The organism is Martelella alba, assembly GCF_005217455.1.
In the GTDB taxonomy this organism is placed as follows: domain Bacteria; phylum Pseudomonadota; class Gammaproteobacteria; order Enterobacterales; family Enterobacteriaceae; genus Acerihabitans.
This window is the reverse complement of record NZ_SZPQ01000015.1, coordinates 115,343-163,218: the sequence shown is the minus strand read 5'-3', so window position 1 is coordinate 163,218 and position 47,876 is coordinate 115,343. Positions and strand designations below refer to the sequence as shown.

Annotated in this window: 39 protein-coding genes (1 of these 39 cut by a window edge); 14 read left to right on the top strand and 25 right to left on the bottom strand. The window is 57.3% G+C overall.

The annotated features are described in order from the left end of the window. The 3 genes from FCN80_RS26795 to FCN80_RS11660 form a co-directional block, all read left to right on the top strand. The coding region (locus tag FCN80_RS26795) for a hypothetical protein (protein ID WP_230492625.1) at positions 1 to 284 on the top strand (284 nt) is incomplete at its 5' end. 47 nt (positions 285 to 331) lie between these two features. Beyond that, positions 332 to 952 carry a hypothetical protein gene (locus FCN80_RS11665; RefSeq protein WP_136990332.1) on the top strand — a complete coding sequence of 207 codons (621 nt, stop codon included), beginning with the start codon at positions 332 to 334 and terminating at the stop codon, positions 950 to 952. A 470-nt stretch (positions 953 to 1,422) separates the two neighbouring features. Next, on the top strand, positions 1,423 to 3,258 hold the full coding sequence (locus FCN80_RS11660) for a glycoside hydrolase family 15 protein (protein WP_136990331.1): 1,836 nt from the start codon (positions 1,423 to 1,425) through the stop codon (positions 3,256 to 3,258). A gap of 75 nt (positions 3,259 to 3,333) precedes the next feature. On the opposite strand, the gene FCN80_RS11655 is transcribed toward FCN80_RS11660, so the two are convergent. Genes FCN80_RS11655 through FCN80_RS11645 form a run of 3 tightly spaced genes read right to left on the bottom strand, consistent with a single transcriptional unit; the run spans position 3,334 to position 8,920 of the window. After that, positions 3,334 to 4,185 (bottom strand): aldose 1-epimerase, encoded by an 852-nt coding sequence (locus FCN80_RS11655; protein WP_136990330.1) that lies wholly within the window; start codon positions 4,183 to 4,185, stop codon positions 3,334 to 3,336. Then, positions 4,163 to 5,593: a sugar porter family MFS transporter gene (locus FCN80_RS11650; protein WP_136990329.1), complete on the bottom strand. Its 1,431-nt coding sequence runs from the start codon at positions 5,591 to 5,593 to the stop codon at positions 4,163 to 4,165. The genes FCN80_RS11655 and FCN80_RS11650 overlap by 23 nt, the downstream gene beginning before the upstream one ends. A 9-nt stretch (positions 5,594 to 5,602) precedes the next feature. Further along, entirely contained in the window at positions 5,603 to 8,920 is a 3,318-nt protein-coding gene (locus tag FCN80_RS11645; RefSeq protein ID WP_136990328.1) for a DUF5107 domain-containing protein, read from the bottom strand. A 127-nt stretch (positions 8,921 to 9,047) separates the two neighbouring features. Between FCN80_RS11645 and FCN80_RS11640 the strand changes: the two genes are divergently transcribed. Next, entirely contained in the window at positions 9,048 to 10,283 is a 1,236-nt protein-coding gene (locus tag FCN80_RS11640) for an ROK family transcriptional regulator (RefSeq protein WP_230492624.1), read from the top strand. Here the strand turns inward: FCN80_RS11640 and lsrG are convergent. The 6 genes from lsrG to lsrA are packed head-to-tail and all read right to left on the bottom strand — an operon-like array spanning position 10,280 to position 16,155. After that, complete coding sequence (lsrG, locus tag FCN80_RS11635) at positions 10,280 to 10,579, bottom strand: (4S)-4-hydroxy-5-phosphonooxypentane-2,3-dione isomerase (RefSeq protein ID WP_136990326.1); 300 nt, start codon at positions 10,577 to 10,579, stop codon at positions 10,280 to 10,282. The genes FCN80_RS11640 and lsrG overlap by 4 nt on opposite strands. Continuing rightward, positions 10,570 to 11,472, bottom strand: a complete 903-nt coding sequence (gene lsrF, locus FCN80_RS11630; protein ID WP_136990325.1) for a 3-hydroxy-5-phosphonooxypentane-2,4-dione thiolase — start codon at positions 11,470 to 11,472, stop codon at positions 10,570 to 10,572. Before lsrF ends, lsrG begins: the two co-directional genes overlap by 10 nt. A gap of 20 nt (positions 11,473 to 11,492) precedes the next feature. Continuing rightward, positions 11,493 to 12,518, bottom strand: a complete 1,026-nt coding sequence (gene lsrB / locus FCN80_RS11625; RefSeq protein ID WP_136990324.1) for an autoinducer 2 ABC transporter substrate-binding protein LsrB — start codon at positions 12,516 to 12,518, stop codon at positions 11,493 to 11,495. 28 nt (positions 12,519 to 12,546) lie between these two features. After that, positions 12,547 to 13,548, bottom strand: coding sequence for an autoinducer 2 ABC transporter permease LsrD (lsrD, locus tag FCN80_RS11620; protein ID WP_136990323.1), 1,002 nt, complete (start codon positions 13,546 to 13,548; stop codon positions 12,547 to 12,549). Then, positions 13,545 to 14,624, bottom strand: coding sequence for an autoinducer 2 ABC transporter permease LsrC (gene lsrC, locus FCN80_RS11615; protein WP_136990322.1), 1,080 nt, complete (start codon positions 14,622 to 14,624; stop codon positions 13,545 to 13,547). The genes lsrD and lsrC overlap by 4 nt, the downstream gene beginning before the upstream one ends. Next, positions 14,617 to 16,155, bottom strand: a complete 1,539-nt coding sequence (lsrA, locus tag FCN80_RS11610; protein WP_136990321.1) for an autoinducer 2 ABC transporter ATP-binding protein LsrA — start codon at positions 16,153 to 16,155, stop codon at positions 14,617 to 14,619. The genes lsrC and lsrA overlap by 8 nt, the downstream gene beginning before the upstream one ends. Before the next feature lie 218 nt (positions 16,156 to 16,373). Here lsrA and lsrR point away from each other — a divergent pair, with 218 nt between their 5' ends. Together lsrR and FCN80_RS11600 are read left to right on the top strand one after the other, a co-directional pair. After that, on the top strand, positions 16,374 to 17,339 hold the full coding sequence (lsrR, locus tag FCN80_RS11605; RefSeq protein ID WP_230492623.1) for a transcriptional regulator LsrR: 966 nt from the start codon (positions 16,374 to 16,376) through the stop codon (positions 17,337 to 17,339). 112 nt (positions 17,340 to 17,451) lie between these two features. Then, a complete protein-coding gene (locus FCN80_RS11600) occupies positions 17,452 to 18,978 on the top strand; it encodes an autoinducer-2 kinase (protein WP_136990320.1) in 1,527 nt (508 codons plus the stop codon). 200 nt (positions 18,979 to 19,178) lie between these two features. On the opposite strand, the gene FCN80_RS11595 is transcribed toward FCN80_RS11600, so the two are convergent. Then, positions 19,179 to 21,956, bottom strand: coding sequence for an inverse autotransporter beta domain-containing protein (locus FCN80_RS11595; protein ID WP_170975374.1), 2,778 nt, complete (start codon positions 21,954 to 21,956; stop codon positions 19,179 to 19,181). Between the two features lie 513 nt (positions 21,957 to 22,469). On the opposite strand from FCN80_RS11595, the gene FCN80_RS11590 reads away from it, so the two are divergent. The 4 genes from FCN80_RS11590 to FCN80_RS11575 all read left to right on the top strand — a co-directional run bounded on the left by FCN80_RS11590 (position 22,470) and on the right by FCN80_RS11575 (position 28,194). Then, positions 22,470 to 23,903 (top strand): Ig-like domain-containing protein, encoded by a 1,434-nt coding sequence (locus FCN80_RS11590; RefSeq protein ID WP_136990318.1) that lies wholly within the window; start codon positions 22,470 to 22,472, stop codon positions 23,901 to 23,903. A 97-nt stretch (positions 23,904 to 24,000) separates the two neighbouring features. Beyond that, positions 24,001 to 25,407, top strand: coding sequence for an Ig-like domain-containing protein (locus FCN80_RS11585; protein ID WP_136990317.1), 1,407 nt, complete (start codon positions 24,001 to 24,003; stop codon positions 25,405 to 25,407). A 267-nt stretch (positions 25,408 to 25,674) separates the two neighbouring features. Next, positions 25,675 to 27,153 (top strand): Ig-like domain-containing protein, encoded by a 1,479-nt coding sequence (locus tag FCN80_RS11580; protein WP_170975373.1) that lies wholly within the window; start codon positions 25,675 to 25,677, stop codon positions 27,151 to 27,153. A 465-nt stretch (positions 27,154 to 27,618) separates the two neighbouring features. Further along, positions 27,619 to 28,194, top strand: a complete 576-nt coding sequence (locus FCN80_RS11575; protein WP_230492622.1) for a cytochrome b — start codon at positions 27,619 to 27,621, stop codon at positions 28,192 to 28,194. A gap of 82 nt (positions 28,195 to 28,276) precedes the next feature. Here FCN80_RS11575 and FCN80_RS11570 read toward each other — a convergent pair whose 3' ends face one another. After that, positions 28,277 to 28,951 (bottom strand): TetR/AcrR family transcriptional regulator, encoded by a 675-nt coding sequence (locus FCN80_RS11570; RefSeq protein WP_136990314.1) that lies wholly within the window; start codon positions 28,949 to 28,951, stop codon positions 28,277 to 28,279. Positions 28,952 to 29,626: 675 nt separating this feature from the next. Here FCN80_RS11570 and FCN80_RS11565 point away from each other — a divergent pair. Continuing rightward, the gene (locus FCN80_RS11565) at positions 29,627 to 30,214 is read left to right on the top strand and encodes an Ail/Lom family outer membrane beta-barrel protein (protein WP_136990313.1); all 588 of its coding nucleotides are present in this window, start codon (positions 29,627 to 29,629) and stop codon (positions 30,212 to 30,214) included. Positions 30,215 to 30,308: 94 nt separating this feature from the next. Here the strand turns inward: FCN80_RS11565 and FCN80_RS26790 are convergent, their stop codons facing one another. The 9 genes from FCN80_RS26790 to FCN80_RS11515 all read right to left on the bottom strand — a co-directional run bounded on the left by FCN80_RS26790 (position 30,309) and on the right by FCN80_RS11515 (position 37,954). After that, positions 30,309 to 30,542, bottom strand: coding sequence for a GntT/GntP/DsdX family permease (locus tag FCN80_RS26790; RefSeq protein ID WP_306767872.1), 234 nt, complete (start codon positions 30,540 to 30,542; stop codon positions 30,309 to 30,311). 52 nt (positions 30,543 to 30,594) lie between these two features. Next, positions 30,595 to 30,897: a chaperone modulator CbpM gene (locus tag FCN80_RS11550; RefSeq protein WP_136990312.1), complete on the bottom strand. Its 303-nt coding sequence runs from the start codon at positions 30,895 to 30,897 to the stop codon at positions 30,595 to 30,597. A 6-nt stretch (positions 30,898 to 30,903) separates the two neighbouring features. Continuing rightward, positions 30,904 to 31,836: a curved DNA-binding protein gene (cbpA, locus tag FCN80_RS11545; RefSeq protein WP_136990311.1), complete on the bottom strand. Its 933-nt coding sequence runs from the start codon at positions 31,834 to 31,836 to the stop codon at positions 30,904 to 30,906. A gap of 129 nt (positions 31,837 to 31,965) precedes the next feature. Beyond that, positions 31,966 to 32,742, bottom strand: a complete 777-nt coding sequence (locus tag FCN80_RS11540; RefSeq protein WP_136990310.1) for an inositol monophosphatase family protein — start codon at positions 32,740 to 32,742, stop codon at positions 31,966 to 31,968. A gap of 68 nt (positions 32,743 to 32,810) precedes the next feature. After that, entirely contained in the window at positions 32,811 to 33,731 is a 921-nt protein-coding gene (locus tag FCN80_RS11535) for a carbohydrate ABC transporter permease (RefSeq protein ID WP_230492620.1), read from the bottom strand. Positions 33,732 to 33,737: 6 nt separating this feature from the next. Next, complete coding sequence (locus FCN80_RS11530) at positions 33,738 to 35,012, bottom strand: ABC transporter substrate-binding protein (RefSeq protein WP_136990309.1); 1,275 nt, start codon at positions 35,010 to 35,012, stop codon at positions 33,738 to 33,740. Positions 35,013 to 35,067: 55 nt separating this feature from the next. Continuing rightward, positions 35,068 to 35,868: a carbohydrate ABC transporter permease gene (locus FCN80_RS11525; RefSeq protein WP_136990308.1), complete on the bottom strand. Its 801-nt coding sequence runs from the start codon at positions 35,866 to 35,868 to the stop codon at positions 35,068 to 35,070. 13 nt (positions 35,869 to 35,881) lie between these two features. Further along, positions 35,882 to 37,006: an ABC transporter ATP-binding protein gene (locus FCN80_RS11520; RefSeq protein WP_136990307.1), complete on the bottom strand. Its 1,125-nt coding sequence runs from the start codon at positions 37,004 to 37,006 to the stop codon at positions 35,882 to 35,884. 147 nt (positions 37,007 to 37,153) lie between these two features. Further along, entirely contained in the window at positions 37,154 to 37,954 is an 801-nt protein-coding gene (locus FCN80_RS11515; RefSeq protein ID WP_136990306.1) for an SDR family NAD(P)-dependent oxidoreductase, read from the bottom strand. Between the two features lie 156 nt (positions 37,955 to 38,110). Between FCN80_RS11515 and FCN80_RS11510 the strand changes: the two genes are divergently transcribed. The 3 genes from FCN80_RS11510 to FCN80_RS11500 are packed head-to-tail and all read left to right on the top strand — an operon-like array spanning position 38,111 to position 41,333. Further along, on the top strand, positions 38,111 to 38,968 hold the full coding sequence (locus FCN80_RS11510; protein ID WP_136990305.1) for a DeoR/GlpR family DNA-binding transcription regulator: 858 nt from the start codon (positions 38,111 to 38,113) through the stop codon (positions 38,966 to 38,968). A gap of 41 nt (positions 38,969 to 39,009) precedes the next feature. Beyond that, complete coding sequence (locus FCN80_RS11505; RefSeq protein WP_136990304.1) at positions 39,010 to 39,810, top strand: BtpA family protein; 801 nt, start codon at positions 39,010 to 39,012, stop codon at positions 39,808 to 39,810. 26 nt (positions 39,811 to 39,836) lie between these two features. After that, on the top strand, positions 39,837 to 41,333 hold the full coding sequence (locus FCN80_RS11500; protein ID WP_136990303.1) for an FGGY-family carbohydrate kinase: 1,497 nt from the start codon (positions 39,837 to 39,839) through the stop codon (positions 41,331 to 41,333). Between the two features lie 12 nt (positions 41,334 to 41,345). On the opposite strand, the gene FCN80_RS11495 is transcribed toward FCN80_RS11500, so the two are convergent. The 5 genes from FCN80_RS11495 to dalD all read right to left on the bottom strand — a co-directional run. Next, entirely contained in the window at positions 41,346 to 42,326 is a 981-nt protein-coding gene (locus tag FCN80_RS11495) for an ABC transporter permease (RefSeq protein ID WP_136990302.1), read from the bottom strand. 9 nt (positions 42,327 to 42,335) lie between these two features. Continuing rightward, entirely contained in the window at positions 42,336 to 43,838 is a 1,503-nt protein-coding gene (locus FCN80_RS11490) for a sugar ABC transporter ATP-binding protein (RefSeq protein WP_136990301.1), read from the bottom strand. 43 nt (positions 43,839 to 43,881) lie between these two features. Next, a complete protein-coding gene (locus tag FCN80_RS11485) occupies positions 43,882 to 44,841 on the bottom strand; it encodes a substrate-binding domain-containing protein (protein WP_136990300.1) in 960 nt (319 codons plus the stop codon). 337 nt (positions 44,842 to 45,178) lie between these two features. Continuing rightward, the gene (xylB, locus tag FCN80_RS11480; RefSeq protein ID WP_136990299.1) at positions 45,179 to 46,648 is read right to left on the bottom strand and encodes a xylulokinase; all 1,470 of its coding nucleotides are present in this window, start codon (positions 46,646 to 46,648) and stop codon (positions 45,179 to 45,181) included. A 15-nt stretch (positions 46,649 to 46,663) separates the two neighbouring features. Beyond that, positions 46,664 to 47,876, bottom strand: the 3' portion of a protein-coding gene (dalD, locus tag FCN80_RS11475; RefSeq protein WP_136990298.1) for a D-arabinitol 4-dehydrogenase. The gene runs 188 nt beyond the window's last position; 1,213 of the gene's 1,401 nt are visible here — the last part of the coding sequence; its start codon lies beyond the right edge, outside the window; it ends in the stop codon at positions 46,664 to 46,666.

Sequence of the window (47,876 nt, the reverse complement as noted above, 5' to 3'; positions counted from 1 at the left end):
GAAAAGCGCGTATTTTTAGTCATCCTGTTACCTCTCTCTCAAAGAGTTTAGTCTCCAGGATTCCCGGGGCGGTTCAGTTTATGCATTTTCCCCTTTTTCGACAGATGATGCAACACCCATTATCGCGCAACGCATTCCATACCGCCGCAGAATCAGGAGAAACGGCGAAGGCGAAAACGTTGTGCATTGCCTGGAAGTCGAATTTCTGCGTAAAGAATCCATGTTGGTTAATGAAAAATGGACTCTTGAGTATCACCCGTCCCGGGGTCATTTTATCATATTGACGATCAAGGACGGTTTTTTCCACAATACTTTGGCGGAGTCCGCGGAAATGGCGACTATTTTGAAAAACTTACTGACTTCCCATGGCGCGTTCCCCTCTTTATTGACACTAGAGCATATCACGTTAATTTCCGGCATGAGTGAGCTCGAGAAATACATCAAGCGGGGGAGGATATTGGCGCAAAAACTCAATATCATCATTCAAATCACGCCCGCATTGACCAGTGAACACATTCGCGATCGTCATCCGGAATGGTTTGCCAATTACTATCCCGACCCTACGTCCCATGAATTTGTAAACGAGGCAGTCCAGCCTTTTTTTCGTGACGCCCATGAAATCCAGCTCATCAATAATGAACGTATTTACAGTCTTATTTCCTTGCTCATCAAATTACGTAAAATGATAAACAGAAGCCGTACTAAAAGATTTGGCACGGCCATACCCGCCATTTATATCAATCTTGGCAGAGTGCTTCTCAATGACCTGGGCGTGAACGTTTTTGTTGAGCAATACAAGCTGTTACCCGACGCTGGAGACAAAATCCGCGCGATTATAACGGAGTATTCCCTCTGGACGGGAGTTTCCAACGATGTTTTTTTGCAATGTTATTTCGACATTATCCTTGACGTGGAATCACTCAGGCATCTGGCGACGTGGTTTTTACCGTAATGGCGGGCTAACCCATCCAGGCGACGTCCCCCGCTCACCGTTGCCTGTAACAAGAACAGCCCTGTATGGGTTGTCCTGCCCCACGAAATTATGCCTAACCTTTAACCCCATTCGAACTGCATAGCGGCGGGGAGTGAGTGATTTTAGCAGATGGTTGGCTATGCGTTTATACTCGTCATATTTCACGTTGCTTCGTTGTTGGTTGCGTTCGGTCACCCCGGTCACATCGTCATGTGACATCGTTGGCTATGCTCCTGGGGGGGCATGAGGGGCTCCTGTCTCTTACCGGAGGCCCGTCGTCAAGGGTTCAAGTGCGTTCGCGGCGAATTTGTCGCTCCCTTGCCGCCGCGAAGCCACTCGACGTATTTGGCGTCTAAGCGCTAACCCGACCGACATAGGGCGACCTGATTGCGACACTCGTATTTATCCCTGTTTAGCCGGCGCTGACGCCTTGCCTGGGAATTGACACCATGACCGACCGTTCCAACGACCACATTGCGCGTACCATTGGCGATCACGGCATTATCGGGGATTTGCGCACTTGCGCGCTTATCGCCGTCGACGGCGCTATTGATTACTTTTGCTGGCCCGATCTGGACAGCCCCTCGGTATTTTCCGCACTGCTCGACGGCGATGCATCCGGGGTTTTCAGCTTGGCCACGGACTGGACCGGGATTCGTTTCCAGCAGCTTTATCTGCCCGATACCAATATTCTGCAGACCCGCTGGCTGGCCCCGCACGGGTTGGCCGAAATAACGGATTATATGCCTATATGCGATATTCCGGAGCAAAAACCACGTTTAATCAGACGATTGCAGGTCATTCAGGGAGAAGCGGTTTTCCGCCTGCGTTGTGCGCCGGTTCATGACTATGCCCGCGCGGAAACCCGCGCGCGGCGCGCGGGGAACGGCGCGGTGGATTTTAGCGCCGCCGGCCAACCGACCCTGCGGCTGGCGGCCTCCGGCGTGGCGCTACGAACTGAGAACAATGCCGCCACGGCACGATTTACCTTGCGGGCCGGCGAGTCCGTGGAATTTGTGTTCGGCAGCGCGGAAGATGAAGAGGTGACGGCGGGCAATCATCGGGCCTGTTTCGAACAGACGCTGCGATACTGGCGGCGCTGGTGCGCCAGCAGCAGTTATCGGGGCCGCTGGCGGGAACGGGTCAGCCGGTCGGCCCTGGCGCTGAAATTGCTCACATCCCATCGTCACGGTTCAATTGCCGCGGCCGCGACTTTCGGGTTGCCGGAACGCCTGGGCGGCGTGCGAAATTGGGATTATCGCGCCGCCTGGATCCGCGATGCCTCATTCAGTGTTTATGCCTTGATGCGACTGGGATATACCGGCGAAGCCGAGGCATTTATTAAATGGGTCGCCCGTTGCCTGCAACACAGCCGTAACCGGCCGGACAAATTGCAGGTCATGTATCGCCTAAACAGCGATATCGAACTTCCGGAAGAGGAATTGCCCCATCTTGCCGGCTATGCCGGTTCCCGGCCGGTGCGTATCGGTAATCTGGCCTACCGCCAGTCGCAATTGGACATTTATGGCGAGTTGATGGATGCGGTGTATCTGGCCAATAAATACGGCGAGGCCATTTCCCACCGGGGTTGGCGTTACATCAGCGAAATGATCGATCATGTTTGCGCCAGTTGGAATCAAGCGGATGCCGGTATTTGGGAAATGCGCGGCGAACCGCGTCATTTCCTGCATTCCCGTCTCATGTGCTGGGTCGCCCTCGATCGCGCGCTCCGTTTGGGAATGAAACGTTCCCTGCCGATGCCCTACGAGAGATGGGATCAGGCCCGCAGCGCCATTCGCGATGATATCTGGACGCATTTCTGGAACGCGGAGCTAGGGCATTTCACCGCCACCCGCCACGGCAAGGATCTTGACGCGTCCATGCTGTTGATGCCGTTGCTGCGTTTCGTCGGCGCGACCGACCCGGACTGGCTGGCGACCCTGGACGCCATCAAGACCAATCTGGTGCAAGACGGGCTGGTGCGACGCTATGACAACGCCATGACCCCCTCCGACCCCTTGCCGGGACGGGAAGGGGCTTTCGCCGCGTGCTCATTCTGGTATGTCGAATGCCTGGCCCGCGCCGACCGGCTGGAGGAAGCGCACTTTGAGTTTGAGAAGTTGCTCGGTTACGCCAATCATCTTGGTTTATATGCCGAGGAATTCGACAATCAAGGGTATCCCCTGGGCAATACCCCTCAGGCGCTGACCCATTTGGCAATGATCAGCGCCGCCTTTTTTCTGGACCGCAAACTGGGCGGAGAGCAAATGCTTTGGCGCCCCTGAATGGCGGCGGGCATGACCCGTCCCGTCGCCTTATCCCGCGCAGACCGCGGCGCCTTTTATCAGCCGCGCGGCCGATCAAAGGGCCGACCAGCGGACGGTAATGGAGAATGACAGGCTCTCTTGCGGCGCCAGGATGTGTAACCCCGGCAGGCCCGGCATATTATGCGCATTTACCGGGTGCGTCTGGGGTTCCAGGCAAATGAAATCACTGTTTTGCGGTTGATAAACCATTAGGATATCGGTGGCGCTCTCAAGTATTACCCTGGCGTCGTCCCGCCCACGGCGCAATTCCGCCCGTCCCTGCCAGCCGGAAAAGGCATTATTGATCCAGCCATCGCCGGGCGGGCGCGGCGTGGAAAAATCCCAGGCGCCAGGCACGCCGCTTCGCCATGGTCCGGGCAAATGCCGGCGTTGTTCCGGCCAATAGCCCCGGGCCTGAAAACACAACCGCGCCGATGGCGGTTTGACGAAAAAAGGATGAAAACCGGCGCCATAAGGGAAAGGTTCTTCGGCCAGGTTGGTGATGCGCAAGTCGGCCGATAGCGTCGTGCCCTGCAAGCGGTAGCACAGCTCCGCCCGGTAGCGATAGAGGGTCGCCAGGGAGGAGGTCAGCGTGAAGATCACTGAATCGCGCCGACGATGGAGGACGTCCCAGGTTGATATCCAACCATCGCCATGCAGGAAAAATTCCGCGTCATAGGGCGATTTCGGCAAGTTCCGCTTTGTTTCCCGCCAGTCAAAGGCGTTGCCGGCAATCCGGTTGGCCATGGGCAACATCGGAAACATGGCGCAGTCGCCGGGCGCGGCAGCCGGGTCGCCCGCCGGCCGCAGTACGGGCACGCCGCCGGCCGTCAAGCTTAACACGGCCGCGCCCTGGGGCCGGCATTGCAGGACCAGCGCATCATTATCCAGCGTGATGATGGTCATATTCCCACTCCGCCTGGGATCCGAAACGCTGTTCAAGCGCTTCCAGCGTCACGCCTTTGGTTTCCGGCACCCGGCGCCAGATGAAGGCGAAACCGGCCAGACAGATCGCCCCGTATAGCAAAAAGCTGCCCGATGCGCCCAGGGCGGTATTCAGCAGCGGGAACGTGTAAGTCAGCAGGAAACAGGCCACCCACAAGGCGAACGTGCCGACCGCCATGGCCATGCCGCGCACCCGGTTGGGGAAAATTTCCGACAACAGGACCCAGGTCACCGGCGCCAGGGTCAGGGCGTATACGGCGATGGCCGCCAACACCAGCAATAATACCGGCATGCCCATCACGCCCAGGGCGTAGGCCGCGGCAATCAAGGCGTAGATGATGGTCAGGCCCAGCGAGCCGATCAGCATCAATTTGCGCCGGCCGACCCGGTCGACCAGCGGCAGGGCGATGATGGTAAATACCAGGTTGATAAGCCCGGTGGCGACAATGGATCTCAGGGTATCGTTGATATCGAAGCCGGCGGAGGCGAAGATTTCCTGCGCATAATTGAAAATGACATTGATGCCGCACCATTGCTGGAACACCGCCAGCACGATCCCGATGATCATGACCGGCCGGATCCGCGGGGAAAACAATTGCTTCGGGCTGCCCCGCCGGGCATCGTCGGCGGTCATGGATTGCCGGATTTCCGCCAACATGGCGTGGGCGTAATCGGCATCGCCAATTTTTGCCAGCACCTTTTCCGCTTTTTCAAAACGTCCGGACTTCACCAGCCAGCGAGGGGATTCCGGCACCCTGAATAACAGGATTAAGAAGGCCACCGCCGGCACCGCGCCGGAACCGAACATCCAGCGCCACCCCATCTGGCCGTTCCAGGATTGCGCGATGGCCTGCATATCGGCGCCGGCGGCGACCGGTTCGGCGATCATTAGATTCACCCACTGCGCGGCCAGAACACCGATGACGATCGTCAATTGGTTGACCGCCACAAATTTCCCGCGGGTTTCCGCCGGGCTGACTTCGGCGATATACATCGGCGATAGCGCCGAGGCCAGGCCGATGGCGATTCCGCCGATGATGCGAAAAATCACGAACACGGTAAAACTGTCGGCGGTGGCCGCGCCCCAGGCCGACACGGTGAACATGACCGCCGCCAGCAGTAACGGCAATTTCCGGCCAAAACGTTCCGACAGCGTGCCGGAAACGATCGCGCCGAGCACGCAGCCGGCCAGCGCTGAACTCATCGCCCAACCGGACAGGGCCGGATTGGCGATATGGAAATAGGCTTCATAGAACGGCTTGGCGCCGCCTATGACCACCCAATCGTAACCGAACAACAGGCCGCCGCAGGCGGCCACCAGACAGATGGACCAAATGTAGGCAAGATTCAGACGGTAAGTGTTTTTCATAAGACCACCCTAAAAGTGTGTTTGCGAGCCGTCCTGCATCTCCACCGCCAACCTCTCGGCCAGGGTGGAGAAAAGCTGCGCTTTATCATGACTGGGGTAACGCGTGAGCAACGCAGCGCATTGCCGCCGCCAGCCCGTGGCATCCCCCTGTCCCAGAGAGGCCAGGGCGCCGACGAACAGGCAATGTTGCCGGTGGCTTTCTTGAGGATCGCTGTCCAGTACCACCAAATCGGGCAAGGACACCGCGAAAAAATCCGGCTCCGCCGGCTGTTCGATGGCTTTCGCCGCCCAGTCCCCCATGGCGTCGAAAATCTCCGCCGCCTGTTGGCGTTTTCCTAAACGCGCCAGGGCCGCGCCGCGGTAGAACAGATAGTCCACCGGTTGGTCGTTGTAATACCGGCTTTCCACCAGGTCGCCGCAACCTTGCGCGGCGCGCAGGAAATAGGTTTCGGCCTGACCGCCGTCGCCGGTTTGCGCCGCGCAGACGCCCAGCCAGAAATAGATATCGTTGTCGGTTTGTCCCACCAGCCGTCCTTCGCCGAGATTGGCCGGATAATGCAAGGCTTCCCGCAGGCAGCGCGCCGCTTCGCCCGGTTGGCCGCCGGTTAACAGGTGATGGGCCTGACGCAGGCTGGCGATAATGTATTGACCGGTGACCCTGCCTTCGCCGCCCTCCCAGGGATGGAAGTCGTGATTGAGCAGTAGTGCTTTTGCCTTGTGCCACTGGCCGAGCTGGTTATACAGACTCAATAGTTCGGCGATGATGTCATCGCGCTTTAACGCCACCGGCAAACGCGCGGTCAGTAATTCCAGACGCGAGGCCGGTTCGACGCCGCATAACCGGCGCAAGCAATCGAGTTCAAATAGCAGACGCGCGTCCTCGGGCGCCAATGCCAAGGCTTTGCGCAAGCAATGTTCCGCCTCGGCCGGGTTGTGTTCTTTATTGAAATAAAACACGCCCAGATCACGCCAGGCCCCGGCGTTGCCCGGTTCCAGCTCAAGGGATTGCCGCCAGTATTCCACCGCCCGCGTATAATTCCGCTTGCTGTAATGAAAGCAGCCCAGGAGATAGTGGGCGAAGCCACATTCCGGTATCTGCTCCAGGCAGGCCACTTCGGCCAATTGATTGGGAAACCGCACATTCCCGGCAAAGTGGTCTCTCGCCTGTTTGAGCAGCGCCAGGTAGGCTTCATGGGAAATTTGCGGCTTTAACAACCGGGCGCGCAGATACAAAGGCAGGGTCTCCTGGCTGTCCAGCCATTGGAGAACGGCCAACGCTTCCGCATCCATACCGAACGACAGCAAATCGGCCGCGATATTAAGCGCGTTGATGCCCCGATCGCCGGTGACCTGGTGGAGCGCCGCCAGGGATTCGGGGCGGTTATCGAACAGATGGCGCAAAGCGTATAGCAGGTAGTGCAGCGGATAGGTTTCCAGCAGCCCGTCGATGGCGTCCAGACTTTCTTTTAACCGCCCGGTTCGCTGCAATGACACAACCTTTAGGGCAAGCATGGCGTAATGGTTTTTGTTGCACGCCAGTCCCTGTTCGACAAAGGACAGCGCTTGCGTCCACTGCCGTCGGCGGGCGGCAATCCTGGCCAGACCGAAAAATCCGCCGGCCTTGCCGTCGCCGCTCCATGTGGCGCGGTAGAAATCCTCATAGGCGGGTTGCAATTGCCCCAGACGTTCCTCGGCGCGGGCGCGCAGTAGGCTGGCATCGCCATACTGCGGATTTTTATTCAGGCGGTGGGCCCGCCGTAAAGCGGCGTCGGCGTAACTGATGGCGTGCGGATAATCGGCCCGGTTGTATTCGATGACGGCCAGCGCCAGGTTACAGCGGTAATCGCCGGGATCCAGCGCCACTCCCCGCTGGTAATACGCTTGCGCGCCATGGCCGGCATGGTTGTATTGCTCCAAATGCTGGCCGATGAACCAGGCCTCGTCGGCGCTGTCGATTTCCCCGGCCGGTCGCGGCGCGACGGCCGGCGTCGGCAGCGGCTCGCCCGTAGGCCGATGTTCCAGATAGGCCAGGGCGGTCTTTCCCTGTCCGTCCAGAAGTTCCATGGTGAGCCGGCCGGGAAAATCCCCGGTCAATTCATCCAGCAGCACCTCAACGGGAGAGAGCGTGACGGCGATATCCAACAACGCCCGCGGCATGGCATCGCTACGGATCACCAGCCGGTAACCGCTCAGGGGCGCTATCGCGTATAAACCCCAGGTCAGGCCCGCGCCGGTGCGTTCCAGCTTCAGCGCCGCCAGGGTATTGGCATTCTGTATCGTGCCAAGACTGTGATAAGGCAGAAAATTCTGGGTAAACCGTTTTTCCTCGCCCGCATCCAGCCAGGTGAAATCGGGCTGATTATCGGTGAACACCCCGGTCATCAGTTCGATGTAGGGTCCGTTGGCGTCGGTCAGGTTGCGATCCCAGGCACGGCCGAATTCGCAGTTACCCCAGGTCCATTGTTTTTTCCCCGGCGAGACGTCATGATCGGCCACATGCAGCAGCCCGCCGCGTTCCTCATGGTCGTAAGCGCCGACGAAGTCGTAATCCGACTTGTAGGCCATATAGGAGGTGGGAACAGGAATATTTTTGTAGCGGGAAATATCCACGCCGGCCGAATAATCCACTTTGTAGTAAGTGCCGGTGGCGATGGGGAACGTGGATACATCCCGCTTACCGTGATCGAAAACCGCCGTCACATCCGGTGGAAATACGCTCTGATGCCCATCGCCGCCCTTTACCGCCGGATTGGCCCACCACAGGAAATGGCGTGGCGTGTCGTTGCCGTTGAATATCCGCGCCGAAATTTCCAGCAGCGCCCGATCAGGATACAGGGTAAAACCCGCCATCACCTGCAACCCGCGCATGGGTTCCGCCTCTCCCAGCCAGACCGTGCATGAGCCGTCATCATGCCGCCGGCATTGGTAGTCTACGGGCATAAAGGTGGTCGGCCGGTGGTGCTGGGGCCAGTTGAATTCGATGCCGCCGGAGATCCAGGGTCCCAGTAAGCCGACCAGCGCCGGCTTGATCACTTCGTTGTGATAAATAAAATCCCGTCCGCGGATTTTGTCATAGGCCCGCTGGATCCGACCGCCCAGTTCCGGCAGAAACATAATCCGTAAATAGTCGTTTTCCAGCCATAAGGCCTGGTATTGCCGCGGCGCCCGTTCGCCGACCAGGGTATCGATTACGCCATAGGGATAAACCGCCCCCGAGGATCCCTGGTATACCCGATGTTCAAGGAACATGGGATGCGTATCCTGTTCGCCCGTCGGATAGGTCGGAATCGTCACGTCTTCCCGCCAGATTTTTACTGCCCCCGCCATGTCCGCCTCACTCAATATTTTGATTAAAAGTTCTGGTGCAGGCAGTATAGTGGACAATATCTCGCCGTTTTACGTAACCCAGTCACGCAATATACTTAAGTGAGTTTAGTGAATGAATCTGCGGGGAATGAACAGCCACTACATGCGCTGTTACAACAAGTCAGTGATTATCAGTCACTTATATCGGCAAAAAGTGGCCAGCAAATCCACGCTGGCACAGCTGAGTCAATTGAGTATTCCAGCGGTCAGCAATATCCTTGATGAGTTGCGGGCGGACGGTTATATCCTGCGATTGGAACAGAATCTGCATAAACGCGGCAACAATAGCGGCAGTTATCAAATCGCCACCCGGGGCAATATTCTCTGTCTGAACGTCTCGCCGTTTTTGGTGGAAAGCGTCCTGACCGATGGTCTCGTCCGGCCGCTGCAACCCCTGCGGCAAACTCCGGTGCAAATCACCACGCCGCAACAATTGCCGCAGGAAATCGAAAAATATTACCGCCACTACCGACAATTCGAGCCGGATACCCCGCTGCGCATCGCCCTTTCCGTACACGGGCAGGTCAATCCGCGTACCGGCGTATCGGAAAGGATGCCGCAGGCGCTCTGGCACGAACCCATCGAATTACGCTATCTGCTGGAAAGAAAACTGGCGACCCGACTGTTGATGGATAACGACTGCGTTATGCTGGCGTTGGCGGAAAAATGGCAAAACCCGGACAGCGCCGATGATTTTTGCGTGATCAATGTCGACTACGGCATTGGGTCATCGTTCGTTATCGACCGGGAAATCTATCGCGGCGATTTGTTCGGCAGCGGCCAAATCGGCCATACCATCGTCGACCCCGATGGCACGGCGTGCTCCTGCGGCCGCTATGGCTGCCTGGAAACCGTCGCTTCGCTTTCCTCGCTGAAAAAACAGGCGCGCCGCCAATTAAAACTGACGCCCGCCAGCAGTCTGGAAAACCAGCACATCAATACCGCCTGGCTTATTGAGCGGTTTCACGCCGGCGACGCAGCGGTCCGCCAGATGGTCGGCAACGCGGCGCGGGCCATTGGCCTGAGCCTGTACAACTTTCTCAATGTACTGAATATCACCCATATTACCCTTTACGGCCGCAGTTGCCTGTTCGGCGAGGACTGGTTGGGCATTATCCACGAGCAGACCTATTTTAACCCCTTCGACCATGCCGGCACCGCCAGGGAAGGGGCGACCCGGATTGAAATCGGCGGCCTGACCCGGCAGCGACAGATAATGGGTATTGGTTTCCTCTACGCCGAGGAAATGATGCAAAACGAGGTCTTCAACAACACCGCCATTCACCGGACAACCGACCCCGCCGGCGGGAAACTCCGCCTTTAGGGCGTTTCCGGCAAGAGGCCGATAAAGGTCGTTTTTTTGCGCGGTCCGGTCATCAACGCCTCTAACTGTTCCGCGCAACGCAGATAATGCGGTGTTTTTTTATGGGCCGCCACCGCCTGCTCGTCCCGATAAGCCTCGTAAATATAAAAACGGTTGGGCAGTTTATCGTCGCGCAGCACGTCGAAGCGCAAATTACCCGGTTCCCGTATTGAGCCCAAATGGTTTTGCCGGAACACGGCGAGAAACTCGTCCACCCGTTCCGGTTTGATGTTGATTTCCACCAGCGTTACATGCATGGCCCTTCTCCCGCGCAATTTTGCCGCTCACTCAGGAACAACTGATAAGCATGGCCGGCGTCCTCGCCCCCATGCACCACCGCCCGCACCGCCTTGAGCATGGCCGCCGGCGCGGCGGACTGAAAAATATTCCGCCCCATATCCACCCCGCACGCCCCTTGATCAATGGCCCGGTAGCACATTTCCAGCGCCTCTCGTTCCGGCAGTTTCTTGCCGCCGGCTATCACAATCGGAACTGGACATCCGGCCGTGACCCGTTCAAAACCGTGCTCGGTATAATAAGTTTTGATGATATGCGCGCCGATTTCCGCGGCAATACGCGTCGCCAGGGAAAAATAGCGCTGATCCCGGGCCATCTCCTTGCCGACGCCGGTTACCGCCATGGTCGGCATACCATAACGGTTGCCTTGGTCAATGAGCTGAATAATATTTTTAATGGACTGATGCTCGAATTCACCGCCGATATAGACCTGGGCCGCCATGGCCGCCACGTTCAACCGCAAGGCGTCCTCGATTCCGACCGCCACCGCTTCATTCGACAACTCGCCGAGAATGGAATTGGCGCCGGAAGCCCGCAGAACCACGGGTTTATTCACCTCCGGCGCCACCACGCTACGTAAAATTCCCCGCGTACACATCAATACGTCAGTGTGAGGAAACAGCGGCGCGACATGTAAGTCGATCCGCTCAAGGCCTGTGGTCGGCCCCTGGAAGTAGCCATGATCGAAGGCCAGCATCACCGTGCGTCCGGAAACGGGATTGAATATCCGCGCCAACCGCGCCTGCATTCCCCAATCCAGCGCGCCGCTGCCCTTGAGAAAGAACGGGCGGTGCCGCTGCGCCACACCGACGCCGAAGTCTTTTCCATCTTTGATATCATCCAAATCAGCCATTACGCCGCCCTCCCGTCAGGTTAGAAATCGTATTTATCGATGTTGTCCTTGTCGAACTGCACCCGCTGCGGCAGCAGTACGATGCCGTTATTTTTCCCTTCGTACTGATAGCCCTGAACACTGTTGGGCGAGACCTCCACCTGGCCCACCTGGGGGATGGTCAATTTATCTCCCACTTTTAACGCGCCTTTTTGTAGCATCTCATGGGCGACATACACCGCGATTCTGCCCTGCTGCACCACGTCCCACAGACCGAAGGTTTTAACCGTGCCGCGTTCCACATAGGGGCGCATCACGTTGGGCGTGCTAAAGCCGACGATGGCAACGTTGTGGCGATCAAGATTTTCCGCCGCCTGAGCGGCGGCCGGCAAGGCATTGGCGTCCGGGGCGATAATCGCGTCCAGGTCGGCATAAGCCTTGAGAATGCCTTCGGCGGTTTGCAGGGATTTGGCGGCATCGTTATAGCCAAATTGCGTCGTAACGATGGTCCAGCCGGCATGCTCGGCGGCGATTTTCGCCTTGGCCTCTTTGACCCATTGATTCTGATCGGTCACCGTGGGGCTGGAGTAGAAAAACGCCACTTTGGCCTTTTCTTTGTCCACGCCTTTGGCCGCCATATCCACCAGCAGGGAACCAAGCTGGGTCGGCGTGCCCTGATCGATATAAATCGAACGGCATTCCGGTTTGGTGTCGGAATCCCAGGTCAATACCTTCACGCCGCGCTGCATGGCGCGTTTGAGCGCCGGGCATAAGCCGTCGGGGGACACCGCCGAGACGATAATGGCGTTATAGCCCCGGTTGACGAAGCTATTGATCAACTGGACCTGACCCGACACGCTTGGCTCGGTGGGGCCGTCATAAGTGACGTCCACGCCCAGTTCCTTGCCCGCCGCCAGCGCGCCGTTGCCGCCGCTGGTGAAAAATCCCACACCGACCAGCTTGGGAATGAAGGCAATCCGTTCCGCGGCGTGGGTGGCGGAGAGACCGGCCGCCGCCAAACCGAGCGCGCCTGTCAATAACACATTGCGCCAGAGAGTATTTGCCATAGCAGTGCTCCATCGATCGTGGATAGGGTTACAGTGAAGCCCGCGGGCGCAGCCGGCGGGCCAGAAAACGCCTCAGTGCTTCGCGGTGCAGGCTGACAGAGCGGCCGAGCACCACCAAAATCAGTAATGCGCCGGATAAGGCGCTGGAAACCTGGCTGGCGATACCGGCCATTTGCAGCCCTTGCTGCAAAAAGCCCACTAACAGCGTGGCCAGCGCGGTACCGAGAATCGACCCTGAACCGCCATAGATATTGGCCCCGCCGAGCACCGCCGCGGTAATGGCCGGCATCAACAGGGTGCCGCCCAAATCGGAACGGGCGGAACCGAAATAGGACGTCATCAAAATGGCGGCGACGGCCGACGCCAGACCGGTCAGGCCATAGACCGCGCACAGCGTGCGGCTGGCGGGTACGGCGTTATAGCGGGCCGCGCGGGGATTTTGGCCGATGACAAACACATGGCGTCCCAGCCGGGTACGGTGCGTCAGCAGCCAAAAGCCCAGCAGTAATGCCAGAAACAACGATAGCGGCATGGGCAAACCGGCCAGGGTGAGATTGGCGAAATCGGTGAACGCCGAGGGAAACCCGCCGATACCTTCATAGCCGGTGGCCCCCGCCAGCCCCGATAGCAACAGGGCGCTGCCGCCGTAGAGATAGAGCGTTCCCAAGGTGATCACCAACGGGTTGACCCCGGTATACAAAATAAGGCCGGCGTTCAGCAATCCGCAAAGCAGCCCCAGCATTAGCGTCAGCGGTATCGCCGCCGCCAGCGGCACTCCCGACTGGAACAGCACGCCCAGCGCGATAGCGCAGAGTCCGACGGTGGCGGCGAAGGAAATATCGATACCGCCACTGATAATCACCATGGTCAACGGTAATGCCACAATGCCGATGGTGATAAAATCGCTGGTACTGAAAAGCAGGGTGGTCAGGTCCAGCATACGGGCATTGATGGCGCCGAACAGAAGGATTTCCATCAGCAGCAACGCCACCAGCGCGCTCTCCCAGCCATAGGCTTTTAAGGTTTTCATCGGGCGGCCCCGCTTTTGCCGCCGGCGGCAAAGGGAATGCGTCGCGCTTCACCCGGCCCCCGCCGCTGGCCTTTTTTCGCCGGAACCGGCCGGGACGGCGTCGGCATGAAGCGGGCATATTTTTGCCGGCGGCGGGTCATCTCCAGGGCGCGCCGTAAACGGCCATCGAAAATCAACACCCCGAGCAGCACCAGACCGGCGATGAAATCATTCCACCAGGCGGGTAAACGCAGCAAAACCAGGACACTGTCGATTTGCGTCAGAAAATACGCGCCCAGCACCGCGCCGGCCACCGTGCCGGTACCGCCCAGCAGGCTGACCCCGCCCAGTACGCAGGCGGCGATGGCTTTCATCTCTAGTCCGCTGCCGGTTTGATTGGGTACAAACCCGATTTGCGCGGCAAATACCATGCCGGCCAACGCCGCCATCAGTCCGTTGAAGGTAAAAGCGGTGATACGAACGAAATCAACCGGCACGCCAAGCTGTCGCGCGCCGGCCAGATTATCCCCCGCCGCATAGAAACCACGGCCAAAAGCGGTGCGGCGGCAAAACCAGAATAGTCCCGCCGCCAGCAGTACAATCAGCCAGCCAAAGGGCGAGACGCCAAGCCATAATGGATTAGCCAGGGATTTAAGGCTCGCCGGCAGATTCTCTATCCATCTGCCGCCGGTCACAAGCAGCATCAAGCCGCGGTAAAGCCCCAACGTCCCCAGGGTGGCGACAATGGACGGAATACGGCATACGGTCACCAGTACGCCGTTTACCATCCCCGCCCCCATACCGATGAACAGCGTGATCAGCAACGATGGAGCGAGGCCCCAGCCGTGCTCCAGCATCAGCCCCAGCGCCACCGCGCATAATCCGGTTATTGATCCCACCGAAACGTCGATATTGCGGGTCAACATCACAAGCGTCGCGCCCAGCGCCAGCAATGACAAAGTCTGCGCGCTGCCGAAAATCAGCAGCGGGGTCTGGATATCGATATCATTACGATTGATGCCGCCCAACAAGGCGAACAGCGCCAGAATCGCCAATAATGCCGTGAGTTCGCGGTTATTTTGCAACAGCTTAATCATGAGCGGCCTCCAGGGCGTCCGCGGAGCCAAAGGCCAGACGCATCATGCGTTCCACCGTGATCTTGCCGGCGCGTACCGGTGCGCTGATCTCGCCTTGGTGCATGACGCAAATCCTGTCGGCCAGCAAGGCGATCTCCTCCGGATCGGATGAAATCAGCAACACGGCCACGTTTTGTCGCACAATCCGTTTCAATAGGGCGTAAATATCGGCGCGGGCCGACACATCCACCCCGCGGGTGGGTTCATCGACAATCAGCAACCGGGGCCGCGCCTCAAGGCATTTGGCGATTAACAGCTTCTGTTGATTGCCGCCGGACAGGGTACGGGCCGCTTGGTCCTCATCGGCATAGCGAATGCCCAAAGCCCGTTGATACCTTGCCAGCACGGCCTTTTCCCGACCGGGACGCAACCACCAGCGCCGGCGCTCATCGGCCAGCGCGCCGGCATTCCAATACAGGGGCGCATCCAGGTATAACCCGGATGCCTGCCGATCCTCCGGCAGATAGACCAGCCCGGCTTCCAGGCGTTGCGTCAGACTCAAGCGGCCCATATCGCGGCCTTCCAGCCGGAACCGACCGCCCCACAGCGGCCGCAGTCCGTATAGGGTTTCCGCCAGCTCGGTGCGGCCGGCGCCCACGACGCCCGCCAGCCCTACAATCTCCCCGGCATACACCTCCAGCGAGACAGAGTGGAATCCCTCGCCGCTCAAATCCTCAACAGCCAGCACCGGCCGTCGGGTATCAGCCGCCTGTCGCTGCCCGGGCAGATCAAGCCACAATTTTTGTTCGGCGCCGAGGGGATTTTCACGATTCACAGGGGCGATGGCCCGGATCAGGGTATCGTCGTCGATGTCGGCGACAGAACCGCTCAACGACAACGCGCCGTCGCGCATTACGCTGACCCGATCGGCCAGCGCCCGGACCTCGGGTAACTTATGGGAGATAAAAATGACGCCGACGCCATGAGGCAGCAATCCCCGTACCTGCTGGAACAACCGCCCGGTTTCCGCCGGCGTCAGCGATGCGGTGGGCTCATCAAGGATCAGGATTTTCGCGTCGCGCATCAGACCACGAAAGATTTCCACTAGCTGCTGTTCAGCCACTTCCAGTGTACCGGCCGCGGCGCGTAACGGCAGCTGACAGCCGAACCGAGCCAGTAGCCCGGCCAGTTTCCGGCTGTCGGCTTGTGGGCGCGGCAAACGGAACAGGATATTTTCTTCGACGGTCATATTGGCGAACAACAGGGGTTCCTGCGGCACCAGGTAAATGCCGCATTGATGGGCGCGTGCCGGCGTCAGGCGATGGAAAGTCCCGCCGCCCACCGATAACGTTCCGCCATCCGGCGCCACCACGCCGGCGATGATTTTCACCAATGTCGATTTCCCGGCGCCGTTGCCACCGAGCAGCGCGTGTATTTGTCCAGGCATCAGGGTAAAACAGATATCTTTTAATACCGTTACCCCCGAATAGCGCTTGCCGATGTTTTGCACCCGCAGCAATGGCGCCTGATCCTGCGGCTGTTGTAGGGTCATATCGCCTCAATAGGAATGAACAAATGAAATTTAATTTTAAAACTGTTCATAATCCTAGTCGGGGAGGTATGATAAAAACGCCAGATGGATCACATTTCAATCATCTCTCTGTTTGTGCAATAATAAGGAAATAACAGGTTAACGGATTTGCCGTGTCTGTCACAGATCATGACTTGTGCAGAATGAACAATTGTATATTATTTTAAAAAGTGTTCCATATGATTAAAAATAATCCGGATTACCCCATCCCAACGGAAACCGGGATGGCCGAGCAGGAATTGACGGCGCGTATTGCCTGGTTCTATTACCACGACGGCCTGACTCAAGGAGAGATTGGCGATTTGCTGGGGCTTTCCCGCCTCAAGGTGTCGCGGTTGCTGGAGAAGGGCCGTCAGTCAGGCCTGATACGGGTGCAAATCAATTCGCGCTATGAGGGCTGTTTGCAACTCGAGGATCAACTACTCGAACGGTTCGGGCTGCAATTCGCGCGGGTGCTGCCCGCGTTGCCGCAGGGAGAGATGAACCAACGCATCGGCGTGGGCGCGGCGCAGGCGCTTATGACCCGGTTGCGGCCGCAACAATTGCTGGCGGTGGGTTTCGGCGATACCGCCATGAGTACCCTTCAGCACTTGAGCGGTTTTATCAGCTCGCAGCAGATTCGTCTGGTGACGCTGTCGGGCGGGGTCGGACCCTATATGACCGGTATCGGACAATTGGACGCGGCCTGTGGCGTCAGTATCATTCCCGCGCCGCTGCGCGCCTCGTCCGCCGACGTGGCCGCTATTTTTCGCCGGGAACGCAGCGTACACGACGTGCTGCTGACCGCCTGCGCCGCCGACATCGCGGTAGTGGGCATTGGCGCGCTCAGCCAGAAACACGACGCCACGATTATGCGTTCCGGATACATCAGCGAAGGCGAACAGCAGTTGTTCGTCCGTAAAGGCGCGGTGGGCGATATCCTTGGCTATTTTATGCGGCGCGACGGCGAGCTGGCCGAGTCCATGCCCCTCCACAATGAACTGATCGGCATATCGCTGACGGATTTATCAAGCATTCCGCTGGTTATCGGCGTCGCGGGCGGGCCCGCCAAAGCCGAGTCCATTCTGGCGGCGCTGGCGGGTCAACGCATCAACGCGCTGGTCAGCGAAGAAAGCACGGTTCGCGCCGTGCTGGCGTTGCTCTGAACGTCGTCGGCCGCTGTTGACGCGCAATCAGGCCGGGTCCGGGGCGCCCTTTACGGTAATTGGCCGCATTTTCTCTCTCGCGCCCGACGCGATTGACACGGAGGCGATATTCATGGCGATACCCCGCACCCCTACCCCATCCGGCGACTGTCTTATGGCGCTGGATGCCGGCACCGGCAGTTTCCGCGCGGTGATTTTTGATACCGAGGGCACCCAGATTGCCCTCGGCCAGGCGGAATGGCAGCACGTGTCCGATCCGGCCATCCCAGGCTCCATGGATTTCGACCTGGAAAAAAACTGGCGATTAGTGTGTGATTGCATTCGCCAGGCATTATCCCGCGCCAATAGGGATCCCGGCCGGATCGTCGGCGTCGCGGCCTGCTCCATGCGCGAGGGCATCGTGCTCTACGACAGGCAGGGCGTTCCGCTCTGGGCCTGCGCCAATGTCGACGCCCGCGCCGGCCGCGAGGTGGCCGAGCTGAAAGCGTTGCATAACTTCAGCTTCGAACGGGAAGTCTATCAATGTTCGGGACAAACATTGGCGCTCGGCGCCATGCCCCGTTTATTGTGGCTGGCCCACCATCGTCCGGATATTTATCATCGGGCGGGCACCTTGACCATGATAAGCGATTGGCTGGCCTACATGCTCAGCGGCGAACTGGCGGTGGACCCGTCCAACGCCGGCACCACCGGCATGCTCAGTCTGACGAGCCGCGATTGGCAACCGGCTCTGCTCGAAATGGCCGGCCTGCGCGCCGATATCTTATCGCCGGTGCGGGAGACCGGCGCCCGGCTGGGCCGGATGACTGAAGCGGCGGCCCGGGACTGCGGTCTGGCGGCCGGCACGCCGGTTGTCATGGGGGGCGGCACGTTTTGGCAGCAGGTGGTGAATTTGCCTGATGCCATTACCGATCCGGACATGAACATCCGGGTTAATCCCCACGTTATCCCGGGTATGGCGCAGGCCGAATCCATCAGCTTTTTCACCGGTCTGACCATGCGTTGGTTCCGTGATGCCTTTTGCGGCGAAGAAAAACTGATCGCCGAACGGATGGGAATCGATACCTACAGTCTGCTGGAGGACATGGCCGCCCGCATTCCGGCCGGTTCTTACGGCGTGATGCCGATTTTTTCCGACGCCATGCGGTTTAAGGCTTGGTACCATGCGGCGCCCGCCTTTATCAACCTGTCCATCGATCCGGCGCGTTGCAATAAACAGACGCTGTTTCGCGCCCTGGAGGAAAACGCCGCCATCGTTTCCGCCTGCAACCTGGAGCAGATCGGACGTTTTTCCGGCGTTCGACCGCAATCACTGGTCTTTGCCGGCGGCGGCGCCAAAGGAAAGCTCTGGTGCCAAATCTTAAGCGATGTCACCGGGTTGACGGTCAAGGTACCCGAAGTGAAAGAAGCCACCGCCCTGGGCTGCGCTATTGCCGCCGGCGTCGGCGCCGGGGTGTATGCCTCGCTGGGGGAAACCGGCGAGCGGCTGGTGCGCTGGCAGCGGGAATACCGGCCGGATGAGGAAAACCACCGCCTCTATACTCAGTTGAAAATCAACTGGCAGACAATATACGCCGATCAACTGGCGCTGGTGGATCATGGTTTAACCACCTCAATGTGGAAGGCGCCTGGCATGTAGGCGATACCAGCGCCTATCATTGACATCCCCCGTCCTGAAGGAGGGGGTTTAACGGCGCACCTGGTATGCCGGCGAAGAGCGACAGACAGGCGCGGCCGCGCCTGCCCGCCTGTGTCACCCCGCATTGCGCGACGGGGTTGCCATGCGCGTTATCCATTGACGCCACGGGTGGTGATTCAGGTTGCCGGTAGCCCCTTGAATCATCCGGCGTTGATACAAACGTAGGACAGAGATGACGTCGCCGTGCTCCCCGAGGTCGTGCCCCCTTCCAAATCAACAGTCACCATCAAGCTTTGGCTTGGGGATTGGGTCCAGTACCGTCTGCTCACGTCGAAACCATAGTGGCTCAGCGGCCCCCATTCAGAACGCAGCGCGCCGCCGGTTTGCCCGCGGCCGTCACCGGCCAAATCACGCGCGGCGCCGTCTTGTCTGGGCAAGCGCATACCCAGGGCCGAACAGGCCGCCACGGCGCCGGCGTAGTCTTGCGCCGGCGCGCCGGCCGGCCAGGTAAACCATTTGACAACCGACATGCTATAGTAAAAGTGATAACCGGCCTTGCGGGCCTCAATTACCACGTCCGCTTCGGGGCGGCGCAGGAAGGTCACAATGCCGTTATTCACCGACACGGCGCCGGGATCCGTACTTGACCAGTCGAACGATGCGAGATCATCCGTCCCCGTCACCGGGTAGATGGAAAATCGGGCGCCGGCGAACGCCGTCTGCGGAAAACCGAAATCGATGGGGAAATAAACATAATCGCTGCCATTGCGTACCCCGTAAAAGGGCTTGTCGACAACCACGAAGGCAACCGGCGTTGTTTCCCTTCCCGTTCCGTCGGCCAACGCGGCGTCCAGGGTGAAAGTCCCTTCGCGGACACTGCTCACGGTGATGGGGAATTTGCCTTCCTGATCGGATTGTCCCTCCGCGGCCGACAGCTTAAGTCCGTTGTCGCTCCCCCACAACCGCACGCCGGCGCCCGCGACCGCATTGCCGAAGTCATCCGTTACCCGGGCGGTGACCGCATAGAAACTGTCGCCGCCATCCGCCACCATGGCCTTGTCGGCATTGATGGGCTGCATAGAGGGATGCGCCACGGTATCAAGCATGATCCGGCTCGCCCGGCCCGCCGTGAAGGTAACCGTTCGGCTGACACTCTCGCCCGAGGCCACCCGGGCGGTAAGTTCGGCGCGGCCCGCCACGGTATGGGTCAGGGTTGCCCGGGCAATGCCGTCCGCGTCGGTGGCGACCGTCGTCGCCATTACCGTCGGATTCCCCTCGCCCGGGCCGAATGACACCGTCTGACCGGCAAGGGGCCGTCCCCGGACATCGGTCACCCGCGCCTGGATTTCATTGGTATCGCGTCCATCGGCCAGCGCGTTATCCCTGATCACGGTCAGATTCTCATCCAGCAGGATGGCCGCATCGGGAGACGCGATAAAGATGACGTCGACATCCCGGTTGGCATGCTCCGCCGTCGCCCTGATTGTCGCGTTGCCCGGTTCGTTACTCACGACGGCGGTCGCCGCGTACCCCTCGTTGTCGGTAACGACATCGGCCACGAGCACGGCGGCGCCGTTATCCGCCGTAAAGTTCACTGTTTGCCCGGCCATCGGCCCTCCGTCATCGCCGGTAATCCTCGCCTGAACCCGGTTGACGGCCCGCCCATCCGCCAGAGCGTAGTTATCCAGCACCGCCAGCTCCGCGATAACGGCGCCGCCGGGCTCGACATGCATCACGGCCGACGCCTGGTTGGAGGCATTGCCTTGGCGGTCATAGGCGATGGCGTTCAGGGTGTAACGATTGCCATCGTTCTGATTCCGATAGGCTGGCAGAACCACCATGACACTCTCCTTGTCCGCCGGGAGTAACGTTCCGCCGGCGGCCAGCAGCGCGGGGCTATCCCATTGAATGCGCGCCAAGCCGTATTTGGCGTCGACCCTGGCGGCCACCCGCACGCGTTCGCCGGTTTTGCCGGTATGCCGTTGCGGCAACGCAAGATGAATCAGTTCCTGCTTGCGGTAGGCCAGCACCAGATGGTTATTGCGCTCCACCAAATCGTGGCGATGTCCGGCCAAGCTACGTCGACCGGCCACCGCTGCCGGATCGGTCTGCGCCCGCCACGATTCCCCCAGCCGGTAATTGACTTGCACATTCAGGCCCAGATCATTGCCGCCCTTGCCAAAGCGCTGATCGCCCCCCAGGGTCACCAGGGGAATCGGGGTGTAGCTCACGCCGGCGGTCAGGGCATAGGGGTTCTTCTGCCGCTGCCGGCCGGAAAACAGCGCGACTTCATCGCCGTGATACTGCTCAAACATGACTGTCCCCCCCCATTGCGGATAAGCCGGCAGCCAGGCCTCGGCCCGGACATCATAGCCATTGGCGGGACGCTCGTCATAGTCGGCCAGCGCGCGGGACTGTCGCCAGTCAGAGAGAGCGACATACCCATTGGCCGACAGTTTCAGGTAATGGGTCCAGGCCTCGGCGCCCAATCCCAGCCGCCGATGCCGGCCGGTCAAATCGTTATCCAGGAACATGTTGGCGCCATAGCGCCATTCGTCCACTTGCCGGCGGACGCCCAGGCCGATATTGACGGTGTTGCGTCGATCCTGGTTGCGGATACCCCATTGGGTAAACAACGAGGCATGCGGGGAGTCATAAAGCGGCAACAACATATCCAGCGCGCTGCCGTCCAGTCTAAAGCGCCGATCGGTATTGAACTGCAACCGGACGGTACCGAAACGGCCCAACTCGCTGGACAAGGCCTGGGCGGCCTCTCCCGTCGCGTAGTCGAGCGCCATATCCCCCGCGGCGGCCGCGCTGTTGTTGGCCTTAAGGATAGCGCCGGCTTTCAGCGCATTGTCGGTTAACCGCTGCTGGCTTAAGTTATCCTCCGATCGTTCGATGGCCGCCACGCCATGTTGGGGTTGCCAGGAGCGCGGTGCCGAGGCGGATAATTGACTGGCAGGGAGAATTAGCATAGCCAGTAAGATATTTCGACTGATTATGCGTGCGTAGGGGAAAACCTGCGGAGCGGCGTTTTTGGCATTTTTTTGCTGATGTCGTTTATCAATAATTGACGTTCTCGCTTTATGTGGCATTTTCTCTGTGTTCCGTTTGAGATAACAATTTGATAAGGAAATGCGCCGCGCAAACCGTCACCGCGGCTAAACAGGATTATCCTGCTTACCTGAACCGCCACATTCATGATGGAATTCTGACTAAAGCTGATAAGGGCGACTGACGGCCCCACGAAATATGGATAATGCAATATAATCATGAGATTGTTATATATTCGGGAAAATAGCCCATTTCCCGTTCCCGGCTCGCACACGCGCCAGAGGATATTTCCTTTAATAGCATTATTTTTTATGGCAGAAAATCTGCTAAAAATGGACATTGTCAATATCTTTTGATCGCGTTATATGATCAGTACTGACTAAGATGCGTCAACTTATCTAAGTTAACCGTTTATCTGAAAGAAAGGGGGTCGTATGGCTTTGCTACCACCCGTCTTGCCTCAACAAGCCGATGGTGTTATCAGCACGCAAAGGATAACCACCGATAATGGCATAATCGTTGAAGTACCGCTGTACGGCAATCTGTCGGTCGGCGATATCGTGCGTTTATATTGGAACGGCAATTTGATGGATACTTATACCATAACAAGTATAACGGATTTGCCGAAAATATTTTTGCTTCCGTCTTCTGCGGGCGCGGTTGGCAACAATATCGTTTATTATACCTCCACCGATACAGTAGGAAATTTAGCGTCATCTCCTTTTGTTAATGTAACCATCGTTCAAGGATCGGTAGAGACTGGCTACACTTTACTCTCAACCGTCGTCATCGATAATGCGCAAGCGGGCAGCTCGCCCGGAAATATCATCATTTATACACTTAATTATAATAACAGCGTCGTCGCCAATTCCTATCTGCTTTTCACATCGCAGGGCGGTACTTTAAGCGCGGCATTCGGTCAAACAAACGACCGCGGGCAATACCAATTATCTATTACAAGCAATGTACAAGGTAGTGTTTTAGTGACGGCAACACCCACTGTCGCCACAGATAAAGTCAATAATACTGTGGTAAGTTTCACGCCGGCGTCGGTAAGCTATAACATTGAAGCGGCAGTTCTGAGCAATAACGCCCCAGCCAACAATATTGCGCAGAATATTGTAAGCGCCCGGCTTTATAACGCTGGCACCGGCGCGGGGATTGCCGGCCAGGTATTGCTGGTCACCGTCGCCGGCCAAGCGAGCTATCCGAGTCTGGTGTCAACGGATAGCCAAGGATATGCTTATATCGCCTTGACCAGCACCACCGCCGGAACCGTGTCCGTCACTGTGACGCAGCAATCCAATCCGTCGGTTTTCGCCACGGCCAGCGTGAATTTTGCCGTTTCTTATCCAATACTGCTGGGCAAGCAAACTGCCTATCTCTGGGGAAATATCGGTCTGCAAACGTTCCTTGGACCTTATAATATTGTTATCAATCATCACTATTATATCGTTCCCTCCCGCCAGCCCTACCAGGTTAAGAATTGCGGAACAGGTTATGCCTTTACCGTCAGCAATTCATCATGCAGTAGAGATTATGGCCGCTATTATACTTTTCTAAATACCAATCTTAGCGATGTCATCGCCATTGCTTCCGGTGCCGGGGCGAATCTGACATCGGAACGCTATTATTACTATCCAGACAGTCACGCCGGCGAAGCGGAAATACAGGTTTGGGATTACGGCCCTTATTACAGCTCTGCCTTCAATCTACCGCGCCAAGACAGCCCGGCAATAGATGAGGCTATCATTGTCCCGATGGCGATGGATGAAAAAAAATGGCACTCGGCAGAGGACAATGGAGAGGGAACGGCACCGATGGACAATACGGACAATCTTGCAAAAGCCGTAGAAAAAGGAGATTGACTTCATTTTTATCATAAAAAAATGATGGCTGCACCGTGATGCTTCGTGTTTATTCGCGTTGATATCACGGTGTGATTTTTAATATTAAGGAGGTCCCATGAACCTTAATCCGCCAATTTTACCACAATTGATCAATGATAGTATTCCCATAGATCGCGTGATCACTGATGAAGGGGTAATAGTTGAAATTCCTTTGTATCATAATGCGACCCAAGGCGATCACATCAGGATTTATTGGGATGATACAGAAATACAGAGTTTCATTTTGAATTCTTCGTCCGATCTACCAAAATTATTCATCATCCCCGAATCTTTGGCGACGGTCGGTGGCCACAGCATTTATTATTCAATCACCGATGCGGTGGGTAATTCATCCATTTCTCCGACAGTGATTTTCCGTATTGCCATTCAACCGCGTAATGTTGACCATACCGTCGACGCACTGGTTATTGTTAACGAGGCGCACGCCGTCAGTGGAACGAATATCATCCTCTACACGGCATACACCCCGGAAGGACTCATCGAGCCGGGAGTCTACTTGCTTTTTCAAACCACTGGCAGTGCCGTATTGAGCGCTTCTTTCGGCCAAACCAACGCCAATGGACAATATCAACTTTCCGTGACCAACCCGCTAGCGGAACAAGTCCTTATCACAGCGACACCGGCCATCACGCCTTCGGTGTCTACTTTTACCTCATTGACGTTTACTCAGGCGCCGCCAGACTATAAAATCGATTTGGAGATTCTCAGCAATAACGCATCGGCTAACAATATCGCCCAAAATATCATCCGAGCCAGGCTTTATGACGCTAATTCCGGCGTAGGCGTCACGGGTCAGATTTTATTGATCTCGGTCGCGGGGCAAGCGAGCTATCCAAGCTTGGTGTCAACGGATAGCCAAGGTTATGCTTATATCGCCTTGACCAGTACCACTGTCGGTACCGTAGCCATCACTGTAACCCTGCAAACCGATACGACGGTTTACGCCGTAACGAGCGTGATGTTTTCCGTTTCTTATCCGGTATTAATGGGCACCCACACGCACTACCTATGGGGCAATATTGGTCTGCAAACATTCCTCGGACCTTATAACATTGTTGTCAACCACCATTATCATATCGTTCCCTCCCGCCAGCCCTACCAGGTTAAAAATTGCGGAGCAGGTTATGCCTTTACCGTCAGCAATTCAACATGCAGTAGAAGTTATGGCCGTTATTATACGTTTCTGGATACCGACCTTAGCGATGTTATCGCCATCGCTTCTGGTGCCGGGGCGAATCTGACGTCGGAACGCTATTATTATTATCCAGACAGCTACGCTGGCGAAGCGCAGATACAGGTATGGGACTACGGTCCTTATTACACGACTACCCTTGCTTTGCCGGTAACGGTGAACGATGGCGCTACAGAGGAAGGCGAGATTGAAGCAGACGGATTGATCGATGCCGATAACGCTGACGATGAGGTTGCCACCAGCAGTGATGAGGAAATAAAAAAGGAATAAGCGAAGCCCGCAATGTCCAGTCGACTGTACCGGCCGGGACATATTAAGCGGCATCCGGCAAAGGTTGGCTTAAACGATGACCCGCGCCGGATGCATTTTAGTGATTTCAGTAATATTAGATAGTTATCTGAATATGTTAATTACGCGTAGTCGGCCACAGAAGTATCACAGCCACCGTAAATTACCCTAGGTTCGCCGCGAGCTTCTTATCCCACCATGAGAAGGCGACCTTTAGATTCGGCGAAATAAAATCAAAGAGGCTTAATTATGGATCTGCCTATTCCATTATTGCCGCAAATGATCAGCGGAAACATTTTGTTGGAAGAAATTTCGTCCAGCGAAGGCATCAAAGTCAGTATTCCCCTTAATAATAAGACGACAGGGAATACACTACGTCTATTTCTCAATAATGTTCTCATCACAACCTTTGTCATAGATGATGAAAGTCTATCTCAGTATCCTGATTACTTTCTTATTCCAATAAAGGCCGCGCATAAAGGCAAAAATTCCGTACACTACGTTCTAACAGACGATTCCGGTTTATCCATCAACTCCAAGCATGTTACTTTTACACTATCATCATCGCGTGTCATTGAATTATCTGGGAAAGATAATGCCATTTCCCCATTAGCCGTACAATATAATTTGCAATCCTTAATTATTGTAAATAATGCCCAAGCGGGTATTTCCGATAATATCATACTTTACACATTGACTAATGAGAATGGCGAGCCGCAATCAGGCGATTACCTTTTTTTCAGCGCGACGGGAAACGCCAAGCCCGCCGTAGCCTATGGCACGACCAATGGCAGTGGGCAATTCTTGTTAACCGTCACCAATCCGGTTGCGGAAAATGTCTTGATCACCGCCAACACCAACACCACCCCGCCGGCCAGTAACACCGCGGAACTCACCTTTACGCCAGCCCCACCGAATTATGTGCTGACCAGCACCTTGCTCAGTGATAATGCCATCGCCAATGGCGTAGCGCAAAACACGGTTCGGTTGATGTTGACCGACGCCAATACCGGCCTGGGCGTATCGGGTAGAATAGTGGCGATTTCGGCCAACGGCCCCGCCGACTATCCTTCATCGGTGTATACCGATTCAGCGGGATATGCCTATCTCGCCATATCCAGTACCGAGGCCGGGACCTTAACCGTCACCTGTTTCCTGCAGTCGGACCCGACCGTCACATCGGTATCACTGATGACATTTGCCCAGTCCTATCCCCGGTTGGTTGCAACACATTCAGTCTATCTCAGCGGCTATGTGGGCATACACAAGTTCATGGCGGGCGTGCAGGTTATGTTTAATCACCGTTATCACATCAGTCTTACCCGACAGCCCTCATCGACAGGGAAATGCGGCACTAATGCTGCCGTCAGTACCGTCACCAACAGCTGTACCGCGGGTATCCCAGCCAGATACACCTTATTGGCTTACAGTCTTGAGGATGCGGTGGCCACCGATAGCGGTAACGGCAGTGATCTGGCGGCCGATGTCTATTATAACTACAGCGGTAACAATATAGGAGAAAGCTATGTTGAGGTATATGATTATGGTCCTTACTATTCAACACTATCCGAACCCGGCAGCGTGCTGATTAACGACAGCGCCGAAAACGTCCCCACCGGCAATTCGGCTTCTTGTTCCTGTTTTTCACCGCCAGAGAATCAAGATATTGACGGGGAGTCCGCCTTGATTGAGATAACGCCGGACGCCGTCCCGCCAAAAACCTTGTAATGCTCTCAATATCAGCTACCCCTGTAGGCGCAAACGGATGCCCGCGCCTACAGCGAGGGTTTATGTTCATAGAACGCGCTTAATGAACACCAGCCCCAATGGATGCCGATAGCCAGCGCGACGTCCGCGTCGTTCAACGATAGGGCAAGGGTCAAGCCCGCCGTTGCAAACTCAGCGGAGTATCAAAAGGCGCAGGCGCTAATGGACTGTACAAGGGAGAAGTCGTGCCAAGTCGCCCAATGCGCCAATATTTGAGAAAAAATACATCACGGCTAACCCGCTATTCCTTCACTCGGAAAGGTAAAAAAAGACAGCGATGTCATGAAGCGATATGGCGTGCGCACCAACACGTTTAACTTTTCAAAACTTATTATATGCAAACATCTTAACGATTTCTTAAAAAAGGCCGAATAAAATAGCTTGTGATATGTTTACTGAGTATACTTCATCCAAGACAGGAACATAATGATGTCACACCACTCCCTTTCACCCGCCAACGCGTTAAGTCCTCGTTATGATAAAATTACCCTTACCCTGCACTGGGCGACAGCGTTTATTGTGATTTTTCTTTTCCTCATTGCGCAAATCTGGGATTTCTTTCCCCACGGCAGCTATTGGCGAATGGCATTGCAGTCTTTGCACATCTCTTTCGGCATCGCTTTGGCGGCGGTGATACTGCTGCGTATCCTGTGGCGGGCCACCGCCGGAAGACACCTGCCTCCCCCGACGACCACCTCCGCCCTCCTGAACAATCTCGCCAGGATGACCCACTGGGCGTTATATGTGCTGGTGGTAGCGCAAGTCGCGCTCGGTTTTCTTCTGCGCTGGGCGCAAGGTGAACCCTTTACGTTCTTCGGCCTGCTCAATGTGCCGGATATCTTCGGCGTCGACCCTTTCATGCGCCGGACATTCGCCAATCTGCACGCCTTTACCGCCTGGGTCGTTATCCTTCTCGCCGGTCTGCATGCCTGCGCCGCCTTATACCATCATTATGTGTTGCGCGACGACACGCTGCGCAGAATGATGCCGCCGGCAAAGTAATACCTTTAACGGCGTGGGTGCGACGGCGAATGTGGCGGATAACCGGCCTCGCCGTCAGAAAGAGCGAACCGACGGCGCCGGATCAGGCTTCGGCGGTTTCCTGCCGCAGTTGTTCGGCCGAAAGATGGGTCAGCGCCGGCCATACCGACATCAGCGCCGAAACGATGGTGTCCAGTTCCTGCCGCGAAGCGCCATCGCGAGCCTGCACCGACATGCCCTGCAAAGTGCAGGCCAGGTATTTCGCCAAAGCCGCCACCGGAAGCCGTGCGTCTATTTCCCCCTGCGACTGCCTGGCCAGCAAAAACTCGCGCAGAGTATTTTCCTGTAAATGATGGCGGCATTTCAGCATACGGGCCACTTCCTCGGAAGACGCGGAAAGCGCCGCCGAGGTGCAGATGATGAAACAGCCGGAAGGCAGGCTCTTATCGGTAAAGGTGTGGGCGGCCGCGCGGAAGAAGCATTCGATGGCCTCATGGACGGTACTGCCCGGCCGGTTCAGCAAGGCTTTGCCCTTCTCGGCGAATCGGGCGACGTAACGGTCCACCGCCGCTTTGAATAGCCCTTCTTTATTGCCGAATTCGGCATATAGCGTCGGCGCCTTGGCGCCGGTGGCTTCCACCAGATCGGACATGGAAGTGGCTTCATACCCATGACGCCAGAATAAATCCAGCGCCTTATCCAGAGCGATATCACGGTCGAATTGCTTCGGGCGCCCACGTCCTTTTTTGAGACATGCCGTGACTTGCTCTGGATTCATGATATTCCTCTTGGCGAATGGGTCGGTGAGACATTGAGTTGAATAATTAACGCCCACTATAAAAAATCCTTCCTTGACTGTCGAGAAGGGATTGCAAAATTTATCCGCAGGTCACAAAGTGTCACGCCCCCCGTCCGTTGGCGTTATCCCCGATTCTCAACCCGCCGCCAGCCCGCCAAGGCCTATCGGCGCGATGCGCGGCGGGTGTTTTACGGCGCGCCGGGTAAAAGGCCCCCCGGCCCTGGCGAGTGTATTTACCGGCTTTTGGGCGCTCTGAATGCGTTGTTTCAGGTCCTGCGGAGGGTGAAAGACCGCCGGTCTCTCATTCAAGACCCGTCATGTGCGGTGTAATCGGGCTCCGACGAATGTACCGCTCCCTTGCCGCCGCAATGCGGCTTGAAGTAGTCAAAATATATATTTAATCATTAATCTTAAAAAAATAATGAATAAAGCCACATACTCACACTTTCCTAAACAAATAAAATTTATCGCCTATTTTTACAGAGAAGTTCATTTTTTTTCGAGCTTTTTCCAGAAATTGTATTTAGTATCAGCCACACGTCCAATAATTGCCGATTTTTGAGGGAAAATACGCGAGGATAATTGTGCATTCGGATGAGCTAATTTATTTATCCAACCAATAATAGTAGTGGTAACCAAATTAAGGACAATATAATGAAAAAGCTTTATTTAGCGCTGCTTGCCTGCGCCACCCTGGGGAACAGTTTCCATGCCGCGGCCGAAACCCATCACACGGTATCGCTGGGGTATGCGCAAAGTGAAAGAGTCAAGGACGAGGGTAATCCCTTCACACCCAAAGGGGTCAATGTGAAGTATCGCTATGAGTGGGACAGCCCTGTTAGCGTTATTTCCTCGCTGACTTACTTAAGCAGTAAAACGTCCAGCCAGACAGCGACGTTTTCTTACATTGATATTAACAATGCACATACTAAGCTTTTCAACTTTTCGGTAGGCCCGGCTTACCGTTTTAATGAATTTGTCAGCCTCTATGGTCTGGTGGGGATGAATTACACCCAAATCAAATCGCAAGGATACGAACAGAATCGTCAGGATAAAACATTAACGCACAGTTACCATGACAGTGAAAAATCGGCAAACATGCTGTTTGGGGCCGGCCTGCAGTTCAATCCCCGGCAGGATATGGCAATAGATATCGGCTATGAAGGCATCAGGTACAAGGCAACGGGTGAAAAATCAAACATCCTGAATACCTTTAACATTGGGATAGGCTATCGCTTCTGATTTCATTGAATCCGTTCATAAGCGTTTTTCTTTTCCCTGCCTTGTGATTATTTGCGGGCCTGGCCGGCGCAGCGCCGGCATCCACCAGCACCTGCTAGAATACGCCGCCGGCCCCGGTCACCAGCAGGATGATCCCCGCCGGTTGCAGCGCCGCCGAGCACACCGCCATCACTTTCTCCTTAGTCCATGCCCTGGCGGTATGCCAAGCCGTAAATCGCCGCCACTTAAAAAACAGCGGCAACGCACAGATAAGGCCGACGACGCCCAATGCCAAAAACGCGCGCCGTTCACCGAAACAGCGAGTCATTTTACCGGCGATCTGATCCAGAATGCCTGGCGCAATGTCGAGGAGATGAAAAGCGAAGGTGAATTCAGATTCATTATTTCAGTAAAAACCGATCCAACCGTTGCCGCAGGCGGCGATTCTCCGCCTTAAGACGACGGATATCATCCAGCAGGCCCACCGCTAGGGCAATGCCGGGCCAATCCAGCTCCAGTTCCCGGCGCAATCGTTGCGCCCGGCGGATCTCGGCCAAGGCATCCGTATCAAAACGCCATTCGTCGTCCGCTTCCCCTCTCGGCGCGATAATGCCAAGGGCGACGACCTCCAACAGCTCATCGCGGGAAATACTGGCATATTGGCAAAATTCCGTCACTTCAAGAGTTACCCTGACGTCGGTCATGTTCTGTCACTCCCATTGCGCACGAGGATTGAACGCGCATTGCGCGGCGATATCGGCCCAGAGCTTTTTCGCCCGCTCATCGGCCTGCGGCGGCATCACCACTTTGATTAAGGCGTAGAGGTCCCCGACGCCCCGCCTGCCCTGCAATCCCTTGCCCTTAACGCGCAATTGCTGGCCGGTCTGGCTGTTGGGTGGGACGGACAAGGTTATCTTGCCGGTGAGCGTCGGTACCGTGACCTTGGCGCCCAACGCCGCTTCCCACGGGGCCAGCGGCAGCGTCACCAGCAGGTTGTTGCCGTCGATATCAAAAAGGGGATGCGGGGCGATGCGGATGACCAGGTATAGATCGCCATTCGGCCCGCCGCCGGGACCCGCCGGTCCTTGTCCCTTGACCCGGATTCGATCGCCATCCGCCACGCCGGCGGGAATTTTGACTTTCAGCGTCTTGCCGACGGGCTGTCCGCGACCGCCGAACGGTTCGGCGGCAGGCAGCTGGTAACTGATGGTGCGCTGATGTTCCTTAAGGGTTTCCTCCAGAAATACCGCCACCTCGATTTCCACGTCCCGGCCACGCCTGGGCGACTGTTCGCGCTGCGCCGAGCGGGCATGGGCGCCGAACACCGACGCAAAGAAATCGGAGAAATCCTGCGATTGGAAATCCTCCGCCGTATCGCCGCCGCCACTGGGCTGCCAGCCCGGCGGCGCCTCGAAGCGTCCGTTCCGCCCGTACTTGCGCAGCTCATCATATTCAGCGCGACGGGCGCTGTCCTTTAGCACCTCGTAGGCTTCCGCGACGTCTTTGAAGCGGCTTTCGGCATCGGGTTCCTTGCTGACATCGGGGTGGTATTTACGGGCCAGACGGCGATAGGCGGTTTTGATTGTGTTGAGATCAGCCGTGGGTTCGACACCCAGCGCGGCATAGTAGTCTTTAAAATCCATTCAGCTTCACCGCCATATTTACAGTTGGAGGCGCGGGTAGATCACACCGCTGACGGAAATATCCGCAACAAGGTTAACTTTAGCACTTCGCACCCGGTCGCGAAAGTCCGCCGGCGGCCCAACGAACGATCAACAGGGCGCCAGGTCGGGCCAGAGCGGCCTAACCGCCCGAAGTAATGCCGGGACGCCCGCCGCCACGGACATGTGGCGGGTATCGTCGCCGTTGATCCCGTGCGTCACCTCAAGTCCGGCCTCGGCGCAAATTGTCAGCCCGCCGGCAATGTCCCAGAGATGGGTACGCCGCTGCAGATGGCCGCCGACTATCCCCTTGGCGGCGAAGACCATTCCCACCGTGGTACAGTGGTAGCATTCCACCGACCATTGCGCCCGACGCAGCCCCTCATAAAATGCCGAGGCATCAGACAGGGCATCGTCATGACTGTCCCCCAGCGACACCATCTGCACCGTGTCGTAGCGATTATCCCGCTGATAGGGCTGGCCGTTGCGATACAATCCCTGGCCGGCCTCCGCCGCCATCACATCGTTTAGTACCGGCAGGATAATCACGCCGATAATCGGTTTGCGCTTCACCAGCAACCCGAGGGACACCCCCCATAGCGGCGAGCCGCGCAGAAAATTGGCCGTACCGTCAATAGGGTCGATAACCCAGCTCGGCGAATCGTCCCACTCGCCGCCCAGCTCCTCGCCAATAATATTGTCGCCGGGAAAACATTCCCGTAAACATCCCCGCATCTGGCGCTCTACCGCCGTATCGGCCTCGGACACGAAATCCTGGGCGCGTTTGCTGTTCAAGGTCAATTCGTCGCGTCGCCGGAAATGCCATAGCGCCAAATCGGCGCCTTCGGCGGCAATTCGCACGGCCGTCGCCAATCGTTCCGATAACATGCCTGTTTTCCTCCACTGAGCTCTTCGATACGCTAATGCGCCGGAGGAAACCGCAATCAATGCCCGCGCTAGCGGCGACGCTCCAGCATCGCGAAGAATATCACCGTCATGACCAGAACAATAAGCAGTAAAACCAACGCGGCGGCCGATCCTTCGTTAATGGACAGGCCGAGGAAGGCCCTGCGGTAGGCAAAAAAACTCAAGACTTCAGTGGCGGTGCCGGGACCGCCACGGGTCAGCACATACGGCAGATCGTAGGTACGCAACTCATTGATCAATTGAATCACCACCGCGATGGCCGCCACGGGACGCAACATAGGCAGCGTGATATACCAAAATTGCTGCCAGCGCCGCGCGCCATCCATTTCCGCCGCTTCATAAGGATCGGCGGGCAGCGCGGCCAGACCGGCGGCCAGGATCAACACCACAAACGACATTTGCTGCCAGATATCGATAAACGCCATACTCCAGAACGCCATGGTCGGATCGCCCAGCCAGTCCACTCTGGCCAGTCCCCAGCTCTCCAGGAGATGATTCACGATCCCCAGGTTGGGCTGGAGCAACATCCGCCAGATTAGGGCGACGCAAACCGGAGAAATGGCCATCGGGATGGTCAGTAGGGCGAAGTAAATCGGCCGGGTTTTGACGACCCGGTTCAGCATCAGGGCGATGCCGAGGCCGACCGCAAACTCGCCGGCCACGGTGATCACCGAGTATTTGATGGTTAGCCAGGCCGCCGTCCAGAATGCGCCGTCACTCAATACGGCGACAAAATTATCAATGCCGGCGAACGGCGCCAGGGCCGGTCGCATCAGGGTAAATGAGGAGAAGGCCAGCGCCACGGCATAGGCGACCGGGAAACCCAGGACAATGGCCAGCGCCAGCAGTCCCGGCGAGGCGAATGCCCAACCGGTCAGGCGTAACCGATCGAACCCGGCCCAGCCGGGTTTACCCCGCCGCATCGGCGCGGCCGTCAGTTTCGCAAACATGGTCACTCACTTTTTCATCAACTTTTCAAGCTGGTCGGCCGCCTGGGCCAACGCGCCGTCCACCGTGCCCTGGCCACCCGCCACCTGGGACAACTGCGTGCCCAGAACGTCTTCGTATTGCGCCGAGTAGGTGAAGATCGGGAAGGATTTACCGCCGGCCACCACCTGCTGCGCGGTTTGATAGTAGGGGAACTTGGCCAATACCGCCGGATCCCGGTAGACATCGGTCCTCACCGGCGCATGGCCTTGCAACGCCCGCTCCGTTGCAATGGGTTTGCCCTGTACCCATTGGATAAACGTCCAGGCGGCCTGCTTTTCTTCCGGCGATACGTTCTTCGGAATACCCCAGCCCCAGCCGCCGCTTTCGCCATGGCCGCCCGGCATTGGCGCCAGAGCCAACTTACCCGCCACCGCCGGGCAGGCTTTCTGGTTATCCAGTTGCGGCAGCATCCACCAATAGGTAATCATGCTGAACGCCTGACCGCTGCACATCAGACGCATGGTATCGTCCAGTGTGGCCGACAGCGCGCCAGACTGCGCGGCGTGTTGGATGGCGTCGACATAAAGCGTCAGCGCCTTTTTACCCGCGGGGCTGTTTAACACCACGTGGTTGTCGTCGTCGAGGTACTCGCCGCCGGCGGCGAACAGGTAGTTGGAAAACTCCATACTGTTGGGATCGCCCCGTTGTCCCTGCATTGCCGCCCCGGCGATGTGTTTTTTCTCTTTGATGAAGCGGGCCAGGGCAACATAGTCATCCAGCGTTTGCGGCAAGGCCAGCGGCTTGCCGGTCAGGGACGCGTATTGTTTTTGCAACGCCGGATCCTTTAGAAGATCGGTGCGGTAAATCAGGCCCATGGAATAGTTATACATGGGCAGAATATACGTGTGGCCGCTGTCGTGGTTTAGCAGTGAGAGCGTCGAGGGAATAAAGCTTGAGGTGTCGTAGTTGGCCTTTCGCATCATCGGCGTCAGATCTGTCAGCCATCCCGCGTTGGGAAATTCTCCCGCCCAGAGAAAATCCACTTCCAGGAGATTGTAATAGCTTTGCGGCGCAATCAACTGAGATACCAGCTTATCGTGCATATCGCCGTAGCCGATTTTTTCAAATTCCACCTTGATACCGGTTTGTTTTTCAAATTGCGGTAACATTTGTTCGATAATATGCGTTTCCGGCACATCCTCCATCAGGGCGCGCAGAACCACTTCTTTGGCCTGAACGTGCATGGCGGCGGTCAACAGCGCCAGGCCGGATAAATATAAACTTTTTTTCATTAACGACATGGTGGGTCTCCTGTGTGTTTGCGGTGACGCAGTGGGTTGCCCATTGCGTGAGTGCTTATTTAACGCTGCCGAAAGTCAGTCCCTTGACGATAAAACGCTGGATAAAATGCGAGGCCACGATAAGCGGCAGGATAGCCAGCACAATGCCCGCCGAAACTTTGCCGATCTGCACGCCGTTGGAGGTTTGCAGCGCCGCCAGCGCCACCGGAATGGTGGACGTTTGCGGACCGCTCAGCACCAGGGCGAAGAGAAATTCATTCCATGACAGAATGAACCCGAGCACCCCCGCCGCGGCCAGTCCAGGCAGCGAGACCGGCAAAATCACATGGTAAAAGGCCCCCCAGGCCGTGGCGCCGTCGGTGACCGCCGCCCACTCCAGGTCCACCGGGATCCCTTCGAAAAAGCCCATCAGGATCCAGGTGAGAAAAGGCAGGTTCAGCGCGGCGTACACCAGCGTCAGGCCCAGCAGCGAATTGGTCAGTCCCATGGCGCGCAATAGCGCAAACGCCGGCAATACCAGCGCCACCGCCGGCAACATTTGCGTGGCGAGCATGATGAAACGCGCCGCGCGACCGCCGGTGCGGTACCTGGCAAAGGCATAGCCGGTGGCGGCGGCCAGGGGCATGGCCAGCGCAACGGAACAAAAAGCGACGATCAGGCTGTTGCCGTAATGGGTCAGAAAATCAACGCCGTGCAATAATCCGCGGTAATTTTCTAAGGACAATGCGGGGAAAACCGCTGTGCTGTAAGCCATGGATTCCGGCACAAGGCTGGTGCGCAACGCCCAGAGCGGCGGCAGCGCCACCGCCAGACAAGCGACGATAAGCCCCAGATGCAACGCCAGTTTGCGTAACATAACCGCCCCCTCCTCAATTAATCAGCGGCGGCGCGGCCGGACGCGGATAGACATTGCCGGTCTGCCGATCAAACAGGTGCAGCGGGTCGGGGTCCATATATAACGTCAGCAAATCCCCCGGCGCCGGCAAAGTATGCCTGTCCAACCTGGCCACCATCCGGACATCATCGATACTGCCGGCAACGATATTCTCCGCGCCCAACGCCTCCACCGAATCGACTCGAAACGGCAGCGGTTGCCAATGGGGCGCCAATGGCCGGGCGTGAAAATCTTCCGGCCGAATGCCCAGCGTCACTTCCAGACCGTCATGGCGGTGATAGTGTCCCCGGGCGAAATCGGCGGTCTTCAACCGGCGTCCGCCGGCCAGTTCCAGCAGCACGCCTTCCGCTTCGGACCGGACCCGGCAGGGAATCAGATTAATGGGCGGCGAGGACAGGAAGCGGGCGACAAAGGTGTTGGCGGGGTTGGCATAAACATCGAGCGGCGTGCCGCTCTGCTCCAGACAGCCGTCACGCATGATACAGATGCGATCGCCCATGGTCATGGCCTCAACCTGATCGTGGGTGACGTAAATCATGGTTTTACCCAGCCGGCGATGCAGTTTTATCAGCTCGGTGCGCATCTCGGCGCGCAACTGCGCGTCCAGATTCGACAACGGCTCATCCAGCAAAAAGGCCTGGGGCTCGCGGACAATGGCCCGTCCCAGCGCCACCCGCTGTCGCTGGCCGCCGGACAGGGCGGCGGGCTTACGATGCAGCAGTTGATCCAGCCCCAGCATGGCGGCGGTTTCCGCCACTTTTTCCCGGATGGCGGCAGCGGGCGTGCCGCGCATTTTCAAACCGAAGGCCATATTTTCCGCCACGGTCATATGGGGATAGAGCGCGTAGCTCTGAAAAACCACCGCGATATTGCGATCACGCGGCGCCACCCGGTTGACGTTTTCCCCGTTAATGCGCAGTTCGCCCGAGGTAATGCTTTCCAGCCCGGCTATCATGCGCAGTGTAGTGGATTTGCCGCAACCCGACGGACCCAAGAAGATGACGAATTCGCCGTCTTTTATCTTGAGATTGACATCGCGCACACTGTACTGACTGTTGTGGTAGATTTTGGAAACCTGCTGCAATTCGATAGAAGCCATGGGCTTTACCTCCGACGCCGGCATACGTATGGTCCGACGGTAAGCGCAAACGATTGCCAACGTAACGGCGACCGCCGGCGTTGGGACACATTCAGCGGGTCATCACCTTGTTGACCCGTGTTATAAATGTTGATTTTTGTTTGATTGCTAACCCGTGTAAACACCGCCCGTCACATTGACGCCCTGGCCGGTCATGAAACGCGCCGCGTCCGAACAGAGAAAAGCCACCACGTCGGCGACATCCTCCGGCGTTTCCAGCCGGCCCAGCGGGGTCTGGGCGATATAGTCCTGGATGACCCTCTCGGGCGTTACCGAACGCAAGGCGGCCTCCCATTCGATTTCCCGCGACTGCATGCCGGTTTTGACAAACCCCGGACAGACGGCATTAACCCGAATCCCCTGGGGCGCCAGTTCCCGCGCCAAAGCCTGGGTCCATCCCAGCACAGCGAATTTGCTGGCGGAATAATGGGCCAGCAGCGGCGCGCCCACTTTGGCCGCCAGGGAGGCGGTATTGACAATCACCCCCCGCTTCTGGGCGACGAACCGGCGGGCCGCCAATTGATTGGTCAGGAAGATTCCCCGGGCGTTAACGTCGAAATTGAAATCCCACTCTTCATCGGTAATGGCCAGCGCATGCTGCATGGTGGACACGCCGGCGTTGGCCGCCAGAATCTGGAAACCGCCGAAGACGTGTTCGACCTGGGCGAATCCCGCGCTGACGGACTCACGGGAACGCACATCCATGGTGAAACCGAACGCCTCGCCGCCCAGTTCCGCCGCAGTCTGTTGGGCGGCGGCCTCATTGATGTCGGCGATGGCGACGCGGACGCCCTGGGCGCAAAGCGTCCGGGCGATGGCCCGCCCTATGCCGGCGGCGCCGCCGGTGACGACGGCGGCTTGCCCCGCCAGGCCGGGATAGCGGCACGCATGGGCTTTATCATCAGTCATGTTATGGCTCCTAGAGAGGGTGTACCATTATCTATAACAAAAATTCAAACAAATAAAAACAAATTTTGTTTGATAAATGTATTTTTTCTCGTATCATGTTCGAAAAGATGTTTGATGTTATCATCGTTCGAACATCAGCACTCAGTGGATATTCTTATGAATGACAATAGAGACCCGATGCCGGCGGATCCGGGGAAGGCGGAACGCCCCCGGCTGCTGGCCCAGGATCGGCAACTGCACATTATTGAAACCCTGTCCCGTCAGGGAACGATATCGGTGACCCACATCGCGGCCGAACTGGATGTCTCGGATATGACCATCCGCCGTGACCTGATGGAACTGGAAGCGGAAGGCAAGCTGGTGCGTATCCATGGCGGCGCGGCGTTGCCGGACAACGGCCCGCCGGTTGCCATGGACCGGGACGAACCCAGCTTCAACGCCAGGCTGGCCAGACATTGCGACGCCAAGGCCCGCATTGCCGCCGTGGCGGCGGATATGGCCCGCGGTTACCAAACCGTGGCGCTGGATGTGGGCACCACCACTTATCTGGTGGCGGAGCGGCTGCTGGAACGCCATCGGATGAAAATTTTCACCAATAGCGTGCGTATCGCCTATCGCATGAGTAATGGCGCCCCCGACATCTATTTGGCGGGCGGCCACATGCGCGGCGACGAGATGGCCATGGGCGGCCCGGCCGCCGTGGCCCAGTTTGAACAATTGTGGTTCGACATTGCTTTTATCGGGGTTTCCGGCCTGACCGGAAGCGGGTTTTATGATTATTCCTTCGAGGATGTCGACCTGAAACGGCTCTATCTGCGCCGTTCCGGCGTGACCGTCGTGCTGTGCGACGCCTCCAAATTTCAACGCATGTCGCTGGTCAATATCGCCCCGCTGCAAGGGGTGGACATGCTGATAACCGAAAGTCCGCCGCCGCCGGCTATCGCCCTGGCGCTTGAAGCGGCAAAGATAAAGGTGGTCATCGCCCCGCCTTTATCCTCATCGGCCGATACGTAAAGGGAACCACGGGTTCCCGTTTTAACCGTCTGGAGCATCCTATGATTTTTGATTTTTTGGGTAACAAGAAAAAAGCCGTCATCGCCATGGCCCATATCGGCGCCCTGCCGGGCACCCCCCTCTACGATGCTGACGGGGGACTCGACAAACTCATCGACAATGTTCTGGCGGATGTGGAAAAGCTACAGGCGGGGGGAGTGGACGCCATTATGTTCGGTAATGAAAACGATCGCCCCTACGTATTCGAAGCCGCGCCGGAAGGCATTGCCGCCATGGCGGCGGTGGTCCAGGCGGTGAAGCCGGCGCTGCATGTGCCGTTCGGCGTGAACTTTTTGTGGGATCCGAAAGCCAGCGTCTCCATCGGCGCCGTCACCGGCGCCAGTTTCGTCCGGGAAATTTTCACCGGAGTTTTCGCTTCGGATATGGGAATTTGGCAGCCTGATTGCGCCACCGCCGCCCGGTTACGGCACAATCTGGGGCGCGACGACATGAAATTGCTGTTCAATATCAATGCCGAATTCGCCCATCCTCTGGATAGCCGGCCCATTGAGCTGCGGGCGCGCAGCGCGGTATTTTCGTCCATGGCGGACGCCATTTTAGTCTCCGGCCCGATTACCGGCGAAGCGGCCGATCAGTCCCATTTGCGCAAGGTGTGTGAAACGGTGACCGATGTGCCGGTGTTCGCCAATACCGGCACGAATATCGATAACGTTCGCGATGTGCTGGGTCTGGCCAGCGGCGTTATCATCGGCACCCATTTCAAGGTGGATGGCGATACGTGGAATGCGGTGGATGGCGATCGGGTCAAACGCTTTATGGATGTGGTGGAAGGCCTGCGCTGAAATCCGCCGCCACGACGAGGGGACCTATGAACTGTTTGCTGGGTATCGATATCGGCACCACTTCCACCATCGGCATCCTGATCCGGCCGCCAAATCAGGTGTTGGGCCTGATCTCCCGTCCGGTGCGGCTCTCTTCCCCCCAACCGGGATGGACGGAGGAAGACCCCGAACAATGGTGGCGCAATGTCGGCGAAATCTGCCGCGAACTGCTGGCGGTCAGCGGCGCGCGTCCGGGGGATATCGCCGCGGTGGGCGTGACGGGCATGCTGCCGGCGGTGGTATTGCTGGATGAGGCGGGGCGATTGTTGCGCCCCAGTATTCAGCAAAGCGACGGACGCTGCGGCGAGCAGGTGGCCGAGATCCGCGCCGAGCAGAATGAGCGGGATTATATCGCCCGCAGCGGCAATGGCATCAACCAGCAGTTGGTCGGCGCCAAAATCCGCTGGCTGGAACGGCATGAACCGGATGTTTACCGGCGCATCGCCACGGTATTCGGCTCCTATGACTATATTAACTGGAAGCTGACCGGCGAGAAGGCGATAGAACAGAATTGGGCGCTGGAGGCCGGTTTTGTGAATATCGGCGATCATCAATTGGACGGCCGGCATATCGCCCTGGCGCATCTGCCCCGCCAGGCGGTGCCCCGGCTGATACGTTCCCACGACATTCTGGGCGGCGTCTCGCCCGAGGCGGCGCGCCACACGGGTTTGGCCGCGGGGACGCCGGTTATCGGCGGCGCGGCGGACATGATTGCCTCGGCGCTCGGCGCCGGCGTCACCCGCCCCGGCGACGCGCTGTTGAAATTCGGCGGCTCGGTGGATGTACTGACCGCGGCGGAGCAGGTGCGTCCCGACGCGCGGCTTTATCTGGACTACCACCTGATTCCCGGTCTGTATATGCCCAATGGCTGCATGTCCACCGGCGGATCCGGGCTGAACTGGTTCGCCGAGCATTTCGCCGGCCAACATCGTCCGGCGGCGGAACAGGCCGGTCTTTCCCTGCATCAATACCTGGACGCCCTGGCCCAGCGCCGCCCTCCCGGCGCGGACGGCGTACTTTGCCTGCCCTATTTCCTCGGCGAGAAAACGCCATTGCACGATCCGGCGGCGCGGGGGGTGTTTTTCGGCCTGACGCTGGCCCACGACGCAAGCCATCTCTGGCGCGCTTTGTTGGAGGCTTATGCCTTCGCCATCCGTCATCATATCGAGGTGATGCAGGATATCGGCTATCCGACCCGACGCTACCTGGTCTCCGACGGCGGCTCCGCCAGCCGTTTATGGATGCAGATCGTCGCGGATGTGCTGGGCGCGCCGCTGCAACGTCTGGAAGGACATCCGGGTTCATGCCTGGGGGCCGCGTGGGCCGCAGGCATGGGTATTGGCGTGAATAACGACTGGAACGGCGCCAGCGGATTCGTTTGTTTCAGCGAGCTGATCCAGCCCGACGCCGGCCGGCACGTGCGTTATAGCGAGTTATATGGGCGTTTTCTCCAGTTATACCGGCAATGTAAGCCTCTGACCTGAATCACGCGCCCGTTACGCCTTACCACGGGATTTCATGCTCTCCAGCATGACGGCGATGATGATGATCGCCCCTTTGACCACTTGCTGGTTGTAACCGGAGATATTCATCAGATTCATCAGGTTGGAAATGATGCTCAGGATAAGCACCCCGATCAGGGTATTGACCACCGTGCCCTTCCCGCCCGCCAGGCTGGCGCCGCCAACCACCACCGCGGCGATAACGTCCAGTTCAAAACCGATGGACAAGACCGGCGATCCGACCCCGGTGCGGGTCGACGCCATAACGCCCGCCAGGCCGCAGGCCAGACCGCTCAGGGCATAAACGGCGAATTTGTACCAGTCCACCCGGATGCCGGCAAAACGGGTAGCCGTTTCATTGGAACCAATGGAAATTACCAGCCGGCCGAATACCGTGTATTGATAAATAAAATGCGCGATTAAAACCGCGATGATTAACACATAAACCGGCAATGGCAGCCCCAGAAAATACCCCGTGCCGAAATTCACAAAAGCAGTGTTATCGATAAATATCGGTTGTCCCTTGGCAACAATTAACGCCAGCCCCCGGGCAATGGTCATCATGGCCAGTGTCGAGATAAACGGCGCGATATTAAAGAATGTCACCAGACAACCCGCGGCCGCGCCCACCAGCGTGGCGACCCCGACGCCGGCCACGATAGCCGGGAAAACGCCTATTTCCGGAATCAGCAGCGCCACCGCCACCGAGACCAGCGCCATAATCGATCCCACCGACAAATCAATGCCGCCGGTCAGGATGACAAACAGCATGCCAATGGCCGCCAGCCCCAACGGAACGCTTTGCCGTAGCACGTTGGTGATATTCTCCGGACTGTAAAACCGGTCGGAAAGAAAATTGGCGACGATCAGCATAACAAAAAACACCAATAGCGTTGAATTATTGGTGAAGAACTTTGCCGCTCTGGCCCGTAGGACAAGACCGGCCGACGTAGAAGGTTGAGTTACCGTATCCATAATCTTTCCTCAGTTCGCTAGAGCACGTTTGGGGATGGCGAAACGCATGATGTTCTCTTCGGTAATCTGACTGTCCCGCAATTCGGCGGTCACCGATCCTTCGCTCATCACATAGACCCGATGCGCCAGAGAAATTACCTCAATCATTTCCGAGGAAATGACAATAATGGCGTAACCTTTTTGCGCTAATTCATGAATCACGTTGTAAATTTCCACCTTGGCGCCGACATCGACCCCGCGGGTGGGTTCGTCGAGAATAAGCAGATCGCAATCGGTATTAAGCCATTTGGCGATAACCACCTTTTGCTGATTGCCGCCGCTAAGGCTGGAAATGGGGTCCTCGATAGTGCCCAGTTTGATGGACAGGCGTTTTCTGGATTGCTCGCTGAAGGCTTTTTCACCGCGGTAATTGATGATGCCCAATTTCCGGCATACCCGTTTTAGACTGGATAACGTCATATTCTCACGAATGGGACGGGACAATATGGCGCCCTGTTCTTTTCGGCTTTCCGGTACCAGGCCGATACCTTGTCGCATGGCGTCGGCGGGATGTTTAATGACGATTTCCCGCCCATTTTTCACTATTTTCCCCGCCGTCGTTCTATCGAGCCCGAACAGGCAGCGGGCGATTTCGGTTCGTCCGGATCCCACCAGGCCGGCGAGTCCGACGATCTCCCCTTTTTTGACGGTCAGACTGATATCGTTAAGCAAGGTCCGGGTGGATACCCCGCGTATATCCAGGATCACCTCATCCTCCGGTACATTTTTTGCCGGATAGAGATTTTCAAATTTTCGCCCCACCATGCTGGAAATAATGTCGTCTTCGCTACAGGTTTTCGGATCCAGATCCGTGACGGTTTCGCCGTCTTTGATAACAGTGATCGCATCGGCGATGGCGAAAATTTCCTCCAAGCGATGGGAAATATACAAGATGGTAACGCCCTGCCCCTTCAGCAGTTTTAACTGACTGAAAAGGATATCTATCTCACGGCTTGACAAAACCGCCGAAGGTTCATCCAAAATCAAAATTTTGACATCGCGCGCCAGGGATTTGGCGATTTCCACCATTTGCTGGTATGCCACGCTCAGGTTGCCGAGCCGCGCGGTGGGGGGAATGTTGAAACCCAGATTGGCCAGGACCCTGGCGGCGCGTTGGTTCATTTTTTTCCAGTTGAGAAATTGTCCGCCGAAACCGAGATCGCCGAGAAAAATATTTTCCGCCACCGTGAGATCCGGCGCGAGGGCCAGTTCTTGATAAATGATACCGATATTGTTTTCCCGGCTTTGTTTGGGCGAGGTGAAATGCACTTCTTTACCGTTAATAGCGATAGTGCCGCTGTCTTTGACATAAATGCCGGACAAGATTTTCATCAAAGTGGATTTGCCCGCGCCATTTTCGCCGACAATGGCGTGAATCGTGCCGTGCCGCACCTTCAAATCAATATTTTTTAACGCATGGACGCCGCCAAAACTTTTCTTGACCTTTTCGATAACGACCGCGTACTGGTCCATGAAAACTCCTCATTGTAAGCCCCCCTCGCGAGGGGGGACAGCCTTAGAAAAGCGACTTGGGATCGTAGACTTGATTCACGTTATCTTTGGTGATGAGTACAGTCGGGGTATAAACATAATCGGGAAAATCCCGTGTCCCGGCGGCATATTTGGCAATGATACCCAGGGCGGTATCGGTCAGGGTATTGGGGTTATTGGCGGCCGTGGCCTGCAATTCGCCCCGTTGGATGGCCTCCAGGCCTTTTTTATAGCCGTCGTGGGCATAAACCTTGACATTCTGAAGCTTGTTGGCGGCTTTCAAGGATAAAATGGCGCCGAGGGCCATGTCGTCCATTTCGCTATAAACGCAATTGATCTTATCGCCCTGCGCGACAATGATATCCTCCATGGCCTTTTGCGCGCCCTGCTGATCCCAGTTTCCCCAGCCCTGGCTAACGATTTTCAGATTGGTGTGGTTATATTTCCTAAGCTGGGCTTCCATTACGCCGCGCATGAAATTGGTACGGCGAGCTTCCCCCACCAAATTGCCCTGATTACCACTGATGATCACGCAATTCATCGGCTTGTCGCCGAACTGATCAACGGCATACTCGCCAATGGCGATATTATCCTTGACATTGTTGGCCTGAACCCGGGTGATAACCGGCGCATCCAGTGAAATGTCGCTGTCCAGAATGACCGTGGGAACGCCGGCCCGTTTGGCTATCTGGGTGATGCGCAGGCCGGCTTCGGGGTCCTGTGGGTTGAGAATGAGATAATTGATCCCCTGCGACAGCATATCTTCCACATCGGAAATCTGTTTATTCAGATCGCCGCGGGCGTCGGTGGTAATCAAATCATAACCACGCTCTTTAGCGTGTATTTTCATATATTCCGTCAGACCATTAAAAAAGGCGCCATTCAATGTCCGGTTGGCGAAACCCACCTTAATTTTATCCGCGGCATGCGCCGTTACCGCAACCGATGCCACAACCAGCAGAATACTCATTAAGATTTTTTTCATTCATCACTTTCCTTTTGTTTGTTCGTTGGGTAGAGGTCACTTCTTTAACCGATATCAAATCCAGGCTTTCCATTATCTGGAAAGCCTGGCCGCGCCATTCCCTGGCGGAGCGCTTACTGTACCTTCTCTGCTTCCTTGCTGTTTTTCCTGGTACATTCTTCCTGTTGTTCGCTTATTTCCGTGAAGCCGCAACGCTTCCCGACCTGTGCTTATAGAACCGGGAAAAGGGGTTTTAGGGTCGGATAACAGCCTCCTTGGTTAAGGGTATTCGCCACGAGGACCGGCAACGCCTGGCGGTTCCCGCCCGCAACATCACACCGGCCGAGCCCGGTATGGCTCAGGGCGCCAATGCCCTGGCCGCCACTTGCTGCTGATAATACAGGCGGAAACGCCGCAAGCGACTTGCCAACGCCCCGGCGCGATCGGCGTCGGCCAGGAACCGCCGCTCGACGTCCGGCTTACGACACACCACGGATTCATCGCCCCCCGCCGCCAGCCAGCCCAGACGCGCGGCGCCCAGGGCGCCTCCGGCCGCGCCGTCCCGATGGGTAACCACCGGGATGTTGAGCACATCGGCAATCAGTTGCGCCCACCAAGGGCTTCTCGCGCCGCCGCCTATCAGGGAAAACTGTTCGATATGGCTACCCGCCTGTTTCATCACGGCCAACCCGTCGTCCAGGCCGAACGCCACGCCTTCCAGCACGGCATAGGCCAGCGCCGCGCGTTCGGTTGAATGGTTCAGTCCGTGGAAAGCACCGCTGGCCAGCGGATCGTTATGCGGTGTGCGCTCCCCAGACAAGTAGGGCAAAAATATCGGCGCCCGCGCCCGTTGCTCCGCCCCCAACGCGGCCACTTCCGCCAGTAAGGCGGTTTCATTGGTGCCCAGTAGCTGGCATAGCCAACGCAAGGCGCTCGCGGCGGTAAGCATGACGCTCATTTGGTGCCAGCGCCCCGGCAGGGCATGGCAGAAAGCATGGACCGCCGATGCGGGATTGGGCCGAAAACGCGCATTGACGGCGAAAATGACGCCGGAGGTGCCAAGGGAGATAAAAGCGTCGCCGTCATTCACCGCGCCGATGCCCACGGCGCTGGCGGCGTTGTCGCCCCCGCCGCCGGCGATCACGACCGATTCCGGCAAACCCCATGACCGGGCAACCTCGCGATTCAGACAAGCGGAGGGCGCCGAGCCTTCCACCAGCGACGGCATGTTGTCCCGGCTCAGGCCGCAGGCCGCCAGAAGGGCGTCGGACCAGTCCCGTTTAGCGACATCCAGCCACAACGTGCCGGCCGCATCGGACATATCGGAGACTTTCTCGCCGCTCATCCGCAAACGCAGATAATCCTTGGGCAGCAGTACGCTACGTACCGCGGCGAAAATTTCCGGTTCGTGGGCGGCCACCCACAACAATTTCGGCGCGGTGAATCCCGGCATGGCCAGATTTCCGGCGATGTCGTGCAACTCAGGCGCCAGGCGCGTCAATTGCTCGCACTCTTGCGCGCAGCGGGTGTCGTTCCATAAAATGGCCGGCCGCAAAACCCGGTCCTGTTCATCAAGCAACACCGCACCGTGCATTTGTCCGGACAAACCAATGGCGCGAATAGCCGGCCACAGCGCCGGATGCGCCGCTCTGAGGCGGCCGATGGCCAAATTGGTCGCCGACCACCACTGCGCCGGATCCTGTTCCGACCACTGCGGGAAAGGCCGCTGCACCGTCAACGGTTCCCCTTCGCCGGCCACCCGTCTTCCCGTATCGTCGATGATGACGACCTTGACCTCCGAAGTGCCTAAATCTATACCGAGATACATAATGGATCCCTTTGATTAATGCGCGGCGGTTAGCGGCGTGTTGGCGGCGGCCCACTGATCGATGCGGGCGATGGTTTCCCGCAGCAATTTTTCGAAGTCCCGATCGGCGGCCAAGGGACCAAACATTTTGCTGTCGCGGGCATAGACGCCCACCGGATCGGCGGCGTTAAACATCGCATGGGCCGCGGCGGCATCCAGGATGCCGTCCTGGTAGGCATAGGGCAACGTGCCTTCATGCCAGCGACGCATAAACACAAAGAACAACGCCGGTAAGACCGCGGTGGCCTTCGGCGTTTGGCCGCGCCGGTAGCACTCTAGCAGCGTCGGCGTGATAAAGCCGGGTATCTTGGAGAAACCATCGGCGGCGACCCGTTGATTGGTGTCGCGGATATAGGGATTGCTGAAGCGGTCCAATACCACATCGCGATATTGGGCCAGATCGAGCGGGCTGGGGGTAAGGCTGGGAATCACATCCTGGGTGACATAATCGTAGGCCATTTTCCGGATGGAATCAGTGCCGGTGCTTTCATGAATATAGGATTGCCCGATGAGCGTGCCGGCCCAGGCGATACAGCTGTGGCTGGCGTTAAGGATCCGGATTTTGGCCTCTTCGTAAGGCACGACGCTTGCGACCATTTCCACGCCGACCGTCTCGAGGGCCGGCCGGCCGGCGGCAAAGTTATCCTCGACCACCCACTGGATAAAGGATTCGCCCATCACCGGCACCTTATCGTCCATCTTAAGCGCCTGTTTGACGCGGCCGGCGATATCCGGCGAGGGACGAGGCGTGATCCGGTCCACCATGGTATTGGGCGTGGACACGTGTTCCGGTAGCCAGGACAAAAGCGCCTTCTCGCCGCGCAGCGTCAAAAACTCGATCAGGCCATCGTGGAAACGTTCGCCGTTGTGACGGACATTATCGCAACTGAGCAAGGTGACGCTACCGGCGCCTTGCTGGCGCCGGGTCTCAAGGATACGGGCGATGGCGCCGTAAATGGTACGGGCGCCGCCCTTAAGATCCGCCAGTAAATCCCCATTGTTCTGATCGAGTTTAAAATGGGTGTCCAGGTAGTAACCACCTTCGGTTACGGTGAACGCGATGACGCGGGTTTCCGCGGCGGCGCCTTGCGCGATAAGCGCGGTCAGTTCCGCGTCCCAAGGTATGATTTTGCGAATGGAGGTGATTTTTTCATATTGTCGCTCGCCGGCCGGTGTAACGGTTTCCAGG

Coding starts and splice junctions, on each gene's coding strand:
- FCN80_RS11660 (WP_136990331.1), top strand. CDS start 1,423: ATGACCGACCGTTCCAACGACCACATTGCGCGTACCATTGGCGATCAC.
- FCN80_RS11640 (WP_230492624.1), top strand. CDS start 9,048: ATGAACAGCCACTACATGCGCTGTTACAACAAGTCAGTGATTATCAGT.
- FCN80_RS11525 (WP_136990308.1), bottom strand. CDS start 35,868: ATGTTACGCAAACTGGCGTTGCATCTGGGGCTTATCGTCGCTTGTCTG.
- xylB (WP_136990299.1), bottom strand. CDS start 46,648: ATGTATCTCGGTATAGATTTAGGCACTTCGGAGGTCAAGGTCGTCATC.
- FCN80_RS11600 (WP_136990320.1), top strand. CDS start 17,452: ATGGCGATACCCCGCACCCCTACCCCATCCGGCGACTGTCTTATGGCG.
- lsrG (WP_136990326.1), bottom strand. CDS start 10,579: ATGCATGTAACGCTGGTGGAAATCAACATCAAACCGGAACGGGTGGAC.
- lsrR (WP_230492623.1), top strand. CDS start 16,374: ATGATTAAAAATAATCCGGATTACCCCATCCCAACGGAAACCGGGATG.
- FCN80_RS11485 (WP_136990300.1), bottom strand. CDS start 44,841: ATGAAAAAAATCTTAATGAGTATTCTGCTGGTTGTGGCATCGGTTGCG.
- FCN80_RS11490 (WP_136990301.1), bottom strand. CDS start 43,838: ATGGACCAGTACGCGGTCGTTATCGAAAAGGTCAAGAAAAGTTTTGGC.
- FCN80_RS11495 (WP_136990302.1), bottom strand. CDS start 42,326: ATGGATACGGTAACTCAACCTTCTACGTCGGCCGGTCTTGTCCTACGG.
- lsrB (WP_136990324.1), bottom strand. CDS start 12,518: ATGGCAAATACTCTCTGGCGCAATGTGTTATTGACAGGCGCGCTCGGT.
- lsrA (WP_136990321.1), bottom strand. CDS start 16,155: ATGACCCTACAACAGCCGCAGGATCAGGCGCCATTGCTGCGGGTGCAA.
- FCN80_RS11535 (WP_230492620.1), bottom strand. CDS start 33,731: ATGTTTGCGAAACTGACGGCCGCGCCGATGCGGCGGGGTAAACCCGGC.
- FCN80_RS11520 (WP_136990307.1), bottom strand. CDS start 37,006: ATGGCTTCTATCGAATTGCAGCAGGTTTCCAAAATCTACCACAACAGT.
- lsrC (WP_136990322.1), bottom strand. CDS start 14,624: ATGATTAAGCTGTTGCAAAATAACCGCGAACTCACGGCATTATTGGCG.
- FCN80_RS11575 (WP_230492622.1), top strand. CDS start 27,619: ATGATGTCACACCACTCCCTTTCACCCGCCAACGCGTTAAGTCCTCGT.
- FCN80_RS11665 (WP_136990332.1), top strand. CDS start 332: ATGGCGACTATTTTGAAAAACTTACTGACTTCCCATGGCGCGTTCCCC.
- FCN80_RS11595 (WP_170975374.1), bottom strand. CDS start 21,956: ATGCTAATTCTCCCTGCCAGTCAATTATCCGCCTCGGCACCGCGCTCC.
- FCN80_RS11590 (WP_136990318.1), top strand. CDS start 22,470: ATGGCTTTGCTACCACCCGTCTTGCCTCAACAAGCCGATGGTGTTATC.
- FCN80_RS11500 (WP_136990303.1), top strand. CDS start 39,837: ATGAACTGTTTGCTGGGTATCGATATCGGCACCACTTCCACCATCGGC.
- FCN80_RS11550 (WP_136990312.1), bottom strand. CDS start 30,897: ATGACCGACGTCAGGGTAACTCTTGAAGTGACGGAATTTTGCCAATAT.
- cbpA (WP_136990311.1), bottom strand. CDS start 31,836: ATGGATTTTAAAGACTACTATGCCGCGCTGGGTGTCGAACCCACGGCT.
- FCN80_RS11570 (WP_136990314.1), bottom strand. CDS start 28,951: ATGAATCCAGAGCAAGTCACGGCATGTCTCAAAAAAGGACGTGGGCGC.
- FCN80_RS11540 (WP_136990310.1), bottom strand. CDS start 32,742: ATGTTATCGGAACGATTGGCGACGGCCGTGCGAATTGCCGCCGAAGGC.
- FCN80_RS11580 (WP_170975373.1), top strand. CDS start 25,675: ATGGATCTGCCTATTCCATTATTGCCGCAAATGATCAGCGGAAACATT.
- FCN80_RS11585 (WP_136990317.1), top strand. CDS start 24,001: ATGAACCTTAATCCGCCAATTTTACCACAATTGATCAATGATAGTATT.
- FCN80_RS11505 (WP_136990304.1), top strand. CDS start 39,010: ATGATTTTTGATTTTTTGGGTAACAAGAAAAAAGCCGTCATCGCCATG.
- FCN80_RS11650 (WP_136990329.1), bottom strand. CDS start 5,593: ATGAAAAACACTTACCGTCTGAATCTTGCCTACATTTGGTCCATCTGT.
- FCN80_RS11530 (WP_136990309.1), bottom strand. CDS start 35,012: ATGTCGTTAATGAAAAAAAGTTTATATTTATCCGGCCTGGCGCTGTTG.
- lsrD (WP_136990323.1), bottom strand. CDS start 13,548: ATGAAAACCTTAAAAGCCTATGGCTGGGAGAGCGCGCTGGTGGCGTTG.
- FCN80_RS11645 (WP_136990328.1), bottom strand. CDS start 8,920: ATGGCGGGGGCAGTAAAAATCTGGCGGGAAGACGTGACGATTCCGACC.
- FCN80_RS11655 (WP_136990330.1), bottom strand. CDS start 4,185: ATGACCATCATCACGCTGGATAATGATGCGCTGGTCCTGCAATGCCGG.
- lsrF (WP_136990325.1), bottom strand. CDS start 11,472: ATGGCTGATTTGGATGATATCAAAGATGGAAAAGACTTCGGCGTCGGT.
- FCN80_RS11515 (WP_136990306.1), bottom strand. CDS start 37,954: ATGACTGATGATAAAGCCCATGCGTGCCGCTATCCCGGCCTGGCGGGG.
- FCN80_RS11510 (WP_136990305.1), top strand. CDS start 38,111: ATGAATGACAATAGAGACCCGATGCCGGCGGATCCGGGGAAGGCGGAA.
- FCN80_RS11565 (WP_136990313.1), top strand. CDS start 29,627: ATGAAAAAGCTTTATTTAGCGCTGCTTGCCTGCGCCACCCTGGGGAAC.